The 53,996-nt window shown below is 65.7% G+C and carries 62 protein-coding genes, 2 tRNA genes and 2 pseudogenes (1 of these 66 running past the window's edge); 44 read left to right on the top strand and 22 right to left on the bottom strand.

Features of this window, described 5'->3' with window-relative positions:
- The 5 genes from rlmB to F3J15_RS16260 form a co-directional block, all read left to right on the top strand.
- Positions 1-27 carry the final stretch of a 23S rRNA (guanosine(2251)-2'-O)-methyltransferase RlmB gene (gene rlmB, locus F3J15_RS16280; protein WP_166892475.1) on the top strand. Its footprint begins 717 nt before the window's first position, so 27 of the gene's 744 nt are visible here — the last part of the coding sequence; the start codon falls outside the window, past its left edge; its stop codon occupies positions 25-27.
- 97 nt (positions 28-124) lie between these two features.
- Entirely contained in the window at positions 125-997 is an 873-nt protein-coding gene (locus F3J15_RS16275) for an N-acetylmuramoyl-L-alanine amidase (protein ID WP_166892472.1), read from the top strand.
- A 91-nt stretch (positions 998-1,088) separates the two neighbouring features.
- Positions 1,089-1,784 carry a ribose-5-phosphate isomerase RpiA gene (gene rpiA, locus F3J15_RS16270; RefSeq protein WP_011351848.1) on the top strand — a complete coding sequence of 232 codons (696 nt, stop codon included), beginning with the start codon at positions 1,089-1,091 and terminating at the stop codon, positions 1,782-1,784.
- Positions 1,785-2,063: 279 nt separating this feature from the next.
- The gene (locus tag F3J15_RS16265) at positions 2,064-2,780 is read left to right on the top strand and encodes a FadR/GntR family transcriptional regulator (protein ID WP_089445516.1); all 717 of its coding nucleotides are present in this window, start codon (positions 2,064-2,066) and stop codon (positions 2,778-2,780) included.
- Between the two features lie 101 nt (positions 2,781-2,881).
- A complete protein-coding gene (locus F3J15_RS16260; protein WP_166892469.1) occupies positions 2,882-3,868 on the top strand; it encodes a Gfo/Idh/MocA family oxidoreductase in 987 nt (328 codons plus the stop codon).
- Between the two features lie 52 nt (positions 3,869-3,920).
- On the opposite strand, the gene F3J15_RS16255 is transcribed toward F3J15_RS16260, so the two are convergent.
- The 7 genes from F3J15_RS16255 to F3J15_RS16225 form a co-directional block, all read right to left on the bottom strand.
- Entirely contained in the window at positions 3,921-4,613 is a 693-nt protein-coding gene (locus F3J15_RS16255; RefSeq protein ID WP_006484207.1) for an amino acid ABC transporter permease, read from the bottom strand.
- 123 nt (positions 4,614-4,736) lie between these two features.
- Complete coding sequence (locus F3J15_RS16250) at positions 4,737-5,531, bottom strand: cystine ABC transporter substrate-binding protein (RefSeq protein WP_011351851.1); 795 nt, start codon at positions 5,529-5,531, stop codon at positions 4,737-4,739.
- A 100-nt stretch (positions 5,532-5,631) separates the two neighbouring features.
- On the bottom strand, positions 5,632-6,669 hold the full coding sequence (locus F3J15_RS16245) for a quinone-dependent dihydroorotate dehydrogenase (protein WP_089483916.1): 1,038 nt from the start codon (positions 6,667-6,669) through the stop codon (positions 5,632-5,634).
- A 98-nt stretch (positions 6,670-6,767) separates the two neighbouring features.
- On the bottom strand, positions 6,768-7,598 hold the full coding sequence (locus tag F3J15_RS16240; RefSeq protein ID WP_069247863.1) for an arginyltransferase: 831 nt from the start codon (positions 7,596-7,598) through the stop codon (positions 6,768-6,770).
- A 33-nt stretch (positions 7,599-7,631) separates the two neighbouring features.
- A complete protein-coding gene (gene aat, locus F3J15_RS16235) occupies positions 7,632-8,396 on the bottom strand; it encodes a leucyl/phenylalanyl-tRNA--protein transferase (RefSeq protein ID WP_166892466.1) in 765 nt (254 codons plus the stop codon).
- Between the two features lie 11 nt (positions 8,397-8,407).
- On the bottom strand, positions 8,408-8,953 hold the full coding sequence (locus F3J15_RS16230; RefSeq protein ID WP_006484214.1) for an NUDIX hydrolase: 546 nt from the start codon (positions 8,951-8,953) through the stop codon (positions 8,408-8,410).
- Positions 8,954-9,114: 161 nt separating this feature from the next.
- A tRNA-Met gene (locus F3J15_RS16225) sits at positions 9,115-9,191 on the bottom strand.
- 197 nt (positions 9,192-9,388) lie between these two features.
- Here F3J15_RS16225 and F3J15_RS16220 point away from each other — a divergent pair.
- From F3J15_RS16220 to F3J15_RS16210, 3 genes are read left to right on the top strand one after another with little or no spacing between them, the layout of a single operon-like run.
- On the top strand, positions 9,389-9,886 hold the full coding sequence (locus tag F3J15_RS16220) for a heme-degrading domain-containing protein (protein WP_011351856.1): 498 nt from the start codon (positions 9,389-9,391) through the stop codon (positions 9,884-9,886).
- A gap of 3 nt (positions 9,887-9,889) precedes the next feature.
- On the top strand, positions 9,890-10,228 hold the full coding sequence (locus tag F3J15_RS16215; protein WP_166892463.1) for a multidrug efflux SMR transporter: 339 nt from the start codon (positions 9,890-9,892) through the stop codon (positions 10,226-10,228).
- 31 nt (positions 10,229-10,259) lie between these two features.
- The gene (locus F3J15_RS16210) at positions 10,260-11,414 is read left to right on the top strand and encodes an enoyl-CoA hydratase/isomerase family protein (protein WP_166892460.1); all 1,155 of its coding nucleotides are present in this window, start codon (positions 10,260-10,262) and stop codon (positions 11,412-11,414) included.
- Between the two features lie 88 nt (positions 11,415-11,502).
- Here the strand turns inward: F3J15_RS16210 and F3J15_RS16205 are convergent, their stop codons facing one another.
- Positions 11,503-11,931 (bottom strand): hypothetical protein, encoded by a 429-nt coding sequence (locus F3J15_RS16205; protein WP_006484223.1) that lies wholly within the window; start codon positions 11,929-11,931, stop codon positions 11,503-11,505.
- 341 nt (positions 11,932-12,272) lie between these two features.
- On the opposite strand from F3J15_RS16205, the gene ssuD reads away from it, so the two are divergent.
- The 8 genes from ssuD to F3J15_RS16165 all read left to right on the top strand — a co-directional run bounded on the left by ssuD (position 12,273) and on the right by F3J15_RS16165 (position 17,378).
- Positions 12,273-13,430, top strand: coding sequence for an FMNH2-dependent alkanesulfonate monooxygenase (gene ssuD, locus F3J15_RS16200; RefSeq protein WP_166892457.1), 1,158 nt, complete (start codon positions 12,273-12,275; stop codon positions 13,428-13,430).
- 17 nt (positions 13,431-13,447) lie between these two features.
- Positions 13,448-14,260 (top strand): aliphatic sulfonate ABC transporter permease SsuC, encoded by an 813-nt coding sequence (gene ssuC / locus F3J15_RS16195; protein WP_043182674.1) that lies wholly within the window; start codon positions 13,448-13,450, stop codon positions 14,258-14,260.
- A complete protein-coding gene (locus F3J15_RS16190) occupies positions 14,257-15,216 on the top strand; it encodes an ATP-binding cassette domain-containing protein (protein ID WP_166892453.1) in 960 nt (319 codons plus the stop codon). Before ssuC ends, F3J15_RS16190 begins: the two co-directional genes overlap by 4 nt.
- Before the next feature lie 56 nt (positions 15,217-15,272).
- Positions 15,273-15,488 (top strand): TOBE domain-containing protein, encoded by a 216-nt coding sequence (locus F3J15_RS16185; RefSeq protein ID WP_006476104.1) that lies wholly within the window; start codon positions 15,273-15,275, stop codon positions 15,486-15,488.
- Positions 15,489-15,629: 141 nt separating this feature from the next.
- Entirely contained in the window at positions 15,630-15,827 is a 198-nt protein-coding gene (locus F3J15_RS16180) for a hypothetical protein (protein ID WP_027787628.1), read from the top strand.
- Positions 15,828-15,882: 55 nt separating this feature from the next.
- The gene (locus tag F3J15_RS16175; RefSeq protein WP_069247870.1) at positions 15,883-16,128 is read left to right on the top strand and encodes a hypothetical protein; all 246 of its coding nucleotides are present in this window, start codon (positions 15,883-15,885) and stop codon (positions 16,126-16,128) included.
- 130 nt (positions 16,129-16,258) lie between these two features.
- Positions 16,259-17,245 carry a tRNA dihydrouridine(20/20a) synthase DusA gene (dusA, locus tag F3J15_RS16170; protein ID WP_240158959.1) on the top strand — a complete coding sequence of 329 codons (987 nt, stop codon included), beginning with the start codon at positions 16,259-16,261 and terminating at the stop codon, positions 17,243-17,245.
- Between the two features lie 57 nt (positions 17,246-17,302).
- Positions 17,303-17,378 (top strand) — tRNA-His (locus tag F3J15_RS16165).
- 451 nt (positions 17,379-17,829) lie between these two features.
- Here F3J15_RS16165 and F3J15_RS16155 read toward each other — a convergent pair.
- Positions 17,830-18,348 carry a hypothetical protein gene (locus F3J15_RS16155; protein WP_166892449.1) on the bottom strand — a complete coding sequence of 173 codons (519 nt, stop codon included), beginning with the start codon at positions 18,346-18,348 and terminating at the stop codon, positions 17,830-17,832.
- A 558-nt stretch (positions 18,349-18,906) separates the two neighbouring features.
- Between F3J15_RS16155 and F3J15_RS16150 the strand changes: the two genes are divergently transcribed.
- Complete coding sequence (locus tag F3J15_RS16150) at positions 18,907-19,416, top strand: hypothetical protein (RefSeq protein ID WP_166892446.1); 510 nt, start codon at positions 18,907-18,909, stop codon at positions 19,414-19,416.
- A gap of 161 nt (positions 19,417-19,577) precedes the next feature.
- On the opposite strand, the gene F3J15_RS16145 is transcribed toward F3J15_RS16150, so the two are convergent.
- Positions 19,578-20,096 carry a VUT family protein gene (locus F3J15_RS16145; protein WP_166892443.1) on the bottom strand — a complete coding sequence of 173 codons (519 nt, stop codon included), beginning with the start codon at positions 20,094-20,096 and terminating at the stop codon, positions 19,578-19,580.
- A gap of 825 nt (positions 20,097-20,921) precedes the next feature.
- On the opposite strand from F3J15_RS16145, the gene F3J15_RS16140 reads away from it, so the two are divergent.
- Positions 20,922-21,437, top strand: a complete 516-nt coding sequence (locus tag F3J15_RS16140) for a GNAT family N-acetyltransferase (RefSeq protein ID WP_166892440.1) — start codon at positions 20,922-20,924, stop codon at positions 21,435-21,437.
- Between the two features lie 75 nt (positions 21,438-21,512).
- Here the strand turns inward: F3J15_RS16140 and F3J15_RS16135 are convergent, their stop codons facing one another.
- Positions 21,513-21,977, bottom strand: a complete 465-nt coding sequence (locus F3J15_RS16135) for a hypothetical protein (protein WP_089472705.1) — start codon at positions 21,975-21,977, stop codon at positions 21,513-21,515.
- A 323-nt stretch (positions 21,978-22,300) separates the two neighbouring features.
- Here F3J15_RS16135 and F3J15_RS16130 point away from each other — a divergent pair, with 323 nt between their 5' ends.
- Both F3J15_RS16130 and F3J15_RS16125 read left to right on the top strand, forming a co-directional pair.
- Positions 22,301-22,696 carry a hypothetical protein gene (locus F3J15_RS16130; protein WP_166892437.1) on the top strand — a complete coding sequence of 132 codons (396 nt, stop codon included), beginning with the start codon at positions 22,301-22,303 and terminating at the stop codon, positions 22,694-22,696.
- Positions 22,697-22,907: 211 nt separating this feature from the next.
- On the top strand, positions 22,908-23,534 hold the full coding sequence (locus F3J15_RS16125) for a hypothetical protein (protein ID WP_166892434.1): 627 nt from the start codon (positions 22,908-22,910) through the stop codon (positions 23,532-23,534).
- A 430-nt stretch (positions 23,535-23,964) separates the two neighbouring features.
- Here F3J15_RS16125 and F3J15_RS16120 read toward each other — a convergent pair whose 3' ends face one another.
- The gene (locus F3J15_RS16120) at positions 23,965-24,708 is read right to left on the bottom strand and encodes a DUF695 domain-containing protein (protein ID WP_166892432.1); all 744 of its coding nucleotides are present in this window, start codon (positions 24,706-24,708) and stop codon (positions 23,965-23,967) included.
- An 86-nt stretch (positions 24,709-24,794) separates the two neighbouring features.
- Here F3J15_RS16120 and F3J15_RS16115 point away from each other — a divergent pair, with 86 nt between their 5' ends.
- The 5 genes from F3J15_RS16115 (at position 24,795) to F3J15_RS16095 (ending at position 27,334) form a co-directional block, all read left to right on the top strand.
- Positions 24,795-25,178 carry a VOC family protein gene (locus F3J15_RS16115; RefSeq protein WP_166892429.1) on the top strand — a complete coding sequence of 128 codons (384 nt, stop codon included), beginning with the start codon at positions 24,795-24,797 and terminating at the stop codon, positions 25,176-25,178.
- Between the two features lie 47 nt (positions 25,179-25,225).
- A complete protein-coding gene (locus F3J15_RS16110) occupies positions 25,226-25,534 on the top strand; it encodes a phosphatidylserine/phosphatidylglycerophosphate/cardiolipin synthase (RefSeq protein ID WP_046546333.1) in 309 nt (102 codons plus the stop codon).
- Between the two features lie 207 nt (positions 25,535-25,741).
- Positions 25,742-25,984, top strand: coding sequence for a hypothetical protein (locus tag F3J15_RS16105; RefSeq protein WP_089446072.1), 243 nt, complete (start codon positions 25,742-25,744; stop codon positions 25,982-25,984).
- 178 nt (positions 25,985-26,162) lie between these two features.
- A complete protein-coding gene (locus tag F3J15_RS16100) occupies positions 26,163-26,705 on the top strand; it encodes an aspartyl-tRNA synthetase (RefSeq protein WP_089446073.1) in 543 nt (180 codons plus the stop codon).
- 155 nt (positions 26,706-26,860) lie between these two features.
- On the top strand, positions 26,861-27,334 hold the full coding sequence (locus F3J15_RS16095) for a VOC family protein (protein ID WP_089445560.1): 474 nt from the start codon (positions 26,861-26,863) through the stop codon (positions 27,332-27,334).
- Between the two features lie 66 nt (positions 27,335-27,400).
- Here F3J15_RS16095 and F3J15_RS16090 read toward each other — a convergent pair.
- A pseudogene (locus tag F3J15_RS16090) lies at positions 27,401-27,553 on the bottom strand (GGDEF domain-containing protein); the annotation flags it as partial.
- 255 nt (positions 27,554-27,808) lie between these two features.
- Here F3J15_RS16090 and F3J15_RS37785 point away from each other — a divergent pair.
- Positions 27,809-28,036 (top strand): hypothetical protein, encoded by a 228-nt coding sequence (locus F3J15_RS37785; RefSeq protein ID WP_089445562.1) that lies wholly within the window; start codon positions 27,809-27,811, stop codon positions 28,034-28,036.
- 107 nt (positions 28,037-28,143) lie between these two features.
- Here F3J15_RS37785 and F3J15_RS16080 read toward each other — a convergent pair whose 3' ends face one another.
- Together F3J15_RS16080 and F3J15_RS16075 are read right to left on the bottom strand one after the other, a co-directional pair.
- Positions 28,144-28,767, bottom strand: coding sequence for a phospholipase D family protein (locus F3J15_RS16080; protein ID WP_166892423.1), 624 nt, complete (start codon positions 28,765-28,767; stop codon positions 28,144-28,146).
- 336 nt (positions 28,768-29,103) lie between these two features.
- Positions 29,104-29,592, bottom strand: a complete 489-nt coding sequence (locus tag F3J15_RS16075; RefSeq protein WP_069247882.1) for a helix-turn-helix domain-containing protein — start codon at positions 29,590-29,592, stop codon at positions 29,104-29,106.
- 178 nt (positions 29,593-29,770) lie between these two features.
- Here F3J15_RS16075 and F3J15_RS16070 point away from each other — a divergent pair, with 178 nt between their 5' ends.
- Positions 29,771-30,208 carry a PaaI family thioesterase gene (locus F3J15_RS16070; protein WP_069247883.1) on the top strand — a complete coding sequence of 146 codons (438 nt, stop codon included), beginning with the start codon at positions 29,771-29,773 and terminating at the stop codon, positions 30,206-30,208.
- A gap of 147 nt (positions 30,209-30,355) precedes the next feature.
- Entirely contained in the window at positions 30,356-31,408 is a 1,053-nt protein-coding gene (locus F3J15_RS16065) for an NADP(H)-dependent aldo-keto reductase (protein WP_166892420.1), read from the top strand.
- Positions 31,409-31,485: 77 nt separating this feature from the next.
- Here F3J15_RS16065 and F3J15_RS16060 read toward each other — a convergent pair whose 3' ends face one another.
- Positions 31,486-32,772, bottom strand: coding sequence for an MFS transporter (locus F3J15_RS16060; protein WP_089483928.1), 1,287 nt, complete (start codon positions 32,770-32,772; stop codon positions 31,486-31,488).
- Positions 32,773-32,806: 34 nt separating this feature from the next.
- A complete protein-coding gene (locus F3J15_RS16055; RefSeq protein WP_166892416.1) occupies positions 32,807-34,237 on the bottom strand; it encodes a M20 family metallopeptidase in 1,431 nt (476 codons plus the stop codon).
- A gap of 166 nt (positions 34,238-34,403) precedes the next feature.
- Between F3J15_RS16055 and F3J15_RS16050 the strand changes: the two genes are divergently transcribed.
- From F3J15_RS16050 to F3J15_RS16035, 4 genes are all read left to right on the top strand, one after another.
- On the top strand, positions 34,404-35,357 hold the full coding sequence (locus F3J15_RS16050; protein ID WP_166892413.1) for a LysR family transcriptional regulator: 954 nt from the start codon (positions 34,404-34,406) through the stop codon (positions 35,355-35,357).
- A gap of 64 nt (positions 35,358-35,421) precedes the next feature.
- A complete protein-coding gene (mnmH, locus tag F3J15_RS16045; protein WP_089445568.1) occupies positions 35,422-36,549 on the top strand; it encodes a tRNA 2-selenouridine(34) synthase MnmH in 1,128 nt (375 codons plus the stop codon).
- The gene (locus F3J15_RS16040) at positions 36,546-37,604 is read left to right on the top strand and encodes a permease (protein WP_166892411.1); all 1,059 of its coding nucleotides are present in this window, start codon (positions 36,546-36,548) and stop codon (positions 37,602-37,604) included. The genes mnmH and F3J15_RS16040 overlap by 4 nt, the downstream gene beginning before the upstream one ends.
- 101 nt (positions 37,605-37,705) lie before the next feature.
- Positions 37,706-38,128 carry a hypothetical protein gene (locus F3J15_RS16035; protein ID WP_021157006.1) on the top strand — a complete coding sequence of 141 codons (423 nt, stop codon included), beginning with the start codon at positions 37,706-37,708 and terminating at the stop codon, positions 38,126-38,128.
- A gap of 38 nt (positions 38,129-38,166) precedes the next feature.
- On the opposite strand, the gene F3J15_RS16030 is transcribed toward F3J15_RS16035, so the two are convergent.
- Together F3J15_RS16030 and nodI are read right to left on the bottom strand one after the other, a co-directional pair.
- Positions 38,167-39,000: an ABC transporter permease gene (locus tag F3J15_RS16030; RefSeq protein WP_089494787.1), complete on the bottom strand. Its 834-nt coding sequence runs from the start codon at positions 38,998-39,000 to the stop codon at positions 38,167-38,169.
- A 6-nt stretch (positions 39,001-39,006) separates the two neighbouring features.
- Positions 39,007-39,921: a nodulation factor ABC transporter ATP-binding protein NodI gene (gene nodI / locus F3J15_RS16025; RefSeq protein ID WP_069247891.1), complete on the bottom strand. Its 915-nt coding sequence runs from the start codon at positions 39,919-39,921 to the stop codon at positions 39,007-39,009.
- A gap of 340 nt (positions 39,922-40,261) precedes the next feature.
- On the opposite strand from nodI, the gene F3J15_RS16020 reads away from it, so the two are divergent.
- Complete coding sequence (locus F3J15_RS16020; RefSeq protein WP_039358765.1) at positions 40,262-40,759, top strand: universal stress protein; 498 nt, start codon at positions 40,262-40,264, stop codon at positions 40,757-40,759.
- 97 nt (positions 40,760-40,856) lie between these two features.
- Here F3J15_RS16020 and F3J15_RS16015 read toward each other — a convergent pair whose 3' ends face one another.
- Genes F3J15_RS16015 through lexA form a run of 3 tightly spaced genes read right to left on the bottom strand, consistent with a single transcriptional unit; the run spans position 40,857 to position 42,605 of the window.
- Positions 40,857-41,567: a DUF2939 domain-containing protein gene (locus F3J15_RS16015; protein ID WP_166892408.1), complete on the bottom strand. Its 711-nt coding sequence runs from the start codon at positions 41,565-41,567 to the stop codon at positions 40,857-40,859.
- A 29-nt stretch (positions 41,568-41,596) separates the two neighbouring features.
- Positions 41,597-41,932, bottom strand: coding sequence for a hypothetical protein (locus F3J15_RS16010; RefSeq protein ID WP_006476078.1), 336 nt, complete (start codon positions 41,930-41,932; stop codon positions 41,597-41,599).
- A gap of 25 nt (positions 41,933-41,957) precedes the next feature.
- On the bottom strand, positions 41,958-42,605 hold the full coding sequence (gene lexA / locus F3J15_RS16005) for a transcriptional repressor LexA (RefSeq protein ID WP_009689103.1): 648 nt from the start codon (positions 42,603-42,605) through the stop codon (positions 41,958-41,960).
- On the opposite strand from lexA, the pseudogene F3J15_RS38225 reads away from it, so the two are divergent.
- The 11 genes and pseudogenes from F3J15_RS38225 to F3J15_RS15955 all read left to right on the top strand — a co-directional run.
- Positions 42,576-42,686: pseudogene (locus F3J15_RS38225) on the top strand (sodium:proton symporter); the annotation flags it as partial. The gene lexA and the pseudogene F3J15_RS38225 sit on opposite strands and share 30 nt — an antisense overlap.
- 183 nt (positions 42,687-42,869) lie before the next feature.
- Positions 42,870-43,907 (top strand): sulfate ABC transporter substrate-binding protein, encoded by a 1,038-nt coding sequence (locus F3J15_RS16000; RefSeq protein WP_011351893.1) that lies wholly within the window; start codon positions 42,870-42,872, stop codon positions 43,905-43,907.
- Between the two features lie 122 nt (positions 43,908-44,029).
- Positions 44,030-44,923: a sulfate ABC transporter permease subunit CysT gene (cysT, locus tag F3J15_RS15995; RefSeq protein WP_069247894.1), complete on the top strand. Its 894-nt coding sequence runs from the start codon at positions 44,030-44,032 to the stop codon at positions 44,921-44,923.
- On the top strand, positions 44,920-45,870 hold the full coding sequence (gene cysW / locus F3J15_RS15990) for a sulfate ABC transporter permease subunit CysW (RefSeq protein WP_166892405.1): 951 nt from the start codon (positions 44,920-44,922) through the stop codon (positions 45,868-45,870). The genes cysT and cysW overlap by 4 nt, the downstream gene beginning before the upstream one ends.
- A 13-nt stretch (positions 45,871-45,883) precedes the next feature.
- Positions 45,884-46,942 carry a sulfate ABC transporter ATP-binding protein gene (locus F3J15_RS15985; protein ID WP_069247896.1) on the top strand — a complete coding sequence of 353 codons (1,059 nt, stop codon included), beginning with the start codon at positions 45,884-45,886 and terminating at the stop codon, positions 46,940-46,942.
- Between the two features lie 75 nt (positions 46,943-47,017).
- Positions 47,018-47,944, top strand: coding sequence for a CysB family HTH-type transcriptional regulator (locus F3J15_RS15980; protein ID WP_006484201.1), 927 nt, complete (start codon positions 47,018-47,020; stop codon positions 47,942-47,944).
- 518 nt (positions 47,945-48,462) lie between these two features.
- Positions 48,463-48,840 carry a DUF805 domain-containing protein gene (locus tag F3J15_RS15975; RefSeq protein WP_166892403.1) on the top strand — a complete coding sequence of 126 codons (378 nt, stop codon included), beginning with the start codon at positions 48,463-48,465 and terminating at the stop codon, positions 48,838-48,840.
- A gap of 278 nt (positions 48,841-49,118) precedes the next feature.
- On the top strand, positions 49,119-50,069 hold the full coding sequence (locus F3J15_RS15970; protein WP_166892400.1) for a sugar ABC transporter substrate-binding protein: 951 nt from the start codon (positions 49,119-49,121) through the stop codon (positions 50,067-50,069).
- A gap of 145 nt (positions 50,070-50,214) precedes the next feature.
- Positions 50,215-51,828, top strand: a complete 1,614-nt coding sequence (locus F3J15_RS15965) for a sugar ABC transporter ATP-binding protein (protein ID WP_166892398.1) — start codon at positions 50,215-50,217, stop codon at positions 51,826-51,828.
- Positions 51,825-52,844 carry an ABC transporter permease gene (locus F3J15_RS15960; protein WP_089445577.1) on the top strand — a complete coding sequence of 340 codons (1,020 nt, stop codon included), beginning with the start codon at positions 51,825-51,827 and terminating at the stop codon, positions 52,842-52,844. The genes F3J15_RS15965 and F3J15_RS15960 overlap by 4 nt, the downstream gene beginning before the upstream one ends.
- 35 nt (positions 52,845-52,879) lie before the next feature.
- A complete protein-coding gene (locus F3J15_RS15955) occupies positions 52,880-53,911 on the top strand; it encodes a LacI family DNA-binding transcriptional regulator (protein WP_011351902.1) in 1,032 nt (343 codons plus the stop codon).
- Positions 53,912-53,996 lie beyond the last annotated feature (85 nt).

Here is a 53,996-nt window from a genome sequence, read left to right as displayed (position 1 = left end):
GTGCGCCAGCGGCGCGCGAAGGGCTGATGCAGCCCGTCCCGCGCGCCCTGCGCGGGCCTCGAATGACCCGAACGACGCGTGTCGCGATCCGATGCGGCACGCGGCTCTCCGGAGCTCGCGACCGATGACCCTGTTTCGCGCTGGCGTATCCTGCGCCGTGCTGTGCCTGCTGGCTGCCTGCACGTCGCCGTCGCTCGTCGAACGCGGTACCTACTACGCCGACACGAGCCTGCACGCGCGCGGCGCCGATTCGCGGATCCGCTTTCTCGTGATGCATTACACCGAAAGCGACGAGGCGAAATCGCTGCGCACGCTGACGGGCGACTCGGTGAGCGTGCATTACGTCATCCCGCCGCAGCCGCGCATCGAACGCGGGATGCCGGTCGTCTACCAACTCGTTCCGGAATCGGAGCGCGCATGGCATGCGGGCGTCAGCGAGTGGCAAGGCACGACCGAGCTGAACGCGGTGTCGATCGGCATCGAGAACGTGAACCGCGGGCCGCTCGATCCGCAAAACCGCACCTGGCAGCCCTATCCGCCCGAACAGGTCGCGGCGCTAATCCGGCTTTCGCAGGATATCGTCGCGCGCTACGGGATTCCGCCGACGCGCGTGGTCGGGCACAGCGACATCGCGCCGCAACGCAAGATCGATCCGGGGCCGCTGTTTCCCTGGCATGCGCTGGCCCGAGCCGGCGTCGGCGCGTGGCCGGACGATGCGGCCGTGGCCGCGCGGCTCGGCGGGCGTGATCCGCATGCGCCGGTCGATGTGCGCGAACTGCAGCTCAAGCTCGCGCGCTACGGTTACGACGTGGCCACCGACGGGGTGCTCGACGCACGCACGCGACGCGTGTTCGCGGCGTTCCAGATGCATTTCAGGCCGTCCGACTATGCGGGCAACCCGGACGCCGAAACCGACGCGATCGCGCAGGCGTTGCTCGACAAGTACTTCCCCGGCACGCAACCGGCGGACAACGCGCCCGATGCGGGCGCGCCCTGAATCCGCCGTGCCCGGCACGCCGAAAAACGCGGGCCGTCAGCCGAGTCCGGTAAACTGGCGGTTTTCCGCAATCCCGCAGCATTACCACTCCATGACTCAAGACGAACTCAAACGCCTCGTCGGCCAGGCCGCCGCTGATTACGTGATCCAGAACGTGCCGGAAGGCGCCGTGATCGGCGTCGGCACCGGCTCGACCGCCAACTGCTTCATTGACGCACTCGCCGTCGTCAAGGCGCGCTATCGCGGCGCCGTGTCGAGCTCCGTCGCCACGACCGAACGCCTGAAGTCGCACGGCATCAAGGTGTTCGACCTGAACGAGGTCGACTCGCTGCAGGTGTACGTCGACGGCGCCGACGAGATCGACGCGAGCGGCGCGATGATCAAGGGCGGCGGCGGCGCGCTGACGCGCGAGAAGATCGTCGCGTCGGTGGCCGATACGTTCGTCTGCATCGCGGACGCCAGCAAGCGCGTGCCGGTGCTCGGCGCGTTCCCGCTGCCGATCGAAGTCGTGCCGATGGCGCGCACGGCGATCGGCCGGCGCGTGACCGCGCTCGGCGGCGTGCCGGTGCTGCGCGTGACGAAGGACGGTGCGCCGTACATCACCGACAACGGCAACGAGATCATCGACGTGAAGGGGCTGCAGATCGCCGATCCGCGCGGTTTCGAAGCCCAGGTGAACGCATGGCCGGGCGTCGTGACGGTCGGCCTGTTCGCCGAGCGCGGTGCGAATCTGTGCTTGCTCGGCACGGAAAACGGCGTTGAAACGATCGTATATTCGGCTAATTGAAAGATATGGCAAGCAGTCCGTAATGATGCGTCACGTGTCGTAATGGACTGAATGTTTAAATCTTGTGGAAATCGGGGCCCGGTAGGCGCAATGCGCTTCCCGGGCCTTATTTTTAGCCGTATAAATCACCCCGTCAAAAAGAGGGATAACCCTGTCAGGTGTTTACCAGATAGCGAAATATCGTCGAACTCATCAACTTATAGATCATAAGAACAGTCGTAACCAGGGCCGGCGGAACTGCGGAGCAGGTGTTCGCAAATCGACGCACGGGGAGGTGTCATGGAGCAGGGCAAAGACCGGTCACTGGTCGCGAAAGTGATGGATGGGCTTGTCTCGGGTATCGTCGAGGACAAGTATGGCGGCATCTTGCCGCCGCAGGACGTGCTGTCGAAAGAGTTCGATGTGAGTCGCACCGTGATGCGGGAAGCGCTATCGATGTTGCTTGCACGCGACATGCTCGACGTGCGTCCGAAAGTCGGCACGCGCGTGCGGCCGATGCGCGACTGGCGGATGATCGACGAAGACGTGGTGAGCTGGCGATTCCGGGCGAAACCCGATCCGCAGTTCATGCGCGACGTCATCGAATTCCGGATGCTGATCGAACCGCGCGCGACCGCGCAGGCGGCGGTGCGTGCGACGGCTGGCGACATCGCGAGCATCCGCGAAGCGTTCGATGCGTTCAAGGTGCTGCAGCCGGGCGACCCCGGCTACGACACGGCGGACGAGTTGCTGCACACGCGGATCGTGCAGGCGAGCGGCAACCAGTTTTTCCAGCAGATGGCGGCGATCGTGCGCGGTGCGGTGCGTCTCGTGAATCCGCGTGTCGTGCAGAAGGAAGGTGCACACGATGTCGTCGTGAAGGCGCATGCACGTGTGGTCGACGCGATCGAGCGTCGCGATCCGCGCGAAGCCGAAGCCGCTTCGCTCGCGCTGATCGATTTCAGCGCCGACGAGATCTCGCGCGATTTCTCCGTCGACGTGCCCGTGCGCGCCTGACGCTGCGTGAGTCCCTCATCCGTGTGCCGCCGGGCCGTTTATCATGACGGCCGGCCGGCAGCGTGCCGGCCACCGTCATACGACCGACACGGAAGATCAGGATGAACGACAACGACCATCGCACGGTGCGCTTCGGCATCATTGGCGCAGGCAGCATCGCGCGCCGTTTCGCGCAAAGCCTCGCGCATGTGCCGGGCGCCACGCTCACCGGTGCCTGGGCCCGCCGCGCCGATGCCGCGGCAGACTTTTGCGGAGCGTACGGCGGTACGCCTGCCGCAAGCCTCGAAGCACTCCTCACGAGCGATATCGACGCGGTCTACATCGCGACGCTCCATGACAGTCACGCGCAGTACACGCTGGCCGCGCTTGCTGCCGGCAAGGCCGTGCTGTGCGAAAAGCCCGCGACGCTGAACGCGGCGCAGCTCGACACCGTGCTGCGTGCGGCACGCGACGCCGGGCGGCTTTTCATGGAGGCGATGAAGCCTCCGTTCTTCCCGCTGTACCGTCAGTTACGTGCGCATCTGCATGACGATCCGATCGGCGAGATCCGGCTCGTGCGGGCAGGGTGTGCATCGTCGTCGGTGCCGGACGACCATGCCGTCTATCGCCTCGATCGCGCGGGCGGCGCACTGCTCGATATCGGAATCTATGAGGCGTTTCTCGCGGTCGACTGGCTCGGCGCGGCGCTCGACGTGCAGACGCTCGGCCGCGTCGGGGCAACGGGTGTCGACCTGTTCGCAAGCCTGAACAGCGTGCACGCGAACGGCGGGATCGCGCAGCTCTTTTGCGGGCTCGACGTGATGGGGCGCGGCGACGCGCTGATCGCCGCGGCCGGCGGCCACGTGACGATTCACGAGAAATGGTGGAACCCCGCGCGTGCGACGATTCGCTATGCGGACGGGCGCACCGTCGAACTCGATGCGCCTGTCGACGGCGGCGGGCTGAACTACGAGACCGCGCATTTCTGCGACCTGCTGCGCGCGGGCAAGACCGAAAGCCCGATCATGACGCACGACCATTCGCGGCAGATGATCGCGATGACCGATGCCGCGCGCGCGGCGCTCGGGGTGCGTTATTCGGGCGAGTAAGCGGGAAGGCGGGAGCCGGGCACGCGCGCGCGGCCCGGCGGACGGCGTGCGCTCAATGCCGCGACGGCAGCGACAGGCGCTTTTCGTACCAGCGCTGCACCCATTCGAGGATCTGGCACAGGATCCAGTACACGGCCGCGGCGGCGAGATAGAGCGGCAGCGGCTGATAGGTCGCCGCGATCACTTCCTGCGCGCTGCGCAGCAGTTCGGTCACGGTGATCACGGACACGAGCGACGTGTCCTTGATCAGGCTGATCAGGCTGTTCGACAGGCTCGGTACCGCGATGCGCAGCGCCTGCGGACCGATCACGTAGCGCAGCGTCTGCCCCCACGACAACCCGAGGCTGTACGCGGCGAGCCATTGGCCGCGCGCGATCCCGTTGATCGCACCGCGCATGCTTTCCGACATGTAGGCCGCGACGTTCGCGGACAGCGCGATTACGCCGGCGGGCGTCGGGTCGAGCGAGATGCCGAGGCTCGGCAGCCCGTAATAGATGACGAAGATCTGGACGAGCAGCGGCGTGCCGCGCATCAGGCTCACGTACGCGCGTGCCAGCCACGCGAGCGCGTTGACCCAGATGCGTTCGAAGCCGTCGAGCGCTTCGCTTTGCCGGATGCCCATCATCGCGAGCACGACGGCGCCAAGCAGGCCGAACACCATCGACAGGACGGCGAACTTGACGGTCAGAACGGCGCCCTGGGCGAGCACCGGCAGCGATTGGACGAGCAGGGACGTTGTCGACATGGAATACGAATCGAATGCGTGCGCGAAAGCGCAATCATAAACCGGACGCATAAAACAAAGGGCGGCATCGTTACGGATGCCGCCCTTTCCGGCCCGCCGTCAGGCGGGAAAATGCAGGCGTGCTTACTTGATCGGCTTCGTCACGTCGATGCCGAACCACTTGTCCGAGATCTTCGTGAAGGTGCCGTCGGCCTCGAGTTGCGCCATCGCGTCGTCGATCGCCTTCTGGAACTTCGGGTTGCCCTTCTTGAACGGGATGCCCGACGGGTTCGCCGAACCGACGTTCGCGCCCGGGCGCAGCGGCAGTTGCGAGTTCTTCGTCAGGTACGCGAGCATCAGGCGGTCGTTGAGCGCCGCATCGAGACGGCCGGCCGCAAGATCGCGCAGGTACTCGGGCGCGCCCGGGTACGTCTTCACGTCGATGCCCGGCACCGACTTCGCCATGTCCATGTAGTTCGTGCCGAGCGCGACGCCGAGCTTCTTGCCTTTCAGGTCTTCAAGCGACTTGAACTGGCGCGTATCGTCGTTGCGCTGGATCAGTTGCGCGGACGAGTACGTGTACGCCGGCGAGAAGTCGAGCGTTTCCTTGCGCTTGTCGGTGATGCCGACCTGGTTGGCGATCACGTCGAACTTGCCGGCCTGCAGGCCCGCGATGATGCCGCTCCATTCGGTCGTCACGAATTCGGCCTTCACGCCGAGCTTCGCGGCCACGGCCTTCGCGATGTCGACGTCGAAGCCGACGAGTTCGCCTTGCGGGTTCTTCGAGTTGAACGGCGGGAACGTGCCTTCGAGGCCGACCCGCAGCGTGCCGCGTTGTTTCACCTGGTCGAGGAGGTCGGCCGCATGCGCGGTGGCAGCGGCGAACGACGTGCCGATCAGGCCGGCAACCAGCAACTTCTTCAGCAGCGCAATCTTCATCGTGTGTTTCCTTGCCCTGTCCGGGTCATTGATTCTGATAACGAGGTCGATCATAGCAAAAATACAATCGACCACTAAATATCGTTTGTTTATGCCTATATTACGCGCTGCGTTCGCGGGCGACGGCCTTCACGCATTCCGCGACGAGCGCGGGACCGCGGTAGATGAACCCCGTGTAGAGCTGCACCAGCGCCGCGCCGGCCGCGAGCTTCGCCCGGGCATCCTCGCCCGAGAAAATGCCGCCGACGCCGATGATCGGCACTTCACTGCCGACTTCGGCGTGCAGCTTGCGGATCACTTCGTTCGACGCGTCGAACACGGGGCGGCCCGACAGGCCGCCGGCTTCGTCCGCGTGCGGCAGGCCCTGGACGGCCGCGCGCGACAGCGTCGTGTTGGTGGCGATGACCGCCTCGATCTTGTGGCGCAGCAGTGTGTCGCCGATTTCCTTGACCTGTTCGTCGTCGAGATCGGGCGCGATCTTCAGGGCGAGCGGCACGAGCTTGCCGTGCAGGTCGGCGAGGCGCTGCTGCTTGTCCTTCAGCGCCGCGAGCAGGGCGTCGAGCTCGCCCGCACCCTGCAGCTGGCGCAGGTTCTTCGTGTTCGGCGACGAGATGTTGATCGTCACGTAGCTCGCGAACGGGTACACGCGCTCGAGGCAGTACAGGTAGTCCTCGGCGGCGCGCTCGATCGGCGTATCGGCGTTCTTGCCGATGTTCAGGCCAAGGATGCCGCGGTAGCGGGCAGCCTGGACGTTCTTCACGAACTGGTCGACGCCGTGGTTGTTGAAGCCCATCCGGTTGATCAGTGCTTCGGCCTGCGGCAGGCGGAACATCCGCGGGCGCGGGTTGCCGGGCTGCGGGCGCGGCGTGACCGTCCCGACTTCGATGAAGCCGAAGCCGAGCGCCGCGAGGCCGTCGATGGCCGCGCCGTCCTTGTCGAGGCCGGCTGCAAGGCCGACCGGGTTGCGGAACGTGAGCCCCATCACGGTGCGCGGTGCGTCGGGCACGCGGGCCGACAGCGCGCAGGCAAGGCCCGTGCGGCCGGCCGCGCCGAGCGCGCGCAGCGTGAGGTGGTGAGCGTCTTCCGCATCCATCTTGAACAGGGATGCGCGGGCCAGCGGATAGAGGGAACTGAACACGGGAATAGGGCGGACAGCCGGAATGAATGACAACCCGCTATTTTACCGGGAGTTGGGCGGCAGGGGCGCGCTTCGCTTCGTTACCCTCGCGGCGCGCGTCAGCCCGAGCCGGAATGTCCGCCCGGCAACGGCGCACGGGCCAGCGCCGCGTCGACCGGCGGCAGGTCGATCCGTTCCGGATCGAGTATCTTCCAGCGGCCGTCAATCAGCCCTTCGAGCGGGTGGAAGTTCGCCTTGTAGGCCATCTTCGGGCTCTCGCGGATCCAGTAGCCGAGGTACACGTAGGGCAGGCCGAGGCTCTTCGCCTGCTCGATCTGCCACAGGATGTTGTAGGTGCCGTAGCTCGTGTGCTGGTCGTCGGGCTCGAAGAACGTATAGACGGACGACAGCCCGTCGCCGAGGATGTCGATCATGCTGACCATGCGCAGCTTCCCGGGCTCGCCGCCCGCGGCGTCGAGGTCGCGGAATTCGACGAGGCGCGAGTTGATCCGGCTCTGCAGCAGGAATTGCTCGTACTGGTCGCGGCTGTCGCGATCCATGCCGCCGCCCGCGTGGCGTGCGGACTGGTAGCGCATGTAGAGCGCGTAGTGCTCTTCGTCGTAGTGCAGCGGCGAAACCGTCGCGACGAGCGTGCGGTGCCGTTTCCACATCCTGCGCTGCGTGCGCGACGGCGCGAACGCGTCGACGGGCACGCGCACCGGCACGCAGGCACGGCAGCCGTCGCAGTACGGACGATACGTGAAGACGCCCGAGCGCCGGAAGCCGGCCTTCACGAGCTCGGTATAGATGTCGGAGTTGATCAGGTGGCTCGGCGTCGCGACTTGCGAGCGCGCGACGCGGCCGTCCAGATAGCTGCACGGATAGGGCGCCGTTGCATAGAATTGCAGCGCCGAAAGCGGTGAAAGCGGCAGCTCAGTCGGGTGAGTCATGGGCAGCTCTCGTTGCAGGGAGGGAGTGCCGCGCTAGCGCTCGATCCCGGAGGGGGCCGCCGTTTCGGCGCGGCCCGTCAGCGCGACGAGCACGCGCTTGTCGAACTGCCACGGAATCGGCGGTTCGGCTACCGCGCTGCGCACGTGAGCGACAAAGGCCTTGCGTGCGATCTCGCGGCCGCCGAGCGACGCTAGATGCGACGTATTCTGCTGGCAGTCTATCATTTCCAGCCCCTGCTCGCGAAGGTGTGCGACGAGCGCGGCCAGCGCGATTTTCGACGCATCGGTCGCGTCCGCGTACATCGATTCGCCGAAAAACATTCGCCCGAACGACACGCCGTACAGGCCGCCGACGCGCCGCCCGTCGTGCCACGTTTCGATGCTGTGCGCGTTGCCGGAGCGGTAGAGCGACGTGTACGCGTCGATGATCTCGGCCGTGATCCACGTGCCGCGCTGCCCTCGGCGCGGCGCCTGCGCGCATGCGCGCATCACGCCCGGAAAGTCGTGGTCGACGCGCACTTCCCATTCCGGCTCGCGCAGCACGCGCTTCAATGTCTTGCGCAGCGAAGGCGACACCTTGAATTCGGCCGGCACGAGGATCATGCGCGGGTCGGGGCTCCACCACAGCACGGGCTGGCCGTCGGAATACCACGGGAAGATGCCGCGCAGGTATGCGTCGATGAGGCGCGACGGCAGCAGGTCGGCGCTCGCGGCGAGCAGCCCGGGCGCGCCGGTCGCGGGACCGAGCGCGCGTTCGATGGGCGGAAACGGATCGTCCGGGCCGAGCCAGGGGACCATGGTGCAGGGGCTCAGCCGTTGCGCAGCGAGCGGAAGATATCGCCGGTGTGCACGCCGTAGTCGCCCGCGGCTCGATCGGCGAAGAAGAATCGCAGGGTCTGGCTGACGGTCGGGAACGCGATTTCGTCCCACGGGATGTCGGCTTCATCGAACAGCTTCACTTCGAGGCTTTCCTCGCCGGCTTCGAACGCCGGATCGGTGAGTCGCGCGAGGTAGAACAGGTGGACCTGATGCACGTGCGGCACGTTGAGCAGCGTGAACAGGTTCTGCACCTCGACGCGCGCGCCGGCTTCCTCGAGCGTTTCGCGTGCGGCCGCTTCGGCCGTCGTCTCGCCCATTTCCATGAAGCCGGCGGGCAGCGTCCAGAACCCGTAGCGCGGTTCGATCGCGCGGCGGCACAGCAGGATCTGATCGCCCCAGACCGGCACCGTGCCAACGACGTTGCGCGGATTCTGGTAATGGATCGTGCCGCAGTGATCGCAGACGAAGCGCTCGCGATTGTCACCCGGAGGAATGCGCGCGAGGACTTCGTGACCGCAGACGGAGCAGAATTTCATGTCGAGTGGAAGGGACGAGGTGATGCGAGTGTATCACCGGGGCGCGGCATTCTTGAACGCCTGCGCGTGCAGGCCGCGTGTCGCGCGAAGCGGGACGGGGCGGGCGGCGGAAAAACAAAAAGCCCGGCGCTGGGCCGGGCTTTTCGCATCATTCTGGACGTTGGTTGCGGGGGTAGGATTTGAACCTACGACCTTCGGGTTATGAGCCCGACGAGCTGCCAGACTGCTCCACCCCGCGTCCGTCGAAGAAATGAATTATAAGGAGTAACCCGAAGGCGTGCAAGCGCTTTCTGACAATTTCTTGTCGCCGCTTGTGGGGACGGTACGGCGGGTGCGTGCGCTAGAATCGAGCGGTTTGTTTCGTTTCTTCGGCAGCGGGGCCGTGCGCGATCGCTTCGGCGCTGTTGCGACTCTCATTACTGTATCGACGGATTCATGGACATCGCTCACGATCTGCAATCGATCGGCGCGCAGGAACAGGCGCTTGTATTTCCCCATTTCGACCCGGCCCGCGCGTGGGCGCTCGGCAACCGGATGCACGCGCTTGCGACGTCGCGCGGCCATGCGATCGCGATCGACATCGTCACGTTCGGCCAGCCGCTGTTCTACGCGGCGCTGGCTGGCGCCACGCCCGACAATGCCGACTGGGTACGCCGCAAGCGCAACGTCGTCGCACATTTCCGCCGCAGCTCGTACGCGATCGGCCTGCGCATGCAGCAGGCCGGCGCGACGCTCGCCGACAAGCACGGGCTGCCGATCGCCGAATATTCGCCGCACGGCGGCTCGTTCCCGCTGACCGTCGCCGGTGCCGGCGTGATCGGCTCGATCACCGCGTCGGGGCTGCCGCAGCGCGCGGACCACGAATTCGTCGTCGAAGCGCTATGTGCCGAGCTCGGCCACGACTACGCCGTGCTGGCCCTCGCAAGGAGCTGAGCGATGCAGCTTCCCGGTTACGCATGGCTCGCGATCGCGATCGTCGCGGAAGTGATCGGCACGTCGGCGCTGCGCGCGGCGGACGGCTTCACGCGCCTCTGGCCGTCGTCGCTGGTCGTCGCCGGTTATGGCATCGCGTTCTACTGCCTGTCGATCACGTTGCGCACGATGCCCGTCGGCATCATCTATGCAGTCTGGTCGGGCGCTGGCATCGTGCTGATCACGCTCGTTGCGATGCTGCTCTATCGCCAGGTGCCGGACCTGCCGGCCGTGATCGGCCTCGGCCTGATCATCGCCGGCGTCGTGGTGCTGAACCTGTTTTCGAAGATGCAGGCGCACTGAGCGTGCGACTGCCATTTGCCGGATGACCCTCATGACCGATTCCACTTCCGATGCCGTTTCCGCCGAATCCACTCAACCCGACGTGCGCGCGACCGTCGCGAACCGAATCGGCTTTCTCGAACTGAACCGGCCGAAGGCGCTGAATGCGCTGTCGGTCGGCATGATCCGGCTGATGCAGCAGGCGCTCGACGCGTGGCGCGACGATCCCGAGGTCGTCGCGGTCGTCGTGCACAGCCCGCATCCGCGCGCATTCTGCGCGGGCGGCGACGTGCGCTTCTTCCACGATGCGTGGCAGCGCGGCGACCGCGATGCGGTCGACACGTTCTTCATCGAGGAATACACGCTGAACCACACGATCTTCACGTATCCGAAGCCTTATATCGCGTTGATGCACGGCGTCGTGATGGGCGGCGGCATGGGGATTTCGCAGGCGGCGCGGCATACGGGCGGCCTGCGTGTCGTGACCGACTCGACGAAGATGGCGATGCCGGAAACGCGTATCGGCCTGTTCCCGGACGTCGGGATGAGCTGGTTCCTCGCGCGCACGCCCGGCGCGATCGGCCGCTATCTCGCCGTGACCGGCGCGACGCTCGACGCGGCCGCCGCGCTGTACGCGCAGCTCGCCGACGTCTATCTGCCCGATGCCGCGCTGCCGGCGTTGCTCGATACGCTGCGCAGCGCGCGCATCGACAGCGGCGAGCAGGCGGTCGCCTGCGTGGCCGACGCGGCGGCCGCACACAAGGTCGTGCCGACGCCGGACACGTCGGCGCTGGCCGACGCGCGTGCCGGGATCGACCGGCATTTCGCGCAGCCGGACATCGGCGCGATCCTCGCGTCGCTCGACACCGAGCAGGATTGCGCAGCCGTCGACGGATGGGTCGAGAAGGCGACCCATGCGATGCGCGAACAGTTGTCGCCACTGTCGATGGCCGTATCGCTGGAAGTCGTCGAACGTGCCCGTGGGGCAACGATGGCCGATTGCCTGCGGCGCGATCTCGATCTCACGCGCTCGACGTTCGCGCGCGGCGACGTGATCGAAGGCGTGCGCGCGCTGATCGTCGACAAGGACCACCAGCCGGCCTGGCGTTTCAAGTCGTCCGCCGATATCGATCGCGCGGACGTGCTCGCGATGTTCGACAGCCCGTGGACGCCGGACACGCATCCGCTGCGGAAGCTGCAGGACTGACGTCGGTCGGACTGACCGAAGCGCGAGCTGGAAAAGAAAAGGCTGCCTGCATGTGTGCAGGCAGCCTTTTTCATGTGTGTCGACCGCGTTACTCGTCGCCTGCGTCGTCCGACATGAACGCGCGCATGAACACGAGTGCGCCGAAGCCCCATACCGCGTTCGCCGCGAAGCCGGCTGCGAGCACGGGCATCATGTTGCCCGACGGCCAGATGCCGCGCAGCGGATCGATCGCGAACACGCGGGCGGCCGTCAGCACGATGCCGCCGAACACCAGCGCGCCGATCCACGAGGCCTCGCGTTCCGGCGAGACGCGCAGCAGCCATGCCATCGGGATCGCACAGCACGCGCTGATCAGCGCATTCGCGACAAATTCAGGAATGCCGAGCGGCGCGAACGGCTGCGTGGAGAAGCCGGTTGCGGCGATCAGGTCGGCCGTATGAAGGAGTGCGAGCGTGGCTTCGCGGAAGAACAGGGCGGCCAGGAAGCCGGACAGGAATGGCAGGATGACTTTCTGCATCGATGAGTGCACCGCAGGCGCGCACGGCCGGGGCCGTCCGCGCGGAGTTATTCGGATAGGTGCGCCATTATAGGGCCCGCCCGCCGCGATATTCGCTCCAGCGTCGTGCTAATCACGAAAGCGGAAAACCTAAGCTCAAAAAAATCGTTCCAAAGCCCTGCACCGATCCCTAGACTGATTTCCCAGAAACAGCCGTGCAATCGCGTCCTCGCCCGCTGCACGGCCTGACCGGCGAGCCATCCCGATTCGAACGCACACCATGCATGCGCCGCTCATCCGCGACGCGAGCAGGGCGGTGTCTTTTTCAAATTCCGGCAAGGACAGTCAAGCAGGAGCAGCAGATGAATGTGTTCTGGTTTATCCCCACGCACGGCGACAGCCGCTATCTCGGTACGGCCGAAGGTGCGCGCGCCGCGGATTACGATTACTTCAAGCAGGTCGCGGTGGCGGCCGATACGCTCGGCTACGAGGGCGTGCTGCTGCCGACCGGCCGTTCCTGCGAGGATGCGTGGGTCGTTGCATCGAGCCTCATCCCGGCGACGCAGCGCCTGAAATTCCTGGTCGCGGTCCGTCCCGGCATCGCATCGCCGGGGCTGTCCGCGCGGATGGCCGCGACGTTCGACCGCCTGTCGGGCGGCCGCCTGCTGATCAACGTCGTGACGGGCGGCGATGCCGCCGAGCTCGAAGGCGACGGCCTGTTCGCGGATCACGACACGCGCTATGAAATCACCGACGACTTCCTGAACATCTGGCGCGGGCTGCTGTCCGCGTCGCACGACAACGGCGGGTTCGACTACATCGGCAAGCATCTGCAGTCGAAAGGCGGCAAGGCGCTGTATCCGCCCGTGCAGCGTCCGCATCCGCCGTTGTGGTTCGGCGGCTCGTCGCCGGCTGCGCACGAGATCGCGGCCGATCACATCGACACCTACCTGACCTGGGGCGAGCCGCCCGAGGCCGTCGCGAAGAAGATCGCCGATATTCGCGCCCGCGCCGAGGCGCGCGGCCGCAAGATCAAGTTCGGCATTCGTCTGCACGTGATCGTGCGCGAGACCGAGGACGAAGCATGGCGCGACGCCGAGCGCCTGATCAGCCGCCTCGACGACGAAACCATTGCACGCGCGCAGAAGGCGTTCGCGAACATGGATTCGGAAGGCCAGCGCCGGATGGCCGCGCTGCACGGCGGCAAGCGCGGCGGCCGCGAGGCGCTCGAGGTGTACCCGAACCTGTGGGCCGGCGTCGGCCTCGTGCGCGGCGGCGCGGGCACCGCGCTCGTCGGCAATCCGGAGCAGGTCGCGGAGCGCATGCGCGAATACGCGGATCTCGGCATCGAGACCTTCATCCTGTCCGGTTATCCGCACCTGGAGGAGTCGTACCGTTTTGCGGAACTCGTATTCCCGCTGATCAAGGGCAACGGCGCGGCGAAGGCGACTGGCCCGCTGTCGGGCCCGTTCGGCGAGATCGTCGGCAACAGCTATCTGCCGAAAGCGGCCCAGAGCTGAGCGACAGGAGGCCTGCGATGACAACGAAAACGTCGACGACGGGCGCGGCCGTGGCTGCCCGCGCATGGCGCGGCGTCGCACCGTGGCTCGTGCCGCTCGCGCTGCTGGCGGCATGGGAAGTCGGTGCGCGCACCGGCTGGCTGTCGACCCGCGTGCTGCCCGAGCCCGTGGCGGTCGTGCGAGCGGCCTGGTCGCTCGTGACGTCGGGTGAAATGTGGGCGAACGTGAAGGTCAGCACCTGGCGTGCGCTGTTCGGTTTCGCGATCGGTGGCGGCGTCGGCCTCGCGCTGGGGCTTGCGACCGGCTTGTCGAAGGCGGCCGAGGTCGCGCTCGATTCGACGATCCAGATGATCCGCAACATCCCGGCGCTCGCGATGATTCCGCTCGTGATCCTGTGGTTCGGCATCGACGAGAAGGCGAAGCTGTTCCTCGTTGCGCTCGGGGTGTTCTTCCCGGTCTACATCAACACGTACCACGGGATCCGCTCGGTCGATGCAAACCTGATCGAGATGGCGAAGAGCTACGGCGTACGCGGCTTTGCGCTGTACCGCGACGTGATCCTGCCTGGTGCGTTGCCGTCGATTCTCGTCGGCGTGCGCTTTGCGCTCGGGCTGATGTGGGTGATGCTGATCGTCGCGGAAACGATCTCCGCGCAGTCGGGCATCGGCTACATGACGATGAACGCGCGTGAATTCCTGCAAACCGACGTGGTGGTGGTCGGCATCCTGCTGTACGCGGTGCTCGGCAAGCTGGCCGATGTACTGGCGAAATGGCTCGAGCGTGTGACGCTGCGCTGGCACCCCGCTTATCAATCAGGAGCAAAGGCATGAATGCGACGACTTCGGCGGCCGCCTACGGCCCGCTCGCCGGCGCAGACCTCGAGGCCGAACTGGCGCAGGCGCGTGTCGCGGACGGCGACGCGCGGGACGCAGCGGTTCTCGAACGTGACGGCAGCGCATCCGTCGTTCCGCTCGCGCGGCGACGGCCAGGAAGCCTGGCGCCCGACGATGCCGTGACACTGTCGGGCGTCAGCAAGCGCTTCGGGGCACGCACGGTGCTCGACAACGTCGAGCTCGGCATCGCGCGCGGCAGTTTCGTCGCGATCGTCGGCCGCAGCGGCTGCGGGAAATCGACGCTGCTGCGTCTCGTGGCGGGACTCGAGCAGCCGAGCAGCGGCACGCTCCAGACGCGCGGCGAGGGCGGCGGCGAACTCGATACGCGGATCATGTACCAGGATGCGCGCCTGCTGCCGTGGAAGACCGTGCTGCAGAACGTGATGCTGGGGCTCGGGCGCGGCGCGCGCGACCAGGCACGTGCGGTGCTCGATGAAGTCGGGCTGCTGGAACGCGCGAACGACTGGCCCGCGCAACTGTCGGGCGGCCAGCGGCAGCGTGTCGCGCTGGCCCGTGCGCTCGTGCACCGGCCCCAACTGTTGTTGCTCGACGAGCCGCTCGGCGCGCTCGACGCACTGACCCGTATCGAGATGCACGCGCTGATCGAGCGGTTGTGGCGTGAGCATCGATTCACCGCGCTCCTCGTTACGCACGACGTGCAGGAGGCCGTCGCGCTCGGCGACCGCATCCTGCTCATCGAGCAGGGGCGGGTGGCGCTGGATCAGCCGGTGCCGCTCGACCGGCCGCGCGCCCGCGCGTCGGCCGCGTTTGCGGCGCTCGAGGATCGCGTGCTGAAACGCGTGCTCGCCGGCGGGCCCGGTGCGGCCGACCACGGCGCACCGCATGAGACAGACAACGTTCGACCGGTCGGGCAGATCCGCTGGGCCGTTTAAATCCGGGCGGCAGCGGCCGCCCGTTCTGAGATCTTTTCTTCGGAGCGATCAACCTGATGAGCATCACTGCAATCAACGTACGTAACCAGTTCAAGGGCAAGGTCAAGGAGATCATTCGCGGATCGGTGGTTTCCGAGGTTGACGTCGAGACGCCGTTCGGCATCGTCACGTCGGTGATCACGACCCGTTCGGTTGACGAACTCGAACTGAAGGTGGGCGCGGAAGTCGTCGCGCTCGTGAAATCGACCGAAGTATCGATCGCGCGCCTCTGAGCCCGCGTGTCCTGCACCGGCGCGGCGCCGCGGGCAACCTGCCCGTTGGCGCCGCCCGCATTTGCGCAGCGCGTTTGCGTTGGTATTCGACGCTCGGACGAAGTGCTAGGATGGAGCGACACCGATGCCGGAGGCCAACGCATGACCCCCATCCTTTCCCCCGAAGCCATCGAGGCGCTGAAATGGATCGACCAGTTCGGTGAAAGCCGGCCGGTTCCCGCTGCGTTCGACGACGTCGTTTACGCGTTGCTGAACGAGGGGCTGATCTACCAGGCGGCGGCCGACCGGGTCGACCTGACGGCCGATGGCAAGTCCTTTTTGTCCGACGAATACGATTGAGCGCACGGCGCCGGCCGCGCGGGCGGCCCGGCGCTGCGTCGCCACGGAGCGTGCGATGGAACCGAGAGGCAGCGACCTCGGCGATTTCAGCGAGCCGTACCGCGGCTTCGAGATCGAGGTGAAGACCGAGCAGGTCTGGGACGGCGAGCATGCGCATTACCGCGTGCTGCAGGGCGATGCCGTGCGGATCGACTGGCGGCGCGTCAAGGTCGACGGGATGCTGCTGACCGAACGACGCGTGATCGAGCGCGTGCTCGACGAGGCTCGGCGGGCGGTCGATGCGGAGCTGGGCGAGGGGTAGCACGCGTGCCGGGCAGGCACGGCCCGTGTTGCGGTAAAATAGCGGGTTGTTTCCGCGCCGTCTGGCCTGTTGCCCGAAATCCATGTCCGTACCGTCTTCACTTCCTCCCCGCCGCGTATCCGTCGCGCCCATGCTGGACTGGACTGACCGCCATTGCCGGTCGTTCCACCGTACGCTGACGCGCGACACGTGGCTGTATACGGAGATGATCACGACGGGTGCGCTGCTGTTCGGCGATGCCCAGCGGCATCTCGCGTTCACGCCGAACGAATCGCCGGTCGCGCTGCAACTGGGCGGCAGCGAGCGCGACGATCTCGCGCGCGCGGCGAAGCTCGGCGAGCAGTGGGGCTACGATGAAATCAACCTCAATTGCGGATGCCCGTCCGAGCGCGTGCAGCGCGGCGCGTTCGGCGCGTGCCTGATGAACGAGCCGCAGCTCGTCGCCGACTGCGTGAAGGCGATGCGCGATGCGGTGTCGGTGCCGGTCACGGTCAAGCACCGGATCGGGGTCGATGCGGTCGAGGACTACGCGTTCGTGCGCGACTTCGTCGGCACGGTGGCCGAAGCTGGCTGTGAAACGTTCGTCGTGCATGCGCGCAATGCGATCCTGAAGGGGCTGTCGCCGAAGGAGAATCGTGAGATCCCGCCGCTCAAGTACGACTATGCGTATCAGCTGAAGCGCGATTTTCCGTCGCTCGAGATCGTCATCAACGGCGGTATCACGACGCTCGACGAGGTTGCGCAGCATCTCGAGCATGTCGATGGCGTGATGCTCGGCCGTGAGGCGTATCACAACCCGTACGTGCTGGCGGAGGTCGATACGCGCTTCTACGGGGCGACCTCCGCGGTGCCGACGCGCGAAGAGGCCGAGGCGAAGCTGATCGAATACTGCGCGGCCGAACTGAAGCGCGGGACCTACCTCGGCGCGATCGTGCGGCACGCGCTCGGACTGTATCGCGGCATGCCCGGCGCACGCGGCTGGCGTCGTGTGCTGTCCGACAACAAGAAGCTTGCGCGAGCTGATCTGGCCGTGTTCGACGAGGCGCGCGCGCATCTGAACGAGGCCGAAGAAGTTTTTGAAAAAAAAGCTTTGCAAGATTCAAAAGTGTTCGTATAATCTTGTTCTTCGCTGCTGAAACACAAACGCAGCGAAGAACAAAAAGCAGTAACAGTGGTGGCTGTAGCTCAGTTGGTAGAGTCCAGGATTGTGATTCCTGTCGTCGTGGGTTCGAGTCCCATCAGCCACCCCAAAGAATGCATTAACAAAACAGGCGCTTAGGCGCCTGTTTTGCTTTGCGGGGGACAATAACGTCGATTCGAGCCTCGCCATCTCTAGAGCGCTCTGCTCGCCATCCATCCATTTCGCGTACGTTGTCAGGAACATCTCGATGCTGTGCCCGAGTTGTTTCGCGCAGAAGGCTGGGGTCATTCCGGCCATCAGCATTGCCGTCGCGTAGCTATGTCGCATGTTGTACGGCCGGCGGTAGCGAATTCCGAGTCGTTTTAAAATGGGCGTCCAGAAGCTTCGTCGGAATGCTCGTTCGTCCTCCGAGCGTATGCTGTACCGCGGATCATGAAAGATTGCGGCTCCGGAGATCTGTGTAAACGATCGCTGACGGTTCAACGCAGCAAGTGCCCGGCTATTGAGACGAACCGTGCGCGCGACTGCCGTTTTTGTTCGATCCTTGTGTTCGCCACGTACTAGGGCCTCTGGGCGCGGTAGAAATCCGCCTGGCGCAACAGATCGGCGTAGCAGGGGCGGTTCTGGCGAAAACGCTGGCCAGTTTCACGTTCCTGGCGAATCCACCACTCGGCCGCTTCGGGCCGCTTCATGAAAATGCGGACGATCTTGTGCTCAGCCTTCAGGAAGCAAGCGTCGCAGTTACCTTCATCGCTGTTCGGATCAAGGCGTAAGTCGAAGGGCATCGACTTCCAGAATACGTTCACCATCGGCTTTGTCACGCCGTCCGCGAACATGGGCATGTAGTTAGTCCAGCGGTCGGAGCCGCGGTTATTCGCGGCCATACGCTTGTGATACCAGCGCTCTTCGTCAGCTCGGACACCGATGATTGCTTCCCACTCGTCGTATCCGCGCTCGCGCATGAACCAACTCGCCGCCTTGATCTTCATGCGGTCGGTCCACATTCGATTAGCGGGATTCGGCAGAATCGGCGGTTCTCCTTTCTCGATGTTGCGGTACTGGCGGTAGTACTCGATCACGCGATCGAATGGCTCACCGTTGCGCTCGGCATGCTCGAAATCCGTGAGTCGCTACGAGAGGCCCGAGCCATAGACGCCCGTGAATTCAGTCCAGTAGACGTGCACGCCGAGGTATAACCCGACGTCGCGAATGAATTCGAGAGTCTCCGGGCGTTCTTTCCCAGTGTTGTGGAACGTCACGTACATATCGTCCGGCAACTTGCCGCCGTACGCCTTGACTGTCTAGCAGGTATGCCGATGACCGGCCGCCGCTGAAACCAAACTGGCTCGGACCGTCGAGAAAGTACGGGTTACGCGAAGTCATCGCATCCTCAAATCAGAAAAGAAGCGGGCGCAACGAAGGACGCTCGCAAAGTGCTACTGCCAGGGGAAAATCGAAAAGAGCAGGCGCTATACAAGCCGCCCACAAGAAAAAGCCACGTATCCGAGGCACCGGAATTTGCGTAGCTTAGGGGAACTGCGTTGCCGAGGCTTTGCGGCCGCTAGTCGAACTGCTCGACACAGAGAGCGGACGCGGTGAGAATCTGCGCGAGACCAATCGGCTTCTGGGCGTCGACCATGGCAAGAATCAATATTTCAAAATTCCGCCGCTTCGCGCTGACGATGGCGGCAATTGGGGCAATCAACGTCGGGATGGGGCTGGCCGTGCGACCACCGACTAAGCTGTCGGATATGTGCGCCGTCGACACAACGGGAAATGTCGTTGTCGACAAGGTTGCTGAAGGAACCGTGACAACGCTCGACCATGACTACTTCGTTGAAGAGCCCGGATCTAACGCCGTGCTCTTGTCCCGTTGCGCCAAGGGAGCCTGTGCCCCGTTAGACCCTTCATATTTGAAGGGCCACGTTGGAGAACCCGTCCGTGCCGAATTTTGCGACCGACATGCCGCGAAGCTCACCATATCCAACAAAATCGTCTTTCAACTGACCCAGCACTACCTCGATCAGAACTTGGAAGCGACCCAGAAGAATCGCAATCTGCTGAACACAATCGCGTTCTTCTGGATCGGTTTCTGGCTCGTGCTGATGGCAGCCATGGAGATCCGTGCACGGTCGCAGGCTGCGTAGAGGCTAGCGTGCTACGATTCGCACCACAATAAACGTGGTGCGAAGATGAAGCTGAAAGTACTGCTGGGATTACTGATCGGGCTCGCGATAGCTGTAATAGTCGCAATAGTGGGCGCCACGTCCTCGGCAACGAACAACGCAGCTATACGCGCAACCCGTGCTTAACGATCGACCACATTGCTCGCGATCCCCACCTGAGCCGTTCGGGTATTTCTAAAAACCACCCACGACCACAAAGCGCCGCCCGCCACCTTGGCGACGAACTGCAACGCGGCGATCGTCGGAAACACTGTCCCGAACGCAATAAGCGGAAAGACGATGGAGTCGACAGCCGCACCCGCGACGTTCGCGCCGTTGGCGCGCGCCAGTATCGGAAAGCGACGTGCGAGTTGAAACACGATTGCACTTGCCACGGCTGCCGAACCGAACGCTACGAGAGACGCGAGGGCGATTTCCTTGGCAGCGGGATTGAGCGCGTAACTGACAACGCCGGCGGCTGCGATCAACGCAAACATCCGCGACCAGAGCGCGCGGCCGCGCCAGTCCAGATGGAGCCGGTCTCGAATCGCGAGATCGAGTCCGATCAGAAAGAACGCGATGATCGGTGTAGCAGCTGGCCCGAAATGAGCGACCATCAGGTTCGCGACAGCGACTGCTGCGATATAGATCAAGACGTACATGATTTCCCTGCAATAAAGAGTGCGCGCTGCGTCGATTCGGAGCCGAAGTTTGCCATACATGGCTGATTAAACGGACGGGTGCTTCGCTACGAGTAAGCCGGGTGGAACGTCGCACGGTTGGCGGACGGCCAGCGTTGCGAGCGACTGGATATCGTCACAGTGTCGCCGGCTTTCATCAATGGATCTTCGACGCGAGATTGTATGGCCGTATCCCGTCGACATGATGTTGCGAAGTTTCCTGTCGCAGCTAAGGTTCTTGTGCCCCGTGCCGTTATCTTCCATGGACAGCCCTCGTGCCTCGAATGCTGATCCGTTTTCTTGCCTGCTCGCGTTCCGCGTGAGCAGGCTTTTTTCGTTTATGGCCGCGCTTTGCGCATGAATGGCGGAATGGGACAGGGACTTGGCGTGAAGCGACAGCGCGCAACAGTCTTACATTGGTGTAATGTGTCGGCTTCCTCGTGCCCTCATGCTTTGCAGGGCCGTTCGATCCCGACGACCAATGACGGTGTCGGGATTTTTTTTGTCTGCATCCCGTTGCACGGGCAACGAGTTGCAGCGACGCCCGGCGGGCCGGCGCTGATGTGATCGCGTCATACGCGGAGAAGACGATCGCTGGCGAACGTCACGAGCCAGTGGGTGGCGACGGCGCATGCAAGGTACGCGACGATAACGTGCGGGGTGCGATGCCTTGACTTCGTCGTCCCGGGACGGGCCGACACGGTATCGTTCTGGCGCAGCGTCGTTGAGGGTTGCATGCCGCAACGCGCGGTATATTTTGCGGCGAGACGTCCCGATCAAGAGAGCAAGCCGAAGGAGTGACCACCGATGCCGGAAACCCGGGCCACGCTGCGTGCCGCGACAGCGCTAGACGCAAACCACATCGCTCGCCTGCACACGCTGAGCTGGCAAACCGCATACAGCCACGTCCTGCCGGCTGCCTACCTGACCGACGAGGTGCCGACGGAACACGCGAACCGATGGCGGCACTATCTCGATCGCGATGAAAAAGAGTGGGGTCTCGTGCTGATCGCCGAGGCGGACGGCGAGCCCGTGGGCTTCGTCAGTGCCGAGCGTCCCGTCGACCCGGTGCTTGGCGTGTTGCTCGACTGCCTGCACGTCCATCCTTCGCATCACGGAAGCGGCACGGGCAAGCGCATGATCGAAGCCGTCCGCGCCTGGGCGCGCACGATTGGCGTGGACATGGTCCACCTGAAGGTGCTGGAGGACAACAAACGCGCGATCGGTTTCTATGAACACAACGGTTGGCAACTGGCGGGTATCGAGACGAGCCGTATCGGCCAGACGGAGGTCACCGACCGGATCTATGCGATACAGGCGTAGCGGCCTGGCGACATTCGAGCGAACGGTCGCACGATGGGCGGCCGTCGCCGGGCGAAAGCCGAACGGACTCCGTCGCTACTCGCCGCAGTACCGCACGAGCAGATCGGCTTCCGTCTCGTGCACCTCGACGGGCAGGGTCGTTGCGCCTGCATAGGCAAGATAGCGCGCGCGATGCTGGCCGTTGCGGAACGACGCGACGCCGACCTTCGACAGGCCGGGGATGCCGAGCAGCGTTCGCGTTCTCGTCTCGCGAAACGTGATGTACGGCATGTCCGCAATCCTGTCCTGTTCAGGATCGAGGAATTCGCGAATGCCCGCGGCTTTTCCAGGGGCCCAGTACAGAACAGACGGCAACACGTAGTCCGTCGTGTCGCGGTCGGCACATGCCAGCAATTTCGTCAGATCGATCGTGACGACCCGGTGTCGCGTATCGTCGGACGAGAAGACCCGCTTGAGGTGCGTATAGGCATAGGGGGTATGCCCGGGAAGCTGGATAACCCAGACTTCTACGCCATTTTCCTGTGCGTGGGCGAGTGCCATTGTTTCCTCTGATGTCGCAAGCGGCCTTATTGATTCCAGTTTAGCAGCGCGATTGCGGCGGCGCAGCAGGGCAATACCCGCAATAGGAAATCGGAGCGATTCGCGGCAGAACCTGAACTGCAAGCAAAAATGCGGAGAGGAAGGGTGGGTAAATCGAATCCGGTCAGGTGTCGTCGATCGATATCGACAGGTCACGAGAATATCGCGATACTGCCCGCAGACATGATGCGCCGCGCGAATTTCATCGAAGATTCACACAGTCTCGCGAAACCCGGTGCGCGGCTCATCATAAGAACAGAGCTGGCAGATTGATCGGAGAAACCATGTCGTCGAAACTTGAAATCGAGTACCTCGATTACTGTTTCACCGCGACGCTTGAAATCAGGGCGTCCGGTCGGACAGGTGTGGTCGACTGGCATCTCGAATCCGATTCACGAAGCAAGACGCTTGCGTGGATCGTGTTCGACCGCTTTCTCGAGCGGCATGATTTCGTCGATGAAGAGGATGCGCGTGCCAACATCGTCGGCTGGCTGGAGCGACTGGCCGATCCGAGATCGGGCGCATCGCTCGAAATGGCGAACGTGAGTGCGGTTGCTGCCGGAGCGGTGGCGACGGGCGTATCGCCCACATCGACTGCCGAAATCGTCAGCGAAACCGTCATCGATATCGCTGGCGAGCTCGACTGGATCGAGAGGGTCGCAGAATGGCTTTTCAGCTGACCGTCACGATGATGAAACCCGGTTGCCATGACGCGAGTCCCGGTGTTTGCAAAACGCGGTTTTGAAAAAATCGGTTCAGGAAAATGAAGCCCGAATCATGTCGATCGGAAAAATAGAATAAACCTGCTTTGACAAACACCCGCGACTGACCGGAAACTGGGCCCGGGCCTGAAAATATCCGATTGAATCAAAACAAAATAAAACTCCAGACATGAAAAGAAGAACGCTGCTGTCGGCGGGCGCGATCGTTGTCGCTGCCGGCCTGGCAGGCTGCGCTGCAATGCTGTTCGAAGACGGCCATTACGAAGAGACAGTCGACCGATTCCTCGTCAGCGAGGACGGCAAGCAATTCGTCGTGCTCGGCAAGAAATATCACTACATCTTCGATATGCCGGAGCATCTCGGCGCGGTGCTGGCATCGCGTTACCGGAAATCGATCAAGGCGTCGCTATATGAGTTCGTCGCGCAGGGCAGCAAGATTTCGGGCGACTTCTCGCTGCGGCTCCACCGCGATGACATGACCGATGAGGATTGGAATCGTGCGCTGGAGGACGGCTTCACGAAGCTCGGAGACTGGGATCTGGGGATGAAGGGTGAACTGGCCGGATCGCGCTATCTCGCCGATGGTTTTGCGCAGGGCAAGACGTGGTCGTCGTTTACGCATTCGTACAAGATCCAGGTCACCGACCGCATCACGACGGCGGGCAAGGCCGTGCGCGTGCTCGCGACGCCCGTCACGCTCACGGCCGACGGCGTGATGATGATCGGGGCCGTGGTGCTGTCGCCCATCATCGTGGTGACGCTCGCGCCGGTCGCGGGCGTTGGGCTCGGACCGTGACGCGATCCGCACGGCACGCGAGCGAACCAATTGCTGCGGCATTGTCACCAAATGGTGAGTTGCCGCACAGATCGTTGCGCGGCCCACGCTCACAATTTGGCCGGTTGACCGTTCTTCCCCGGCCCGGTCAACCGTTTCCCCGCTCGCTCGCGCAGGAGCGGGGGCTTTTTGCCCGTCCGACGCGGGAAGGCTGCGTCGACGGAACCGGACAGGCGTCCGGCGGGCGGCGTGATCGCATCGATTGCGCGCCCCGGCATCCGTTCGCCTGATCCGCACGAATCGCTTTCCTCGTGCCTGGGCGAACCCTCAGGCCCATCGCCGGTTTCGGCCGGTGATGCCTTGGTCCCGGCGGCGCGCAAGCATGCCGCCGGGATATTTTTTGCGCCGGATGCGTTGCATCACGTGTCGCACAGCGGGCAGGTCGACCCGCTCAGTCAGCCTGTTCGACGCTGGTTTCCCATCCGTCGTAATCCCCTCCGAGGGCACGCACTTCGTGGTTGATCGCGATCGTATGACGCGTGATGTCGGCCAGCGCCATGGTGCCTTCATGCGAAAACCGGACTGCCGACTTGCCGTCCTCGGTGGGCGCAACCGATTCGACCGGATAGCCTTTCGATTCGGCCCAATCCGCGAACTGATGCGCGTCGCTCGGGTCGGGGAAGTACGCCCAGTGCATCACGCGCCGGCTTACCTCGCTGGCGTCGCCTTTCTTCCGCAATTCATCCAGCACGCGCATGTCGCGCATGATCAGCCAGTCGTCGTCGGTCGGATAGAGCGTCTGCCAGTACGCTTCCTTGTCCGGATCGTCCTGGTGCGCGTACTGCAGTGCGTAGGTCGTCTGATCGGCCAGCGCGTCGACGATCTCCGCCGCGGCCTCTTCGTCGAACGGCACGTAGAAAAGGAAATCCCGGTGGCCGTCGACGGTGATGCGGCCAACCTGCACGCCACCTTTTGCGGTGATCGTGGCGTCGAGCAGATCCTCGATCTGCGCGAGACCGGCGAATTCGTCGCCGGTGGGCAGGCCTTCCGGCGACGGATGCGCAAAGGGGACGCGCACGCTGAGCAGCGACGTGCGCGGATCGCCTTCGGCGATTTCCGCAAAGCTGTGGTTGAAGCTGATGAAAGCCTGATGGTCGCCCATTCTGGCAGGGAAGGTTCCCCAGGCGTCGGTCATGTGTTTCTCCCGTGCACGATTGTCTGTTGACGGTTGTAAAGCGTCCCAATGTATCATCGAAAATCGCGTTGACCGGAGAAGCGCGCATGATCGCGAGTCTGGGCATCCTGGTGCCGGTCGAAGACGATCGCTTCCGAGCGGTGGTGGATTTCTATCGTTCGGCGCTCGCGCTGCCTGTGCACTCCGAAGGCGTGTCGGCTGCGGGGAATCCGTGGCATCGCTTTGTCGTGGATGGAGCGACGCTGACCATCCATACGGGTAGCGGTGGCAAGTTTCCGTACCCGGAGTTTCGTCCGACCGGCCATGGCATTGCGCTGGCCATCGAAGTGGCGCATGTCTCGGAAGCCGTTGCGCGACTTGAGTCGAGTCGCGTCAGTATCCTGAACGAATGGGACTACGGCGACGGCACGATCGCGATTTCCGTGGCCGATCCGGCGGGAAACGTCTGCGAGATCTGGGGCCGTCCGTGACCGTGCATCGGTACGGCGGGCCGCAAAAAAATTCGAAGGAGATGCCGATGTCGATGTTTGCGGTGAATGGCGTGCGAATCGATCCGCTCAGCGCGCGCGTGACGCACGTGCGCTGGGCGGCCGTGAATCCGGCCGATCGGTCGTGGGCGGCGACACCAAGCGAGGCGCCGGTGGCGGACGTGGCGCGCGCGCTCGCGTCCGGAAACGATGTCCGTGCAATCTTCTCGGCATCGGACGCCACCGCGATCGGGCCCAGGCTGAAACGTGTGCTGTATCGCGATGCATCGGAAGGCATCGAGCTCGACATCGATGCAACGAACGAGTCGCGGACGCTGCGCGACCTGCCGCAAATCTGACCGGCGCGGCATGCGTCAGCGATAGCGGGCGCCATCGCATCGATGCCGGCACCTGGCCGAACGGCCGTTAGTACGACGTCGATCGCGGGGAGTAGTATTGGACGATCGTCACCTGCTGCGTTGCCGGTTGCGCTGAACGGTTCGACGGGCCACGGGATCTTCATCGAGCCGTTAACGGAAGCGAATATCGCAAACGCGTACGAGATCATGTCCAGACCGCTCATCGCCCTGTTGGCATCCGTGCTTTGTCTGGCGCTGTCGGCTTGCCAGACCGCGCCCGAGCCGCCTCCGCTACCGTCACCCGACACCGCGTCGGCCGCCGCGGCCGTTCCGGCATCGTCGCAGTCCGAGCCGATCCGTGGCGTCGGCCAGGCACCTCATCTGGCAGGGCAGAGCCACTGGGCTATTGGTCAATGCACGACCAACGGCACCGTCAAGGTGTGCAACTGAACATGACCGATGCCGACGGAGCGTGGCCCGTGCCGCACGGACGAAGGCGCATTGTCGTGCGTCGATGCTTGCCTTCGTCGATCCCGACCATTTCCTGTCGGCAGGCCGCGTGTCCCGGCGCGTCGATAGGGTGTCCGGCCTCGATGAGCCGGTTGTCGTCGATGTGAGTGATCGCGCGATGAACGACGAAAGCGAGACCGCCGATTCCGGCTGGCACGTCGATCCCGTTGCGGAAACTGTCGTCGGCCAGTTGCCGATGACGCTGGCAGTCGACGGCCGGAGCCTGAAAAGAAGGGCGATCGTGTGTGCGGTGCTGGCCGTGGCGAGCCTGTGCGGTTATGCAGCTGCTCCGGCGCTCTGGCCGGTGGCGGCGCTGGCCTTGTTGCTGGCGCTGGCGGGGGCCGCCTTCTTCGTGTCGTCGCGGCGCAGGATGGCGCTGCATGTCGACGAGACGGGCTTCAGGCTGATCGGGGCTTTGCGCGAGCAACCCGTCACGCCGTGGCGTGACGTCACCGAATTCAGGATCATCAGCGTCGCCGGAAATCGCTACATCGGCTACCAGTTTTCGGCGCTTTCATCGCGCAACAAGGTACCGGGTGGCGTGATGCTGCCGATCGCCCGGTTTGCCGATCTGCCGCTCGATGCGGTGGCCGGATTGCTGGAGGCATGCCGCCGGCAGTTCGGCATACCGGACAACGAGGCCGACCGACCGGGCCGATGACGCCCGATGCGGGGAAGCCGCGCGCCGATACCCGGGAAAAAAATGTCAGGCGCCGTGTCGATTTCCGCCGGGTTCGTCCGTCGTAGCATCGGAGGCGTGCGCATCGCGCGTCCGTCCCGATTCCGATACGACAACCGACCGAAGGAGCGACACACATGTCCACGTCCGTCAAACCGATCCCGGAAGGGATGCGCACCCTGACGCCGCACCTGATCTGCGCCGGCGCAACAGCAGCCATCGACTTCTACAAGCGCGCGTTCAATGCGAGCGAACAGTTTCGCCTGGCGATGCCCGACGGCCGGCTCGCGCACGCGTGTCTCGTGATTGGCGATTCGACACTGATGCTGGTGGATGAAATGCCCGAGCACGGCGCGTTCGGGCCGAAGGCACTGAAAGGCACGCCGGTCTGCCTGCACCTGTACGTGCCGGACACCGACGCGGCGATCGCGAAGGCGGTCGCGGCCGGCGCGACGGTCACGATTCCGGCTGCCGACATGTTCTGGGGCGATCGCTACGGACAGGTCGAGGATCCGTTCGGCCATCGCTGGTCGCTCGCGACGCACCAGCGCGACCTGACGCCTGAGCAGATCGCGGAGGCCATGGCCAGCGCGCCGCCGTGCGGAAGCTGACGCAACCACGCAATCGCAGTCGAGCGGCAGGGCGGCGGCAGGCGCCTGCGCCCGGTCCGCCCGCGCTTACGTGCCGGCCGTCTTGCCGCGCTGCTTGTCCTCGTACATCCGTTGATCGGCCGAGGCGAGCAGGCCGGCCACGTCGCGATGGTGCGCGGGATCGTAGTCGACATGCCCGACGCTGAACCGGATGTCATAGCCGCGTGCGTCGGCCGCGTCATTTGTCCCGGCTGCGAGGCCGCTTACCGGATCGTATGTCGGACCGTATCGCGCATTGTTCGGCGCATCGCCACGTTGCCAATCCGCCGACCGGTGATTTTGGCCCGACACGAATCGATGCAGATGAGGTGAGAAGTGAGCGTCATGGGCACGCATTTCGCCCCGATGCGCAATCGGAAGCACGATACCTCAAGGTGCCCGGCGCAGTGCCGTAAAACAGGGTGAGTCCATTCGTTCATCGCTCCCCATCGCACCATGGTTCGATTTCTCTACGCGGGTTATCTCGCGTTTGCGCTATATCTTCTTTATCCGATGGTTCAGAACACGCTGGCGTTCGGCGTCGTTTGCGTGAGCAGCGCGCTGCCGGGCGGCGTCAGCGGCTTGCCGACGTCTCCGGCAAGCGGCGCGAGCGGACAGGCGAATCGCTGTGCGCCGACGGCGCAGGCCGGTGCGGCGACCGGGCGGGCGCCCGACATCCATTGATGTGTGGCGGCGCGCTGGCCATTCGGCTGAATTGCGCTTCGCGCCGCGCTCGCCGATTATCAGCAACACGGCGGATCGAACACGGGGCGCGCGCCGTGCGGCCTGCCTCAGTAGCTGGAGCGGTACGGCGTGCCCTGGTCGAAGCGGCTTTGCCAGTGCGTGAGATAACGCGACGCGAGTTGCGGGTTGTTCCACACCACGACGACGTTCTCGGAATTGCGGCTGGCCGCCGATGCGCTGTAGTTGAACGAGCCCGTTTCGACGTGCTCGGCGTCGATCACGAGGTACTTGTCGTGATGGATCGCGTAGGCATCGATCGTGCGCGTCGGGATACCTGCGTTGACGAGCAGGTTCAACGCCTGCTTGCTGCTCTTTGCGCGATTGCCCTTGTCGTCGACGACCACCGCGACATTCACGCCGCGTCGCCTGGCCGCGAGCAGCGCGCGCGTGACGGGCGGCGACGTGAACGAATACGCGGCGACGCGGATCGAGCTGCGCGCGGCGCCGATCGCTTTCAGCACGAGCGCTTCGGCACCACCGTCGGGCGAAAATGCCGATTCGACGACCTGTGTCGCGGGTGCTTCGTGAGTGGGGGCCGGCAGCCAACGCGACACGACGTCGATCGCCTGCTGGAGCAGCGATTCACTTTGCGTCTTGCCGAAGGCGGCGAACGGAGTGGCGAACAGGGAGGCGGCGAGACAGGCAGCGGCGAGGCGATTGCGCGACAACATCTTGGACAGCGAACAATTTCGAGACAGCGGGCCGTGAGTGTAACGCAGACGTGGCGGCCCGGTCACGTGTGGATGAGACGGGATGACGCATCGCGAAGACCGCGATGGCAGAGGCGGTGACGCAAAGTTGCGTTGAGCGGGATCCCGTGATCGGGTTGATCCGCGGATGGGGGCGATAGCAGCGCGCGATTGCGCGTGCGATGGTGGTGGAATGGCAGCGTATAAGCGCCTGCGCGAGTGCAGCCGGGCAGGGTCGACGCGGCACGCGACAGCAGCGCGAGTGCGACTAACGATCCGTGTGCGTTACGCGTTCTTTCATGGATGCACGACGCTGCATCAATCCTCGGCCGCAGGCGCCCCGGCTGCTTCGGCTGCGATCCAACCGGGGCCACGCTCCGGCTGCACGTCGCGTGCGTCGAGCGGTTCGCCGCACGCGGAGCAAACGGTGACCGCATGCATCAGATGGCCGCACGTGCGGTGACGCAACTGCACCGGCGGCCCCTGGCCGTCGTCTTTCCAGCGGTCGCCCCACGCCGTCAGCGCGAGCAGGGTCGGGTAGAGGTCGAGGCCCTTGTCCGTCAGCCGGTATTCGAACCGCGGCGGCCGCTCCTGGTACGCGCGCTTGACCAGCACGCCTTCGTCAACGAGTCGCGCAAGCCGCTCGGCCAGCACATGGCGTGTGAGGCCAAGCTGGGCCTGGAACGCGTCGAAGCGGCGGCAGCCGAGGAACGCGTTGCGGAGGATCAGCATGGTCCAGCGGTCGCCGAGCACGGCGAGCGTACGCGCGACCGAACAGTTCAGCGTGCCGATGTCATCCCATTTCATCGTCGAGTCTCCTGCATCCTTTGCGGCGGTTCGGCGAAATAGCGGGTTCGATTATAGAACCCGTCTTCGGTTTCAACGGGCCCGGCCACGTTGACAACGGGTGCCGTCGTTGCCAATAATGAGTTCCAATTTAGAACTTACTCGCGCGGCGACGCGCTTTCAACCCGGAGACAACCCGATGAACCCGCTTTCCCTGTCTGGTCTCGATCTGCTGCGCGCGGCGGTGTCGGGCGATGCACCGCTCGCGTCGATTTCCGAGACGATCCCGATGCGCCCGCTCGACGTCGAGCTCGGCTATGTGAAGTTTTCGGCGCGGGCGGACGACCGGCACCTGAATCCGCTTGGTGGCGTCCACGGCGGGTTCGCCGCGACGGTGCTCGATTCGGTCACCGGATGTGCGGTGCATTCGATGCTGGATGCGGGCGTTGGCTATGGCACGGTCGATCTGCATGTGAAGATGCTGCGGCCCGTGCCGCGCGACGTCGACCTGGTCGCGGAAGGGCGCGTGATTCACCTGTCGCGCTCGCTGGGCGTCGCAGAGGGTACGCTGAAGACCGCGGACGACAAGATCGTCGCGCATGCGTCGGCAACCTGCTTCATCCAGCGGCCGCAGTAACCGCGGGCGGCAGCGCCATCGTCCGGGGCAGCGCGTGAACCTCGTTGCCGGCGCCGAAGGCCGCCTGTAAGCGTAGGCGGAGCCTGTCTGAAGCAGTCGCTTCAATGTGATAGCGTTCCTGGTTTCCACCGACGCGACAGGAACAGCATGGAATACCGCACACTTGGCGATTCGGGCATCGAGGTCAGCCTGATCGGCCTGGGCACGATGACGTGGGGCGAGCAGAATTCGGAGCGCGATGCGCACGAGCAGATCGACTACGCGATCGGGCAGGGCGTCACGCTGATCGATGCCGCGGAGATGTATCCGGTGCCGCCGAAACCCGATACGCAGGGGCGCACCGAGGCGTACATCGGCACCTGGCTCGCGCAGCATCGCGCGCAGCGCGAGCGCATCGTGCTCGCGACGAAAATCGCCGGTCCGGCGCGGCAGCCGCACAATCCGCGCCATATTCGCGGCGAAGGCAACCAGTTCGACCGCAAGAACCTGATCGAAGCGCTCGACGGCAGCCTCAAGCGCCTGCAGACCGACTACGTCGATCTCTACCAGCTGCACTGGCCCGACCGCAGCACGACGACGTTCGGCCGTCCCGCCTATCCGTGGGTCGACGACGCCTATACGGTGCCGATCGAGGAAACCCTCGGCGTGCTCGCGGAATTCGTGAAGGCCGGCAAGGTGCGTGCGATCGGCGTGTCGAATGAAACGCCGTGGGGCGTCGCGCAGTTCCTGCGCGCGGCCGAGAAGCTCGGGCTGCCGCGCATCGCGAGCATCCAGAATCCGTACAGCCTGCTGAACCGCACGTTCGAGAACGGGCTGTCGGAATTCACGCATCGCGATGGCGTCGGCTTGCTCGCGTATTCGCCGCTCGCGTTCGGCTGGCTGTCCGGCAAGTACGAGAACGGCGCGCGTCCGGCCGGCGCACGCATCACGTTGTTTGAACGTTTCCAGCGTTACAGCAAGCCGCAGGCCGTCGAGGCGACGTCGCGCTATGTCGCGCTCGCACGGCGTCACGGGCTGTCGCCCGCGCAACTCGCGCTGGCGTTCGTCAACAGCCGCCCATTCACGCGCAGCAACCTGGTCGGGGCGACGTCACTCGAGCAGTTGAAGGAGAACATCGGCAGCGTCGACGTGAAGCTGTCCGACGAGATCCTCGCCGAAATCGACGCGCTGCACGAACTGCAGCCGAACCCAGCGCCGTAAACGGCGCACGGCCCGCACGGCAGCGATGCCGCGGCGGGCCGCACCGGCGGCGCATCGCTGCGCCGCCGTTTCTTCCGTCATCGCATCTTGAGCCGTGTGCGCGCGACGAACAGCGCGGCGAGGCTCAGCAGCGCGCAGCCCATCAGATAGAGCGCCGGCGACAGCCGGTTGCCGGTCGCGCTGATCAGCCAGGTGATGACGAACGGCGCGAAGCCGCCGAACAGCGTGACACCCGTGTTGTAGCTGACCGCGAGCCCCGTTGCGCGGGTCTGCGACGGGAACAGCTCGGCCATCAGCGCCGGCAGCGCGCCGCAGTACATCGCCTTCAGCGCACCGATCCAGACCAGGGCGGCGAGCATCGTCGCGAACGACGCGTGACGCGTGAGCCACGCGAACGTCGGGTACACGGTGACGAGCATCAGGACCGCCGCGACCGCCATCATGCGGATCCGCCCGGTACGATCGGACAGGTGGCCGACGACCGGCGTGACGAGCGTGAGCACGAAGCCGGTCGCGAGCGTCGCCGCGAAGCCCGTCGATGCGGGCAGGCCGAGCTGCTTGATCGCATAGGTCGGCATGTACAGGATCATGTAGTTGATCGCGGTCGAGATCACGAGCGCGCCGATCGACAGCAGCACCCGCACCTTTTGTTCCGCGAACAGCTCGCGCACCGGCGCTTCCGAGCGTGCCTGCGTCTTGAACTCGACGCCTTCGTCGACGTAGCGGCGGATGTACAGCCCGACCGGGCCGATCGCGAGCCCGAACAGGAACGGCACGCGCCAGCCCCAGCTCTCGAGTTGCGCGGTCGTCAGCGTGGAGGTCAGCAACGCGCCGAAGCCCGACGCGAGCAGCGTCGCGAGACCCTGGCTCGCGAACTGCCAGCTCGACATGAAACCGCGCCGCTGCGGGGCGTGCTCGACGAGGAACGCGGTCGAGCTCGCGAATTCGCCGCCCGCGGAAAAGCCCTGCATCAGCCGCGACAGCATGATCCCGAGCGGCGCGAGCAGGCCGATCGATGCATAGGTCGGCATCAGTGCGATCAGCAGCGTGCCGGCCATCATCATCGCGATCGACAGCAGCAGCGACGCCTTGCGGCCCGCGCGATCCGCGTATGCGCCGAGCACGAAGCCGCCGATCGGCCGGATCAGGTAGGACAGCCCGAACGTGCCGAGCGTCAGCATCAGCGACGTCGCTTCGCTGGTGGCGGGGAAGAACAGCTTGGCGATCGTCACCGCGAAGAAGCCGTAGACGATCAGGTCGAACCATTCGAGTGCGTTGCCGATCGACGCCGCGAAGATGATGCGCCGGATCTTCGCGGCGCTGGGGCGGGCGGCTTCCTGCGAGGTCAGGGTGGTCGTATTCATCGTGTGTGCAGGTCCCGTGAAAGGGCGAAGCGCGTTACAGGGCGGCGCCGGCCGCGGCGGCCGCGGCGGGCGCTGCGCAGCGAGCGGTCGGCGCGTCGTCGCCGAGATCCCAGAAGAGGCCGGCCATCATCTGCAGCCCCTCGCTGACGACGCTCGCGAGCAGGTGCTCGTCCGGTGCGTGCTGCGAGCACGCCGGGTACGAGTGCGGCACCCACAGCGTCGGCAGCCCGAGCGTGTCGGCGAACACTTCGTTCGGCAGCGTGCCGCCGAGATTCGGCAGGATCGCGGGCTTCTTGCCGGTGGTCCGCGCGAGCGACGCGACGGCCCAGCGCACCCACGGATCGTCCGGCGGCACGCGCGTTGCCGGTGCGCCGCGTTCGACGTCGATCTCGATATCGGCGAAGCCGTGTGCGTCGAGGTGCGTGCGCAGATGCGCGTGCAGCGCCTCCCAGTCGGTGCCGACGACGAAGCGCAACTGGCAGTGCGCATACGCGGCGGGCGGGATCGCGTTGACGGGGTGCTCGGGGTTGCCGGCCTTGAACGCGAGGATCTCGAACGTGTTCCAGCCGAACACGCGCTCGGGCGCGGTGAGGCCGGGCTCGCCCCAGTCGGCGTCGAGCGCCGGATCGCCGGGGCCGCCGCCGACGGAAAGATCGGCGAGCGCATCGCGCACGGCCGCCGGGATCGGCGGCGGACGCAGCCCCGCGACGCGAATCGCGCCGCGCGCGTCGACGAGGCTCGCGAGCGCGTGCGCGAGCACGATCGCCGGATTGCGCAGCAGCCCGCCCCAGTTGCCGGAGTGATGCGCGCCGTCACGGGCGCGCAGGCTCAGCTTGAAATTGACCGAGCCGCGCGAGCCGAGGAACACCGTCGGGCGCGCGGCGGCGATGCGCGGGCCGTCGGATGCGATCAGCACGTCGGCCGCGAGCGCGTCGCGCTCCTGGCGGCACAGCGCGTCGAGGCCCGGCGAACCCGTTTCCTCGCCCATCTCGATCAGCAGCTTCGCGTTGAAGCCGAGCCGGCCGCCGCGCGCGTCGAGCACGCTCGCCAGCGCGGCCAGGTTGATGGTGTGCTGCCCCTTGTTGTCGGCGCTGCCGCGGCCGTACCAGCGGTCGCCGTCGGCCGTCAGCGTCCACGGCGACAACGGCGCGCGCCACTGCGCGTCGTAGCCGCGCACGACGTCGCCGTGGCCGTAGATCAGCACGGTCGGCAGCGCGTCGTCTTCGTGGCGCGAGGCGAGCAGGAACGGGCCGCCGCCGTCGACGGGATTGTCGACGATCCGCGACGTGAAGCCGAGGCGCGCGGCTTCGGGGGCAATCTCGTCGGTCAGGTAGGCGCGCAGTGCGGCACCGTTGCCGCTTTCCTGGCTTTCGGTGCGAAGGCCGACGCGGCGGCTCAGGGTCGTGAAGAACGCGCCGGATTCGAACTGGTTCAGCGCGTGCTGGATGGCGGCGGTACGGCTCAAGTCGGGTCTCCTCTGTCGGGTTCGCTGCACGCGCCGGATCGGGCATGCAGCGTGAAGTGCGATCGATTCTAGGAAGCCGTTTTTTTTGTCACAATGATCGAATTTCGAACCTTTCTTTGCCGAAAAGGCAAAGCAGCGCGGCCGGCAGCCGGGCGGAGACAGAACGATGGCGGCTTTCCTGCATGGCCTGGCGTTGCGGTATTTCGTCGAAGTGGCGCGTACCGGCTCGATCAGCGACGCGTCCGCGCGGCTGCACGTGGCCGTATCCGCGATCAGCCGCCAGATCGCGAAACTGGAGAGCGAGCTCGGCGCACCGCTGTTCGAGCGCCGGCCGCGCGGGATGGCGCTGTCGGAGGCCGGCGAGCGGCTGCTGGCGTTCGCGCAGCGCAGCCTGCTGGAGGCCGAGCACGTGATGAAGGACATCGGCGGGCTCGACGCGCTGCACGGCAGCCTGCTGAAGATCGCGTGCTCGGAAGGGTTCGCGATCGACTTCCTGCCCGGCACGCTGGCCAGCTTCAAGGCGCGCCATCCGGGTGTCGATTTCTCCGTATGGGTGGTGTCGCCGGCGGACGCGACGCGGCGTGTGCGCGACGGCGATGTGGACATCGCGTTGAGCTTCAGCCTCGCGCCGGAGAAGGGCGTGCGCGTCGACCACACCGAACGCGCGCCGATTTTCGCGCTGGTGCGGCACGACCATCCGCTCGCGACGCGGGAAGCCGTGTCGCTCGCCGATGTCGCGCGTCACCCGCACGTGCTGCCCGAGGCCGGCACGACGGTGCGCCAGCTGATCGACATCGCGTGCGCGCTCGACGGGCTGCTGCTCGAGCCCGAACTGACGAGCAACAACACGGCGGCGATGTACGGCTACGCGCGGCGCACGGGCGCGGTGATGTTCACGGGGCTGCTGTCGGTGCGTGACCGCTGCGCCGCGGACGGCTTCGTCGTCGTGCCCGTGACGAACCCGCAGTTGCGCGAGCGCAGCATCCAGGTGCAGACGATGGCGGGGCGCGATCTGCCCGCGTCGGTTCGCGCATTCCGCGACCATCTGATCGATGCGATGCAGGCCGCGTCGGCGCCGCCGACTGCCGCGCGCGGCCCGAGAGGCCGGCCCGTGAGATAATCGTCAATCCGCCTTCCGTGCCCATGCGGCTCATCGAGCCGCATCGCCCCTGTTCGACGCCAAATTGAAGAACCTGATTGTCACCCTCGATCGCGCCGGCGAGTTCGACGAGATCATCGACGTGCGCACGCCGCTCGAGTTCGCCGAGGACCATATTCCCGGCGCGCTGAACGCGCCCGTGCTCAGCAACGAGGAGCGCGTGCTCGTCGGGACGATGTACCGCCAGGTGTCGCCGTACGAGGCGACCCGGGTCGGCGCGGCGATGGTCGCGCGCAACATCGCGCGCCATCTCGACACGACGTTCGCCGACCGTCCACGCAACTGGCGGCCGCTGATCTACTGCTGGCGCGGCGGCAAGCGCTCGGGCTCGATGACGACCTGGTTCAACCTGATCGGCTGGAAGGCGCGCCAGCTCGACGGCGGCTACAAGGCGTACCGCCAGTCGGTGTGCGCGACGCTCGACTCGCTGCCGACGCGCTTTCGCTACATCGCGCTCGTCGGCCATACGGGCTGCGGCAAGACGCGCCTGCTGAACGCACTGCGCGACGTGGGCGCGCAGACGCTCGATCTCGAGGCGTTGGCGTGCCATCGCGGTTCGCTGCTCGGCGCGCTGCCAGGCAAGCCGCAGCCGACGCAGAAGGGGTTCGATTCGGGGCTCGTCGAAACGCTTGGGCGTTTCGACCCCGAATGGCCGGTGTTCGTCGAGTCGGAAAGCCGCCGGATCGGGCTCGTGCAGTTGCCGATCGCGTTGATCGAAGCGTTTCACGCAGGGCCGTGGGTGCATGTCGACGCGGCGCATGACGAGCGCATCGCATTTCTCCTCGACGATTACGCGCACCTGTTCGACGAACCGGAGGCGTTCAAGGCGCAGCTCCATCGGCTGATCGGCCTGCACAGCCGCGAGCAGGTGACGCACTGGAAGGCGCTGATCGACGCAAACGCACGCGCCGAACTGTTCACCGAACTGATCGACAAGCATTACGATCCGGCCTACGCACGGACCTACCGCGCGGCATACAACAAGCCGAACCGGGCGCTGACGTTCACGTTCCGGCCCAACGCCGCCGACGGGCGCGAGCAGGCGCGTGCGCTGCTGGCCCAGCTCGCACAGGCCGGGCTACCCGCATCGGCCGCGTTTGCTGCAGGCGCGACATTCGAAACTGATCAAAACCAATCGACGACCACACGATGACGACCACACGCACCCAACCCAATCCGGCCCTCGGCTGGATGACCTTCCTGCTGATCGCGGTCGCGGGCCTGTTCTATGTGAAATGGTTCCCGTACTACAACAAGGCGTTCGTGGCCGCCGAGCACCATTCGATCGGCCAGTCGATCCTGATGGGCACGTCGGCGACCGCGCCCGAGCCGTCGCTGAAGGCCGCGCTCGACTACGCGTGGGCGTACGGCAAAGCGATCTGGCAGGCGATGGTGCTGGGCCTGCTACTCGGCTCGGCCGTGCAGGCACTGCTGCCTGCGCACTGGGTTGCGCGCGTGCTCGGTCGCACCGGCTTCGGCAGCGTGGCAGCAGGCGGCCTGCTGTCGTTGCCCGGCATGATGTGCACGTGCTGTGCGGCGCCGGTCGTCGCGGGGCTGCGTGCGCGCCATGCATCGCCGGGCGGCGCGGTCGCGTTCTGGCTCGGCAACACGGTGCTGAACCCGGCGGCGCTGGTGTTCATGGGCTTCGTGCTCGGCTGGCACTGGAGTGCGCTGCGCCTCGTGCTCGGCATCGCGATGGTGTTCGGGATCGGCTATCTGCTGAACCGTATCGCACGCCCCGAAGACCGCAGCATCGACGATGCGCAGCTCGCCGCGCTGGCGGCCGAGCAGGCCGCGGCCGGCAACCCGTTCGTCCGCTGGATGAAACTGCTCGCGCGCATGGCCGTGCGGCTCGTGCCCGAATACATCGTGCTCGTGCTGCTGCTCGGCGCCGCGCGCGCGTGGCTGTTCCCGCATATCGGCCCGGACATCGGCAATCATCTCGGCTGGATCGTCGCGTTCGCGGTCGCGGGCATGCTGTTCGTGATCCCGACGGCAGGCGAGGTGCCGATCATCCAGGCGATGCTGTCGCTCGGCATGGGCGTTGGCCCGGCCGCCGCGCTGCTGATGACGCTGCCGCCGATCAGCGTGCCCTCGCTCGCGATGCTCGCGCGTTCGTTCAAGCCGTACATGCTGGCGATCGTCGCGACGCTCGTCGTCGTGTTCGGGATCGCGAGCGGCCTGCTCGCGATCGCGTTCGGGTTCTGACGCGCGCAAGCGGCGCGCCAGCAGCGCGCAATCGTCGTATTCATCCGGCGCCGCCGTTTCACCCGTGCGGCGCCATTTACAAGAAGCAAACAGGAAAACGCATGACCCAACCGAAGATCCATCCTCGACTCGAAAAGGCGCTGACGCGCGGCGATCTCGCGATCCGCCAGGCCAATTCCGCGCGGGCGACTGCCGTGCTGAACGCACTCGGCACGATGATCATCGAGGCCTCCGCGACGATCGGCGTCGAGGCCAGTATCGACATTCCGCAAGGCGATCGCATCTACGATCCGGTCAACGGTCTGTGGCCGCAGAAGATGCTGGTGTCGTTCGACGGCCCGGTTGACGAAGCCGACAAGGAAGAGCTGCGCACGGTCTATCTGCTGGCCGACGATCCGGGTACGCAGTTCCGCGTGGAGTGGCATCGCGCGGACGGCAAGCTCGGCCGCCAGGAAGGCGGCCCGCTCGCGACCGTCGCGTTCCTGACCGACGTCGAGATCCCGTGGAGCGACGACGACGAGTAACGTCGGCCGCATGAAGCCGGCGCCTGGTGCGCCGGCCGTCAGCGCATCATCCGCCGCCGGAACAGCCACGCGGACAGCAAGAATCCGCCGACCGCGTAACCGGCGAGCACCGCGACATGCAGCGCGACGTCGGTCGCCGGCCGGCCGAGCATCGCGGGCCGGATCAACTCGACGGCATTCGCGAGCGGCAGCGCCTGCGCCGCATGCTGCGCGATCGGCGGCAACTGCGTGATCGGGAAGAACACGCCCGACAGCAGCAGCATCGGCGTCAGCACGAGCGTCTGATAAAACATGAAGAAATCGTAGGACGGCGCGAGCGCCGTGACGATCATCGCGATGCTGGCAAACGCGAGGCCCGCGAGCGCGATCACGGGCAGCGCCGCGAGCATCGACGGAAACCGCGCATAGCCGAGCGCTCCCGCGACGAGCATGATCGCGGCCCCCGACAGCATCGCCTTGCTGGCCCCCCAGACGATCTCGCCGAGCACGATGTCGCCGAGCGCGAGCGGCGTATGCATGATCGCTTCCCACGTGCGCTGCACGTGCATCCGCGAGAATCCCGAATACATCGACTCGAAGCTCGCGGACATCATCACGCTCGATCCGACCGTGCCGGCCGCGAGGAACGCGATATACGACACGCCGTCGACATGGCCGAGCATCAGCCCGAGCCCGAACCCCAGCCCGAACAGATAGATCATCGGATCGGCAAGATTGCCGAACATCGACGCAAGCGCGAGCTTGCGCCAGACGAGATAGTTGCGCCGCCAGACGGCGATCCAGTTGGTCGCGTTCGCGGGCATGGCGATCGCGAAGCGCGACACGCGCGGGGGTGCCGACGGCGCGGCGGTGGAATAGTTGCGGACGTCCATGATCGATCAGTCCTGCATTTCGCGGCCCGTGAGCCGCAGGAACACATCTTCAAGATTGGCCGGGCGATGCAGATAGCGCAACCCCGTGCGACCCTTGAGTCGTGCACTGAGCGGCTCCGGATCGCTCACGTAGCAGAACAGCGTCTCGCCGCTGATCTCGGTGTGCTTCGCGAATGCCGACAGCTCGTCGCGCAGCGTGGCCGGATCGGGCCCGTAGATCTCGATCACGTCGCAGCCGATCTCCGATTCGATCAGCGCGTGCGGCGCGCCTTCGGCGATCTTGCGGCCTTCCTCGATCACGCACAGGCGGTCGCACAGGCGCTCGGCTTCTTCCATGAAGTGCGTGGTGATCAGGATCGTCTTGCCGCGCGCGAGCAGCGAGCGCAGCCGCTCCCACATGAGGTGACGCGCCTGCGGGTCGAGGCCCGTCGTCGGCTCGTCGAGCACCAGCACATCGGGATCGTTGACGAGCGCGCGAGCGAGCGTCAGGCGGCGCTTCATGCCGCCCGACAGCTCGCCGACCTTCGCATCGGCCTTGTTCTCTAGCTTCGCGAATTCGAGCAGCGGCTTCACGAGCGCGTGCGCAGCCTGCGCCGACATGCCGAAGTAGCGGCTGAAGACGAGCAGGTTCTCGCGCACGGTGAAGTCGGGGTCGAGATTGTCGAACTGCGGGACGACCCCGACGCGCTGGCGCGCATGCCGCGCACGCGATGGAACCGGTTCGCCGCAGAGCGAAATGGTGCCTGCATCGGGATGCGTGAGGCCGAGCAGCATTTTCAGCGTGGTGGTCTTGCCGGCGCCGTTCGGCCCGAGCAGGCCATAGCATTCACCCGCCTGGACGGTGAAGGACAGGCCGTTGACGACGAGCTTGTCGCCATAGCGCTTTTCGACGTTCCGGAAATCGATCGGTGCAACGGACATGGGCATGTTGTCGTTGTAGGCGGGCGCGGAAGCGTTCCGCTGTTGCCGGATGCATGGCCGGTTGGCGAACCGATCGGACGATTGCGTGTCACACGGGCATGACCGAAGCGCACGACGCCGGCGCCTGATGGCCCGCTGGAGTACGAACGGGCCATTCTAGTGCATCGGCTGCGTCTCTTCAGGGCATGCCTGCACGGTGCGATGCATGGACGCACCGATCGTGCACTGCATCATCGCGCGCGAGCCGAGCGGGGCGAATCAGCGTTTTCCATCCCTTGCGTCCTGAATTGCGGCGCACCATGATGAATGCGTAGGCTCGGTGTTGCGACAGGGAGGTTTCATGGCTAGCTACAACAAGATTTTGCTGTGTTACGACGGCACGCTCGAAGGACGCAAGGCACTGCGTTGCGGCGCCAATCTCGCGATGGACCTGAAGGCCGAGACGCATTTGCTGTCGGTGGTCGACATGCGCTCGAGCATTGCACAGAGCGCGGGTTTGCTGACCGACGTCGCGTGCGGCCGGTTCGAGGAAACCGCGCGTGAAATCCTGCAGGAAGGGGTGAACTGGCTGCGCGAGCGCGGTGTGCAGGCCGAAGGCCATTTCGCGTTCGGCTATCCGATCGACGAAATCGCGAATCTCGCGACGGAGCTGAAGGCCGACCTCGTCGTCGTCGGCCATCGGTGCCGCAGCGGGTTGTCCAGATGGTGGATGGGGTCGGGCAACACGCAACTGCTCGATCGCGTGAACTGCAGCATCCTGGTTGCGTGTTCGTCGGCGCAGGAGCAGAAGGAAGAAATCGCGCGGGAGCGTGAGGCGGCCACGGCGAACGGCAAATGATCCAATGATTCGATGACTGCCTGACCGGCGAATCGCGTCGGTCGGGCGTCGTGTCACGTCCGTGGGGCGGGCGCTGACCGCGGCCATTCAAGACCGGTCAAGCGTGCAGGTCGATCGCGGACAACTTCCACGAGAACAGGCCGAAGCGGTGGAATATCGCCGCATAGCGCGTGCCGTCGGCACTGCGCTGGTAGGTCACGACGAATTCATCGATATTCCGGTACCCGGCGCTGGTTTGCTGCTGGTGCGGCGCATGCGTGGCATCGACCGGGCTGGCCGGTGCGGCAGCGGCGGGTGGCGGCGATGACGCAGCTGGAGCGGCCGCATTGCTGCCCGGAGCGGCTGCGCTCGCCGGGGGAGCCGGATTGGCTGCAGGCGCAGCCGGCGCATTGCTGCCTGGCGGCAGATTCGACCATTCGGGTGGGCGCTCACCTGGATTGCCACGCGGTGGCAATCCGCTCATCAGCGCGGCTACGCCTTCCGGGGTCGCGTACGCATCGACCAGCGGGCCGATCAGTGCCGACCCGATCAGCGCGCCGATCACCGCGAACGGATTGTTCTTCTTCACCGCGTCGATCCGGCGCATCAACTCTTCCGTGACCTGCTGCTTCAGGCTGATGCGCAGCGACGGGAAATCGACATATTCACTGATGGCCTGCGCATCGCGCGCATCGATCGCCGATTTCAGGCGACCGAGCGCGACGTACGGCGATGCGTACGCATAGCCGATCGCCGTAATGCTGGCGACGGCCAGCACGACGATCAGCAGGGGCTTGAGCCGCCATGCGCGGCCCGAAGATCCGGTCACGTTGCCTCCGGTGCGGGGATGTTCCGCAATCAGAGACCGCCTGGCGTGGCCGATCGTTCCTCTGCGATGCAGCGATCGATCATCCGGCACACGGCATCGATCGTGCCGACCATGATCAGGCGCGAACGGCCGTGATAGACGCGCACCGGTGCACGGCGCGCGGGTTCGGCGTGATTCAGGCCGGCGTTCAGCGATACCCGCGCGAAAGCGGGTAGCGCCGACGGCAGCAGGGACGCCTGCCGTTCGACTGCGACTTCTTCTTGCACAGGCGCCGCCGCGGACAGCGGTGCGCAGGGCGTGCGGCCGCGCAGGTGACGCAGGCGGCCGAATTGACGGAAAGGCAGCAGACGGGCAAGGCGTTCCATGGTGTTCTCCTAGCGAGACGGAATGTCAGAGTTCGCCCGAGCGAATCAGCCCGACGGCGATGCCTTCCAGCGCGAATTCCGCGCTGCCGGCCTTGACGAAGATGTTTTCGTAATCCGGGTTCTCCGCGATCAGTTCGAGACCGCCCGGCCGGCGCATCAAGCGCTTGACCGTGACGTCGTCGCCGAGACGCGCGACGATGATCTGGCCGTCCTTCGCTTCCGTGCGCTTCTGCACGGCGAGGAGGTCGCCGTCGAGGATGCCGGCGTCGCGCATCGACAGGCCGCGCACTTTCAGCAGGTAGTCGGGCTTGCTGGAGAACAGCGCGGGATCGCACGCGTAATGCTGCGAGATGTGCTCCTGCGCAAGGATCGGGCTACCGGCCGCGACGCGGCCGACGAGCGGCAGCGACAACTGCATCAGGCCGGCGTGCGGCAGCGTGAACTGGTGCGGGGCATCGTCGATGCCGAGCAGGCGGATGCCGCGCGACGCGCCGGCGGCCAGCTCGATCACACCCTTGCGCGCCAGCGCGCGCAGGTGCTCCTCGGCCGCATTCGGCGAACTGAAGCCCAGTTCGGCCGCGATCTCGGCACGGGTGGGCGGGAATCCGGAGCGCTCGATCGCGCGACGGATCAAGTCGAACACTTGCTGCTGACGGGCGGTGAGTTTGGTCATGGCTCAACTGTATGGATAGACAGTGAGCTGTATTTTTATACAGTAGTCCGCGAATTTCAAGTGTTACTTGAGGTTCGACGCGATCATGCCGGTTCCGACGCGATTTCACGATGCCCGGACGCCGGTTCATCCGCCACAACCGTCCATCCCGTCTGCGTTAGCACTTTTGAGTATTAAAAAATAAGGAACGATTATTTTTAATCATGTAACCCGTTCGTTAGACTGGCCCGACATCGCAATACCGACAACACTGGAGAACCAAGGATGGGCAAGCGCAACACGGGGCTGGTGGGCGGAGTGGGCCGCCTGATCGCAACACTCGCGCTGGGCGCGGCGGCGGCGCTGGGCGTCGCGACGCACGCACAGGCCGATACGACCTTCCTGAACGTGTCGTACGACCCGACGCGCGAGCTGTATCAGGACTTCAACCAGGCGTTCGGCAAGGAGTGGAAGGCGAAGACGGGCGAGACCGTCAACTTCAAGCAGTCGCACGGCGGTTCGGGCGCGCAGGCGCGCTCGGTGCTCGACGGCCTGCAGGCCGACGTCGTCACGCTGGCGCTCGCGTACGACATCGATGCCCTCGCGAACAAGGGGCTCGTCAACAAGGACTGGCAGAAGCGCCTGCCCGACAACGCGTCGCCGTACACGTCGACGATCGTGTTCCTGGTGCGCAAGGGCAATCCGAAGGGGATCAAGGACTGGGACGACCTGACCAAGCCGGGCATCTCGATCGTCACGCCGAATCCGAAGACGTCGGGCGGCGCGCGCTGGAACTACCTGGCCGCATGGGCCTATGCGGTGCACAAGCCGGGCGGCAACGAGCAGACGGCGAAGGAATTCGTCACGAAGCTCTACAAGAACGCCGGCGTGCTCGATTCGGGCGCGCGCGGCGCGACCACGAGCTTCGTGCAGCGCGGGATCGGCGACGTGCTGATCGCATGGGAAAACGAGGCATTCCTGTCGGTCAAGGAATTCGGTACCGACAAGTTCGAGATCGTCGTGCCGTCGGTGAGCATCCTGGCCGAGCCGCCCGTTGCGGTGGTCGACAAAGTGGTCGACAAGAAGGGCACGCGCAAGCTGGCCGATGCCTACCTGAACTTCCTGTACAGCCCGCAGGGCCAGGAGATCGCGGCGCGCAACTACTACCGGCCGCGTTCGAAGAACGTGCCGGCGGAGCTGACGAAGCAGTTCCCGAAGCTGAAGCTGTACACGGTCGACGATACCTTCGGCGGCTGGACGAATGCGCAGAAGACGCATTTCGCGGACGGCGGCGTGTTCGATTCGATCTACAAGCCGCAGTAACGCCATAACGACAGCGGCGCGCCACGATAGCGCGCCGCATCCCCGACGGCCCGCCGGCGCGATTCACTGCGCCGGCGTTTGCGTCGGACCCATGAGCAGCACCGACCCAGCAAGAGCATCCGATGACGACGTACACCTTTCGCAAGCCGAGCGCGCTGCCCGGTTTCGGCGTGACGCTAGGCATCACGGTGGCCTATTTGAGCCTCGTGGTGCTGATACCGCTCGCCGCCACGTTCCTGAAGACCGCGACACTGTCGTGGGACCAGTTCGTCACCGCCGTCACGTCGCCGCGCGTGCTCGCGTCGTACCGGCTGACGTTCTCCGCCGCGCTCGGCGGCGCGCTGATCAACGCCGTGTTCGGTTTCCTCGTCGCGTGGGTACTCGTGCGCTACACGTTCCCGTTCAAGCGGCTCGTCGATGCGATCGTCGACCTGCCGTTTGCACTTCCGACGTCGGTCGCCGGCATTTCGCTCGCGGCCGTTTACGCGACCAACGGCTGGGTCGGCCAGTATCTGGCGCCGCTCGGCATCAAGATCGCGTTCACGCCGGCCGGCGTGCTGGTCGCGCTGACCTTCATCGGGCTGCCGTTCGTCGTGCGCACGGTGCAGCCGGTGCTCGAGGATTTCGAGCGCGAGCAGGAAGAGGCCGCCGCGTGCCTCGGCGCGTCGCGCTGGCTGACGTTCCGCCGCGTCGTGCTGCCGGCCGTGCTGCCGGCGCTCCTCACCGGGTTCGCGCTCTCGTTCGCGCGCGCGCTCGGCGAATACGGCTCGGTGATCTTCATCGCCGGCAACGTGCCGATGAAATCCGAGATCACGTCGCTGCTCATCATCACGAAGCTCGAGCAGTACGACTACGCGGGCGCGACCGCGCTCGCGGTCGTGATGCTCGTCGTGTCGTTCCTGATGCTGCTGCTGATCAACACGCTGCAGTGGTATCTGCAGCGCCGCACGAGCAAGGGCGCGAGCGGCCCCGCGCCCGCCGCCGTCATCGCTACCGCAGCAGGAGGCCAGCAATGAACCAGGAGGCCACCGTCGTGCTGAAAACCCCGTCTGCGGACGCGCAAGGGCGCGCCGCGAAGCGGCTCGACCCCGTCAGCGAGTCGCGCGTCGTGCGCTGGCTGCTCACGGGCATCGCGCTGGCGTTCCTCGCGTTTTTCCTCGTCGTGCCGCTCGCCGCGGTGTTCGTCGAGGCGCTGAGAAAGGGCGTCGGCTTCTATTTCGAATCGCTGGCCGATCCCGATGCGTGGTCGGCGATCAAGCTGACACTGACCGTCGCCGTGATCGCGGTGCCGCTGAACCTCGTGTTCGGCGTGTGTGCCTCGTGGGCGATCGCGAAGTTCGAATTCCGTGGCAAGGCGCTGCTGACGACGCTGATCGACCTGCCGTTCTCGGTGTCGCCGGTGATCTCGGGCCTTGTATACGTGCTGTTGTTCGGCGCGCAAGGCTGGCTCGGGCCGTGGCTGCAGGCGCACGACGTGCAGATCATCTTCGCGGTGCCGGGCATCGTGCTCGCGACGATCTTCGTCACGTTCCCGTTCGTCGCGCGCGAACTGATTCCGCTGATGCAGGCGCAAGGCACCGACGAGGAAGAAGCCGCGCGCGTGCTCGGCGCGTCGGGCTGGCAGATCTTCCGCCGCGTGACGCTGCCGAACGTGAGGTGGGGCCTGCTGTACGGCGTGATCCTGTGCAATGCGCGCGCGATGGGCGAGTTCGGCGCGGTGTCGGTCGTGTCCGGCCACATCCGCGGCGTGACCGACACGATGCCGCTGCACGTGGAGATTCTGTACAACGAATACAACTTCGCGGCGGCGTTCGCGGTGGCGTCAGTGCTGGCGCTGCTCGCGCTCGTCACGCTCGCGCTGAAGCTGATCGCCGAGCGTCATCTCGCGGCCGAACTGGCCGACGCGCACGACGCCGTTCCCGCACATGCCGGCCCCGTCGGCGCCGTTTCGTCGAAATCGTAAAGAGGCAACCAGAATGGGTATCACCGTCCGTAACCTTCAGAAGCGCTTCGGCGATTTCACGGCGCTCGACAACGTATCGCTCGACTTCCCGCCGGGCGAGCTGGTCGCGCTGCTCGGGCCGTCCGGCTGCGGCAAGACCACGCTGCTGCGCGTGATCGCGGGCCTCGAGCACGCGGACGCCGGCCAGGTCGTGCTGCAGGGGCTCGACGTGGCATCCGTCGGCGCGCGCGACCGCCAGGTCGGCTTCGTGTTCCAGCACTACGCACTGTTCCGCCACATGACGGTCTTCGAGAACGTCGCGTTCGGGCTGCGCGTGAAGCCGCGCCGCGAGCGGCCGTCGGAAAGCGCGATCCGTGAGAAGGTGCACGAGTTGCTGAAGCTCGTGCAGCTCGACTGGCTCGCGCAGCGCTATCCGTCCGAGCTGTCGGGCGGCCAGCGCCAGCGTATCGCGCTCGCCCGCGCGCTCGCGGTCGAGCCGAAGGTGCTGCTGCTCGACGAGCCGTTCGGCGCGCTCGACGCGAAGGTCCGCAAGGAGCTGCGCGGCTGGCTGCGTCGCCTGCACGACGACCTGCACATCTCGACGATCTTCGTCACGCACGACCAGGAGGAGGCGCTGGAAGTCGCGGACCGCATCGTCGTGCTGAACCGCGGCCACGTCGAGCAGGTCGGCAGCCCGCAGGACGTCTACGATCATCCGCAGAGCGCATTCGTCTACGAGTTCCTCGGCGCGGCCAACCGGTTGCCGGGCACGGTCGCCGGGCGTGGCTTCGTCGCCGAGGGGGCGGCCGCGCCGATCGAGGTCGACGCCGATTTCGCCGGTCCCGCGAACGCCTATGTGCGCCCGCACGACCTTCAGCTGTGGCCGGTCGGCGAAGGGCACCGCGACGGCATCGCGGTGGACGTGCGCCGCGTGATCCCGCTCGGCGGCTCGGTGCGCGTGGAGCTCGAGGCGCGCGCGGGCGGTGCGCTCGAGGCCGAACTCGATCGCGATGCGTGGCGGGCGCTGTCGCTGCAGGTCGGCGACGGTGCGACGGCCGTGCCGCGCGCGGTGCGTGTGTTTCCCGCGCGTTGACGAGCAAATACAGGGCAGGGGGCGGAACATGCTCCGAATCGACAATCAAACAACGACAGCCTAAGAGGCATACCCATGAATTTTCAGCAATTGCGGTTCGTGCGCGAAGCGGTGCGCCAGAACATGAACCTGACGGAAGTCGCGAACGTGCTGTACACGTCGCAGTCGGGCGTGTCGAAGCAGATCAAGGATCTCGAGGATGAGCTGGGCGTCGACATCTTCATCCGGCGCGGCAAGCGGCTGACGGGGCTCACGGAGCCCGGCAAGGCCGTGCACCAGTTGATCGAGCGGATGCTGCTCGACGCCGAGAACCTGCGCCGCGTCGCGCGCCAGTTCGCCGACCAGGACAGCGGTCACCTCGTCGTCGCGACGACGCACACGCAGGCACGCTACGCACTGCCGAAGGTGATCCGCCAGTTCACCGACGTGTTCCCGAAGGTGCATCTCGCGCTGCGTCAGGGCAGCCCACAGCAGATCGCGCAGATGATCCTGAACGGCGAGGCCGATCTCGGCATCTCGACCGAAGCGCTCGACCGCTATCCGGACATCGTCACGTTCCCGTGCTATTCGTGGCACCACACGGTCGTCGTGCCGAAGGGCCATCCGCTCGTCGGCCGCGAGAACCTGACGCTCGAGGAAATCGCCGAGTACCCGATCATCACGTACGACCAGGACTTCACGGGCCGCTCGCATATCGACCAGGCGTTCACGCAGGCGGGCGCCGTGCCCGACGTCGTGCTGACCGCGATCGACGCGGACGTGATCAAGACTTATGTCGAGCTCGGCATGGGGATCGGCGTGGTCGCGGCGATGGCCTACGATCCGCAGCGCGACACGGGGCTCGTCGCGCTCGATACACAGCACCTGTTCGAGGCGAGCACGACGCGGGTCGGGCTGCGCAAGGGCGCGTTCCTGCGCGCATACGCATACCGGCTGATCGAGATGTTCGCGCCGCACCTGAACGAAGCGGAAATCGCGGGGCTGTTGCGCGAAGCCGTTTGACGACGGCGCGTCGCGCGCCATCCGCGCGCTCACCGCGGATGGCGCGACGTACCGGCGCGGGTTGTCATGTATTGGGCAGCGGCAGGCGATCCGCCGCTGCCTGGGTAGTTCGACTCACCGTATCATCGACCGCCATCGCGGTTTCCCGTCAGCCTCTTCGCCGCACGCGGCGAACGACATGTATTCGCTTGCCGGCACGACGACAAGAACACAAGAGGGTGCGCGTGTACGCCTCGTTTCGGGTTCGGCCATTTGCCGCATCGAGCGATCCATTGGCCGGCAAATGTGATTCAATGCGCGTGAATGCCGGGTGACGTGCGCTCGGGCCGTCCCTTGGCCGCCATCGTGCCGGCCGGATCGATCGCACCAGCGACGCAATGCGTAACACCGGGAGACGGTGCGAAAGGCGAAGCCGGCAGCCCGTCCACCTTCACAAAACAAGGCATGCGGATTGCCGGTCCCGACACGCTTGGAGACATATCGCGCAGCACGCAACACGCGTGACGAAGAGGTAAACAATGAACCTGAAATGGTTTCTCTTCTCCTTCGAAGGCCGGATCGGGCGCCTGCCGTGGTGGATCTACGCGCTGGTTTCCACGGTGCTCAGTGCGATTTTCGATGCGAATTCGCGCAGTGCGCCGGAAGACGATCTGCCGCTGCTGGTGATGCTGGTGGTTGTCGTCATCGCGGTGTGGTCGTCGATTGCGGTCGGCGTGAAGCGGCTGCACGACATCGACAAGTCGGGATGGTGGATGCTGCTGTTGTTCGTGCCGATCGTCGGTGCGCTTGCGTTGTTCGTGATGAACGGCTTCATCGCCGGCACGCCGCATGCGAACCGCTTCGGCGAGCCGCCGTCGGCCGATGAAGACGAACCGGCGCCGCGGGACCCGGCGTGACTCGCGCTCCGAATAAACCCTTAAATATTGATCAGACAGGTTGCACACCGACGCGAATCGGTACAGCATAGCCTTCACTCCGCCGGCGTCCCGCCGGCGGTGGCGCGTCAACAACAGCACGCGCCAGGCAGTCGGCCGTCTGCCTCGCTTCCATTCCGTGGTACCGACAGCAGCATCGATGGCCATTGCCCGGGTAGTGTGGCGCAAACGTTTGCTCACATTAAAACAACAGTCAAACAATAGTCCGGCCCTTGGGGGCCGGTCGCCAGGAGATGAGTATGAATGTCCTCTTTCGCCGTCGCTTCCTGACCGCCGCGCTCGCCGCCGTCGCGGTTGCCGCCGCACCGGCCGTCCACGCGCAATCTGCAGCCAAGCCGAAGGTCGCGCTCGTGATGAAGTCGCTCGCCAACGAGTTCTTCCTGACGATGGAAACGGGCGCGAAGGAATACCAGAAACACAACGCGGGCCAGTTCGAGCTGATCACCAACGGCATCAAGGACGAGACCGACACCGCGAACCAGATCCGCATCGTCGAGCAGATGATCGTGTCGAAGGTCGACGCGATTGTGCTCGCGCCGGCGGATTCGAAGGCGCTCGTGCCGGTCGTGAAGAAGGCGGTCGACGCGGGCATCGTCGTCGTGAACATCGACAACCGGCTCGATCCCGACGTGCTGAAGTCGAAGAACCTGAACGTGCCGTTCGTCGGCCCGGACAACCGCAAGGGCGCGCGCAAGATCGGCGATTACCTCGCGAAGCGGCTGAAGGCGGGCGACCAGGTCGGCATCGTCGAAGGCGTGTCGACGACGACCAATGCGCAGCAGCGCACGGCCGGCTTCCAGGACGCGATGAAGGCGGGCGGGATGAAGGTCGTGTCGGTGCAGTCCGGCGAATGGGAGATCGACAAGGGCAATGCGGTCGCCGCCGCGATGCTCAACGAATACCCGAACCTGAAGGCGCTGCTGTGCGGCAACGACAACATGGCGATCGGCGCCGTGTCGGCCGTGCGCGCGGCCGGCAAGCAGGGCAAGGTGCTCGTGGTCGGCTACGACAACATCAACGCGATCAAGCCGATGCTGAAGGACGGCCGCGTGCTCGCGACCGCCGATCAGTACGCGGCGAAGCAGGCCGTGTTCGGTATCGACACGGCGCTCAAGGCGATTGCCGAGCATCGCAAGCAGGCCGACATGTCGGGCGTGGTCGAGACGCCGGTGGATCTCGTGACGAAGTGACGCAGCCCCGATGCGGCCGCCGCCCTCAAGAATCTCGCGCGGCGGCCGTTATCCGAGGTGAGCGCGATCACGGCCACTGCATGCACATGCACTTGTGAGCGTCACACCCGCGCGCCGCGTGCGCGCGGCCGCAACCAGGATCGCGATGGACCCGACTTTCCAACCCTCCCGCGCAGCCACTCCCGTGCTGTCCGTATCCGGCGTCGGCAAGACCTACGCCGAACCCGTGCTCGCCGACGTCACGCTGACGCTCGAGGCGGGCCACGCGCTTGCGTTGACGGGCGAGAACGGCGCCGGCAAGAGCACGCTGTCGAAGATCATCGGCGGGCTCGTCGAACCGACCGCCGGCACGATGCGGCTCGGTGGCAAGCCGTATGCGCCGGCGAGCCGCACGCAGGCCGAGGCACTCGGCGTGCGCATGGTGATGCAGGAGCTGAACCTGCTGCCGACACTGACGGTTGCCGAAAACCTGTTCCTGAACCGCCTGCCGCGGCGTTTCGGGATCATCGATCGCGCGCGGCTGCGCGACGATGCGCGGGCCGCGATGGCGCAGGTCGGGCTCGACACGGTCGACCCCGATACGCCGGTAGGCGCGCTCGGCATCGGCCACCAGCAAATGGTCGAGATCGCGCGCAACCTGATCGGCGACTGCCGCGTGCTGATTCTCGACGAACCGACCGCGATGCTGACCGCGCGTGAAGTCGAGCTGCTGTTCGAGCAGATCGACCGGCTGAAGGCGCGCGGCGTCGCGATCGTCTACATCTCGCACCGGCTCGAGGAACTCGCGCGGGTCGCCGAGCGCGTCGCGGTGCTGCGCGACGGCCGGCTCGTCCATGCGGGCGACATGGCGGCGACGACGTCCGACGGGCTCGTCACGCTGATGGTCGGGCGCGAGATCGGCGAGCACATCGATCTCGGCGAGCGTCGTATCGGCGCGCCGCGGCTCGTCGTGTCGGGCCTCACCCGCGGGACGGCGGTGCGCGACGTGTCGCTCGAGGTGCGCGCGGGCGAGATCTTCGGCATCTCGGGGTTGATCGGTGCGGGACGTACCGAGCTGCTGCGGCTGATCTACGGCGCGGACGCGCCGGACGCGGGGACGATCGCGATCGGCCAGCCGCCGAAGCCGGTGCGGATCGGTTCGCCCGTCGAGGCGGTGAAGCAAGGCATCGCGCTGATCACCGAGGATCGCAAAGGCGAAGGGCTGCTGCTGACGCAGTCAATCACCGCAAACGTGTCGCTCGGCCAGCTCGACCGGCTCGCGCGCGGCGGGATCGTCGACGGGGCGCGCGAAACGGCGCTCGCCGAGCAGCAGATCGATGCGCTGCGGATCCGCACGCACGGCGCGACGCAGGCGGTCGGCGAACTGTCGGGTGGCAACCAGCAGAAGGTCGTGATCGGCCGCTGGCTCGCACGCGACATGGGCGTGTTGCTGTTCGACGAGCCGACGCGCGGGATCGACGTCGGCGCAAAGTTCGAGATCTACACGTTGATGGGCGCGCTCGCGCGCGAAGGCCGCGCGCTCGTCGTCGTGTCGAGCGACCTGCGCGAGCTGATGCTGATCTGCGACCGGATCGGCGTGATGTCGGCCGGGCGCATGACCGCCGTGTTCGAGCGCGGCAACTGGACCCAGGATGCGCTGCTGGCCGCGGCGTTCGCCGGCTTCGGCCGCGAGACGCCGCCGGGCGGCGCGCAGCATCCGGACGCGGGGCAGGCGCCAGGCGCCGCTCCCGGTACTTCGAATACAGGACGACAGCAATGACCCAGCCTCCCGTAACCCCGACCGACGCAGGCGCGCAGCAGGACCTGACGGGGCGCCGTGCGCGCACGCTGTCCGGCACGCGGCTCGGCCTGTCGAACTACCTCGGGCTCGCCGGTGCGCTCGCCGCGATGATTGCGCTGTTTTCGGTGCTGAGCTCGCATTTCCTGACCTACGATACGTTCAGCACGATCGCGAACCAGATTCCCGATCTCGTCGTGATGTCGGTCGGGATGACCTTCGTGCTGATCATCGCCGGGATCGACCTGTCGGTCGGCTCGGTGCTCGCGCTCGCCGCGTCGATGGTCAGCGTCGCCGCGCTGAAATGGCAGTGGGGGCCGCTGCCGGCCGCGCTGATCGGCATCGCGGTCGCGACCGCGACGGGCGCGCTGACGGGCGCGGTCACGGTCGGCTGGCGGATCCCGTCGTTCATCGTGTCGCTCGGCGTGCTGGAGGCCGCGCGCGGCCTCGCATACCAGCTGACGAATTCGCGCACGGCCTACATCGGCGACGCATTCGATTTCCTGTCGAACCCGATCGCGCTCGGCATCTCGCCGGCGTTCCTGATCGCGGTCGCGGTGATGATCGCGGCCCAGTTCGTGCTGACGCGGACCGTGTTCGGACGCTATCTCGTCGGGATCGGCACGAACGAAGAAGCGGTCCGGCTTGCGGGGGTTAACCCGAGGCCGTATAAAATTCTCGTATTCGCATTGATGGGCGCCCTCGCAGGGCTGGCGTCGCTGTTCCAGATTTCGCGGCTCGAGGCGGCCGACCCGAATGCGGGCGTCGGTCTCGAACTTCAGGTGATCGCCGCCGTCGTGATTGGCGGCACGAGCCTGATGGGCGGGCGCGGTTCGGTGATCAGCACGTTCTTTGGCGTGTTGATCATCTCCGTGCTGGCCGCGGGGCTGGCGCAGATCGGTGCGAACGAGCCGACGAAACGGATCATCACCGGCGCGGTGATCGTGGTGGCGGTCGTGCTCGATACGTATCGCAGCCGGCGCACACGCGTGCGGTAGAAAGACAGACAGAACAGACCAGAGAGAAACGGGAAATGGCGACGATCAAGGATGTGGCGGCCATGGCGGGCGTGTCGTTTACGACCGTCTCGCACGTGGTGAACAATTCGCGGCCGGTGTCCGCGGATGTGCGTGCGAAGGTCGAGGGCGCAATCCGCGAGCTGAATTACGTGCCGTCGGCCGTGGCACGCTCGTTGAAGGCGCGTGCGACGGCGACCATCGGCCTCGTCGTGCCGAACAGCACGAACCCGTACTTCGCGGAGCTTGCGCGCGGGATCGAGGACCAGTGCGCGGCCAACGGCTATTGCGTGTTCTTCTGCAACTCGGACGACGATCCCGTCAAGCAGCGCAACTACTTGCGCGTGCTGCAGGAAAAGCGCATCGACGGGCTGATCGTCGCATCGGCGGGCGAGGATGCGGTGCTCGCGCAGACGCTTGCGGATATCCACGCGCCGCTCGTCGTCGTCGACCGCAACATCGAGGGGCTCGCGGCCGACCTGGTGCAGATCGACCACGAGCGCGGAGCGTACCTGGCGACGCGCCATCTGCTCGAGCTCGGGCACGCGAAGATCGGCTGCATCACGGGGCCGACCGACACGGCGGTCAGCGCAATGCGCGTGCACGGCTTCATCCGCGCGATGGCCGAGCGCGGGGTCGACATCGTGCCGGGCGCGATCGCGGAAAGCGACTTCTCGTGCCTCGGCGGTTATCACGCGGCGTCGCGGCTGTTCGAATCGGTGCGGCCGAGCGCGATCTTCGCGGGCAACGACCTGATGGGCGTCGGCGCGCTGCGCGCGGCGGCCGAGCGCGGCATGCGCGTGCCCGACGACTGTTCGATCATCGGGTTCGACGACATCGAATTCTCCCGCTACACGTATCCGGCCCTGTCGACGGTCGGCCAGTCGGTGCGCGCGCTCGGCGAAATGGCCGCGCAGACGCTGATCGAGCGCATCGGCGGCGGCTCGACCGCCGTGCCGAGCCGTCGCCGCGTCGTGTCGCCGCGCCTCGTGCTGCGCGAATCGACGGCGATCTACCGCGAGCCGCCGGCCTCCGGCGGTCGCGCATGACGGCGCCCGTGGCAGGCGCCGGCCGCGTGACGGTGGTCGGCAGCCTCAACATGGATCTCGTCGTGCGCGCGCCGCGCCTGCCGCA

It is taken from the genome of Burkholderia sp. Ap-955 (assembly GCF_011753045.1).
GTDB lineage: Bacteria > Pseudomonadota > Gammaproteobacteria > Burkholderiales > Burkholderiaceae > Burkholderia > Burkholderia lata_D.
This window is presented reverse-complemented; position numbering and strand designations above follow the sequence as displayed.

Bases quoted from the DNA above. Each gene is read 5' to 3' on its own strand.
- nodI (WP_069247891.1), bottom strand. From the start codon at position 39,921: ATGTCCGTTGCACCGATCGATTTCCGGAACGTCGAAAAGCGCTATGGC.
- F3J15_RS16065 (WP_166892420.1), top strand. From the start codon at position 30,356: ATGGAATACCGCACACTTGGCGATTCGGGCATCGAGGTCAGCCTGATC.
- F3J15_RS16120 (WP_166892432.1), bottom strand. From the start codon at position 24,708: ATGACCGACGCCTGGGGAACCTTCCCTGCCAGAATGGGCGACCATCAG.
- F3J15_RS16175 (WP_069247870.1), top strand. From the start codon at position 15,883: ATGGAACCGAGAGGCAGCGACCTCGGCGATTTCAGCGAGCCGTACCGC.
- F3J15_RS16180 (WP_027787628.1), top strand. From the start codon at position 15,630: ATGACCCCCATCCTTTCCCCCGAAGCCATCGAGGCGCTGAAATGGATC.
- F3J15_RS16110 (WP_046546333.1), top strand. From the start codon at position 25,226: ATGTCGATGTTTGCGGTGAATGGCGTGCGAATCGATCCGCTCAGCGCG.
- F3J15_RS16215 (WP_166892463.1), top strand. From the start codon at position 9,890: ATGCAGCTTCCCGGTTACGCATGGCTCGCGATCGCGATCGTCGCGGAA.
- F3J15_RS16150 (WP_166892446.1), top strand. From the start codon at position 18,907: ATGGCAAGAATCAATATTTCAAAATTCCGCCGCTTCGCGCTGACGATG.
- F3J15_RS15975 (WP_166892403.1), top strand. From the start codon at position 48,463: ATGAACCTGAAATGGTTTCTCTTCTCCTTCGAAGGCCGGATCGGGCGC.
- dusA (WP_240158959.1), top strand. From the start codon at position 16,259: ATGCTGGACTGGACTGACCGCCATTGCCGGTCGTTCCACCGTACGCTG.
- F3J15_RS16125 (WP_166892434.1), top strand. From the start codon at position 22,908: ATGAAAAGAAGAACGCTGCTGTCGGCGGGCGCGATCGTTGTCGCTGCC.
- F3J15_RS16135 (WP_089472705.1), bottom strand. From the start codon at position 21,977: ATGGCACTCGCCCACGCACAGGAAAATGGCGTAGAAGTCTGGGTTATC.
- F3J15_RS16075 (WP_069247882.1), bottom strand. From the start codon at position 29,592: ATGAAATGGGATGACATCGGCACGCTGAACTGTTCGGTCGCGCGTACG.
- aat (WP_166892466.1), bottom strand. From the start codon at position 8,396: ATGGTCCCCTGGCTCGGCCCGGACGATCCGTTTCCGCCCATCGAACGC.
- F3J15_RS16130 (WP_166892437.1), top strand. From the start codon at position 22,301: ATGTCGTCGAAACTTGAAATCGAGTACCTCGATTACTGTTTCACCGCG.
- F3J15_RS16105 (WP_089446072.1), top strand. From the start codon at position 25,742: ATGTCCAGACCGCTCATCGCCCTGTTGGCATCCGTGCTTTGTCTGGCG.
- F3J15_RS16040 (WP_166892411.1), top strand. From the start codon at position 36,546: ATGACGACCACACGCACCCAACCCAATCCGGCCCTCGGCTGGATGACC.
- F3J15_RS16205 (WP_006484223.1), bottom strand. From the start codon at position 11,931: ATGCAGAAAGTCATCCTGCCATTCCTGTCCGGCTTCCTGGCCGCCCTG.
- F3J15_RS16210 (WP_166892460.1), top strand. From the start codon at position 10,260: ATGACCGATTCCACTTCCGATGCCGTTTCCGCCGAATCCACTCAACCC.
- F3J15_RS16260 (WP_166892469.1), top strand. From the start codon at position 2,882: ATGAACGACAACGACCATCGCACGGTGCGCTTCGGCATCATTGGCGCA.
- lexA (WP_009689103.1), bottom strand. From the start codon at position 42,605: ATGACCAAACTCACCGCCCGTCAGCAGCAAGTGTTCGACTTGATCCGT.
- F3J15_RS16070 (WP_069247883.1), top strand. From the start codon at position 29,771: ATGAACCCGCTTTCCCTGTCTGGTCTCGATCTGCTGCGCGCGGCGGTG.
- F3J15_RS15960 (WP_089445577.1), top strand. From the start codon at position 51,825: ATGACCCAGCCTCCCGTAACCCCGACCGACGCAGGCGCGCAGCAGGAC.
- F3J15_RS16000 (WP_011351893.1), top strand. From the start codon at position 42,870: ATGGGCAAGCGCAACACGGGGCTGGTGGGCGGAGTGGGCCGCCTGATC.
- F3J15_RS15980 (WP_006484201.1), top strand. From the start codon at position 47,018: ATGAATTTTCAGCAATTGCGGTTCGTGCGCGAAGCGGTGCGCCAGAAC.
- F3J15_RS16185 (WP_006476104.1), top strand. From the start codon at position 15,273: ATGAGCATCACTGCAATCAACGTACGTAACCAGTTCAAGGGCAAGGTC.
- F3J15_RS16050 (WP_166892413.1), top strand. From the start codon at position 34,404: ATGGCGGCTTTCCTGCATGGCCTGGCGTTGCGGTATTTCGTCGAAGTG.
- F3J15_RS15955 (WP_011351902.1), top strand. From the start codon at position 52,880: ATGGCGACGATCAAGGATGTGGCGGCCATGGCGGGCGTGTCGTTTACG.
- F3J15_RS16115 (WP_166892429.1), top strand. From the start codon at position 24,795: ATGATCGCGAGTCTGGGCATCCTGGTGCCGGTCGAAGACGATCGCTTC.
- ssuD (WP_166892457.1), top strand. From the start codon at position 12,273: ATGAATGTGTTCTGGTTTATCCCCACGCACGGCGACAGCCGCTATCTC.
- F3J15_RS16140 (WP_166892440.1), top strand. From the start codon at position 20,922: ATGCCGGAAACCCGGGCCACGCTGCGTGCCGCGACAGCGCTAGACGCA.
- F3J15_RS16275 (WP_166892472.1), top strand. From the start codon at position 125: ATGACCCTGTTTCGCGCTGGCGTATCCTGCGCCGTGCTGTGCCTGCTG.
- F3J15_RS16095 (WP_089445560.1), top strand. From the start codon at position 26,861: ATGTCCACGTCCGTCAAACCGATCCCGGAAGGGATGCGCACCCTGACG.
- rpiA (WP_011351848.1), top strand. From the start codon at position 1,089: ATGACTCAAGACGAACTCAAACGCCTCGTCGGCCAGGCCGCCGCTGAT.
- F3J15_RS16230 (WP_006484214.1), bottom strand. From the start codon at position 8,953: ATGAAATTCTGCTCCGTCTGCGGTCACGAAGTCCTCGCGCGCATTCCT.
- F3J15_RS16190 (WP_166892453.1), top strand. From the start codon at position 14,257: ATGAATGCGACGACTTCGGCGGCCGCCTACGGCCCGCTCGCCGGCGCA.
- F3J15_RS16020 (WP_039358765.1), top strand. From the start codon at position 40,262: ATGGCTAGCTACAACAAGATTTTGCTGTGTTACGACGGCACGCTCGAA.
- F3J15_RS16010 (WP_006476078.1), bottom strand. From the start codon at position 41,932: ATGGAACGCCTTGCCCGTCTGCTGCCTTTCCGTCAATTCGGCCGCCTG.
- F3J15_RS16265 (WP_089445516.1), top strand. From the start codon at position 2,064: ATGGAGCAGGGCAAAGACCGGTCACTGGTCGCGAAAGTGATGGATGGG.
- F3J15_RS16100 (WP_089446073.1), top strand. From the start codon at position 26,163: ATGAACGACGAAAGCGAGACCGCCGATTCCGGCTGGCACGTCGATCCC.
- F3J15_RS16080 (WP_166892423.1), bottom strand. From the start codon at position 28,767: ATGTTGTCGCGCAATCGCCTCGCCGCTGCCTGTCTCGCCGCCTCCCTG.
- F3J15_RS16060 (WP_089483928.1), bottom strand. From the start codon at position 32,772: ATGAATACGACCACCCTGACCTCGCAGGAAGCCGCCCGCCCCAGCGCC.
- F3J15_RS15985 (WP_069247896.1), top strand. From the start codon at position 45,884: ATGGGTATCACCGTCCGTAACCTTCAGAAGCGCTTCGGCGATTTCACG.
- cysW (WP_166892405.1), top strand. From the start codon at position 44,920: ATGAACCAGGAGGCCACCGTCGTGCTGAAAACCCCGTCTGCGGACGCG.
- F3J15_RS16255 (WP_006484207.1), bottom strand. From the start codon at position 4,613: ATGTCGACAACGTCCCTGCTCGTCCAATCGCTGCCGGTGCTCGCCCAG.
- F3J15_RS15965 (WP_166892398.1), top strand. From the start codon at position 50,215: ATGGACCCGACTTTCCAACCCTCCCGCGCAGCCACTCCCGTGCTGTCC.
- F3J15_RS16250 (WP_011351851.1), bottom strand. From the start codon at position 5,531: ATGAAGATTGCGCTGCTGAAGAAGTTGCTGGTTGCCGGCCTGATCGGC.
- F3J15_RS16035 (WP_021157006.1), top strand. From the start codon at position 37,706: ATGACCCAACCGAAGATCCATCCTCGACTCGAAAAGGCGCTGACGCGC.
- F3J15_RS16240 (WP_069247863.1), bottom strand. From the start codon at position 7,598: ATGACTCACCCGACTGAGCTGCCGCTTTCACCGCTTTCGGCGCTGCAA.
- F3J15_RS15970 (WP_166892400.1), top strand. From the start codon at position 49,119: ATGAATGTCCTCTTTCGCCGTCGCTTCCTGACCGCCGCGCTCGCCGCC.
- F3J15_RS16145 (WP_166892443.1), bottom strand. From the start codon at position 20,096: ATGTACGTCTTGATCTATATCGCAGCAGTCGCTGTCGCGAACCTGATG.
- ssuC (WP_043182674.1), top strand. From the start codon at position 13,448: ATGACAACGAAAACGTCGACGACGGGCGCGGCCGTGGCTGCCCGCGCA.
- F3J15_RS37785 (WP_089445562.1), top strand. From the start codon at position 27,809: ATGGTTCGATTTCTCTACGCGGGTTATCTCGCGTTTGCGCTATATCTT.
- F3J15_RS16220 (WP_011351856.1), top strand. From the start codon at position 9,389: ATGGACATCGCTCACGATCTGCAATCGATCGGCGCGCAGGAACAGGCG.
- cysT (WP_069247894.1), top strand. From the start codon at position 44,030: ATGACGACGTACACCTTTCGCAAGCCGAGCGCGCTGCCCGGTTTCGGC.
- F3J15_RS16030 (WP_089494787.1), bottom strand. From the start codon at position 39,000: ATGGACGTCCGCAACTATTCCACCGCCGCGCCGTCGGCACCCCCGCGC.